This is a genomic window from Rathayibacter sp. AY1H3, assembly GCF_002932015.1.
Genome location: NZ_PSUU01000001.1, coordinates 226,256 through 283,926 on the forward strand (window position 1 = coordinate 226,256; position 57,671 = coordinate 283,926).

Here is a 57,671-nt window from a genome sequence, read left to right on the forward strand (position 1 = left end):
TCGCGAGCAGCGGCTCGCTCGGCACGAACGCGATGACGAACTCGGGGCTCGCCGGGAGGCCGGTCCAGTAGGAGCGGGCGGCCAGCGCGTCCACGTGGCCGCGGAGGGCGCGGACGTGCGCGCGCAGGAGCCCCGCACGCCGCGCCTCCTCCTCTCCGCCGGCGCCCGCGGGGATCGCGCTCGCCTCCAGGTACGCGTCGAACGGCACTTTGGCGTCCACCGCGATCGCCTTGCCGCCGGGCAGGCGGACCACCATGTCGGCGCGGCCGCGGCCCGCCTCGCCCTCGAGGCCGAACTCCACGTCGAAGTCGACCCGCTGGGTGAGCCCGGCGGCCTCGACGACGTTCCGCAGCTGCGTCTCGCCCCAGGCGCCGCGGCTCGTGGTGGAGCGGAGCGCGGCCGCGAGGGTCTCGGTCGTCGAGCGCAGCTGCTCGCCCGCCGCCCGCTGCCCCTCGAGCTGCTCGGTGATCGCCCCGAACTGGGCGGCGCGCTCGCGTTCGAGCCGGCCGACCGCCTCCTGCATGCCGCGCAGGCTCTCGGCGACGGGGGAGAGGGTCTGCAGGATGCGCGCGTCGTGCCGCTCGCGCTCGGCGACGACGCGCAGCTGCTCCTGGAGCTCGCGGATCTGGTCGCGGGCGGAGCCGAGGTGCTCGCGGTGCTGCTCGACGACGGCCTCGTGCCGCTCCTCCAGGCCCTCAGCGCGGGCGCGGGCTGTCGCGAGGTCGAGGGCGAGGGCGGCGTCGGGCGTGCGGGAGCGGGCGAGGAGGACGGCCACGACTCCCGCGAGGAGCGCGCCGACCACCAGGCCGAGGGCGAAGGAGAGATCCATGCCGCCGATGACACCACGCACTTCCGACATCGATCGATCGACGCGCCACGACCACCGAACGAGGGCCAGGACGCCCTGCGACCGCCTCGTAGACTTCGCGATCATGGGGAATCACCACCGCTCATCGCGCCTGCTCACGGTCGCGCTCGCTCTCGCCGTCGGGCTCGGCACCGCCCTCGTCCCGATCACCTCCGCCTCGGCCGCCGAGGACGCGCCGTCGACCGTCTCGGTCGAGACCGGCGCTCTCGACGCGTCCCTCGACCGCGCCGACCTCGGCGTCCCGGACCAGTCGACGCAGTACAGCGCCGAGGAGACGAAGAGCTTCCGCGCCGGCTTCATCGTCAGCGACGCCCAGTTCTTCGACGGCGACGCGCTGAGCACCGGTCAGGTGCAGTCGCTCCTGAACGAGAAGGGCAGCCGGTGCTCCACCGCCGGCACCGCCCCCTGCCTCAAGAACTTCTCGCAGGCGACGCCGTCCAAGGCGGCGGACGCGATGTGCGGCGCCTACCAGGGCTCCGGCAGCGAGTCGTCGGCCTCGATCTTCACGCGCGTCGGCCTGGCCTGCGGCATCAACCCGCTCGCCCTGGTCGTGCTCGTGCAGAAGGAGCGGAGCCTCGTCACCGACACGACGCCGAGCCCCGAGGACTACGCCAAGGCGACCGGCTACAACTGCCCGGACACCGCGGCGTGCGACCCCGGCTCGGCGGGCTTCTTCACGCAGGTCTACAGCGCGGCCCGCCAGTTCAAGCGCTACGCCAACCCGCCCGGCTCCGGCTCGAACTTCACCACCTACGCTCCGGGCACGACGCCGAACGTCGCCTACTACCCGAGCACCGCGTGCGGCTCCTCGCCGGTCACCATCCGCAACCAGGCCACGGCCGACCTCTACTACTACACGCCGTACCAGCCCAACGACTACGCGCTCACCGGCTCCGGCAACGCGGCCTGCGCGACCTACGGCAACATCAACTTCTGGTACCTCTTCAGCGACTGGAACCCGAACGGCACCCTGGCCAACGCCGGGATCGCCCCCGCGGGACGCGTCGACGCCCCGCGCATCTCGGGCAGCACGCTGAGCGTGTCCGGCTGGGCCGTCGACCCGACGACGCAGCAGGCCGCGCTGACCACGACGGTCACGGTGACCGGCCCCGACGGCACCCGCACGGTCCGCACGCAGACCGCGAACGGCGACCGCGGCGACATCCCGGGCGAGTACTCCGTCGCCGGCCGCGCCCACGGCTTCGGCGCCACCACGCCCGTCTCGGCACCCGGCACCTACCAGGTCTGCGTCTCCGCCGACTCCGTCGACTGGAACCGCTGGGTCGGCACGGGCGACTCCCGGGGCCCCGGCCGGAAGGATCTCGGCTGCTCGTCCGTGAGCACGTCGGCCGGGATCGACGTCTTGCGTCTGGCCGGCACCGACCGCCAGGGCACCGCCGTCGCGATCTCGAAGGCCGTCTTCGGCCCGAACGTCCCCGTCGTCTACATCGCGACCGGCGCGAACTTCCCCGACGCGCTGAGCGCCGCCCCGGTCGCGGCCAAGCAGAAGGGTCCGCTGCTCCTGGTCGACCGCGACTCGATGTCGCAGCCCGTTCGCGACGAGCTCAGCCGGCTCAAGCCGGCGAGGATCGTCGTGGTCGGCTCCCCACTGAGCGTCGGCGACGGCCTGCTGAACCAGCTGAGGTCCTACTCGCCGGCGGTGGACCGCATCGGAGGGAAGGACCGCTACGACACGTCCAGGCTCATCATCCAGAGCGCGTTCCCGAGCGGCTCGTCGCGCGCCTGGCTCGCCACGGGCGAGAAGTTCCCCGACGCGCTCGGCGCGAGCGCCGCAGCCGGCTCGGTGAACGCTCCCGTCGTCCTCGTGAACGGCACCGGCAGCACGGCCGACGCCGTGACGAAGGGCATCCTCTCGAAGCTCAAGGTGCAGAACCTCACCATCGCGGGCAGTCCCCTGTCGGTGAGCGAGGGGATCAAGAACTCGCTTCCGGTGCCGACGATCACCCGCATCGGCGGAGTCGACCGCTACGACACCTCGGAGCAGCTGAACCGGGCCGCCTTCTCGAGGGCCAAGACCGTGTTCCTGGCGACGGGCGAGAATTTCCCCGACGCCCTCGCCGGAGCCACGGCGGCGGGCTACTCGAACAGCCCGCTGTTCGCCGTGCCGACGAACTGCGTGCCCCGCGCCGTCCTGACCGACATCGCGAAGTCGGGAGCTCAGCGGGTCGTCCTCCTCGGCGGTCCCACCACCCTCTCGGAGGACGTCGCGCGGCTCACCCCCTGCGGCTGATCGCCCGCGACCCCGCCACTAGCGTGGAGGGATGACCCCGACCGCACCGTCCCCGACCGGCCTCCGACGCCGGCGGGGCGGTGCGGTCGTCGTCGTCGCGGCGCTGGTGGCGCTCCTGCTGGGAGGCTCCGTCGACGGCACGCGCCTCGCCGCGGTGCCGTCCGAGCCGCAGACCGTCCGGCTGTGGACCTTCCTCCAGCCGGGCCCCGTCGCGGCCGACTTCGACCCGGGCGACCTGATCTCCGACGAGGTCTTCTTCGACGGCGACGGGCTCGGACCGCTCACGGTGCAGGCGTTCCTCGACGCCCGCGTCCCCGACTGCGCGGGCGGGCCGGTGCCGTGCCTGCGGGACTACGCCGAGGACACCGCGGCGATCACGGCCGACGAGCAGTGCGACGCGCTGCCCGCCGGACGCGACGTCCCGGCCGCGGAGATCATCACCTCGGTCGCCGGCGCGTGCGACGTGAATCCGGCCGTCCTCCTGGTGCTGCTGCAGAAGGAGCAGTCGCTCGTGACCGATCCGGAGCCGAGCGAGCGGCAGTTCCGCAGCGCCACGGGCTACGGCTGCCCGGACACCGCGGACTGCGACACGGACTCCTACGGCTTCGCCGCGCAGGTGTACGGAGCGGCGTGGCAGTTCCAGCGCTACCGGAATCCGGACTCGAGCTTCGACTGGTACCCGGTCGGCGCGGCCAGCGACGTCCGCTACTCCCCGGACGAGTCCTGCGGCACCGCCCCGGTGACGATCGCCAACGCGGCCACGGCGGGTCTCTACTACTACACGCCGTACCAGCCGAACGCGGCGGCGCTCGCGAACCTCTACGGCGAGGGCGACGACTGCTCGGCCTACGGGAACCGGAACTTCTGGCGCATCTTCAGCACCTGGTTCGGCGACCCCCGCGGCTGAGCCGATCGTCTCGAGCAGACTCGGCATGACGGACGTCAGGCGGCGGCGGGAGCCTTCGGGCGCAGGCGCTTCACGGAGACGCCGGCCAGCTCGCCGAGCTCGGCCATGCTCGCGGCGCCGTGCCGCCGGGCCGCGTGCACGACGATCGCGGCGCACGCCTCGGCATCGGCCGACGCGTCGTGGTGGCGGAAGTCCTCGAAGCCCGCGGCCATGGCGACGACGGGGAGGCGGTAGGAGTCGAGCTCGTACGTCTTGCGGGCGAGCTGCAGCGAGCAGAGGTAGTCGTACTCGGGGTGCTCGAGGGAGGTCGCCGCGCAGGCCGCGCGGATGACGCCCATGTCGAAGCCGGCGTTGTGCGCGACGAACACGTCCTCGCCGGCGAAGGCCGCCAGGTCGGCGAACTGGTCGACCCAGGAGGCGGCGGCGTGCACGTCGTGCTTGCGGATGCCGTGGATCCGCGTGTTCCATTCGAGGAAGTCGTCGTACCCCAGCGGCGGGCGGATGAGCCAGCCGGCGCGGTCGACGACGCGGCCGTCGCGGACCTTCACGAGCCCGACGGAGCAGGCGGAGGCCCCATGCGAGTTGGCGGTCTCGAAGTCGATGGCGGTGAAGTCGATGGGCACGCTCCAGCCTCTCACGCACCTCCGACGCCGCAGGGAGCGTCGCGCGCGCGTCGCCCCGAGCGGGCGGGAGCACCCGCCGGCCGCGGGCGGGCGCCTCCCGTTCCTCCGCGCCCCGCCCGCCCGGCCCTTCCGCCGCCACGCCGTAGGATGGATGCCCGTGGCTCTCACTATCGCAATCGTCGGTCTCCCCAACGTCGGCAAGTCGACGCTCTTCAACGCACTGACCAAGAACACGGTGCTCGCGGCGAACTACCCGTTCGCGACGATCGAGCCGAACGTGGGTGTGGTGAACCTGCCCGATTCCCGCCTCGAGGTGCTCGCCGGGATCTTCGGCTCCGAGCGCATCCTCCCGGCGCCCGTCTCCTTCGTCGACATCGCCGGCATCGTGCGCGGCGCGTCCGAGGGCGAGGGCCTGGGCAACAAGTTCCTCGCGAACATCCGCGAGGCCGACGCGATCGCGCAGGTCATCCGCGGCTTCGAGGACTCAGACGTCGTCCACGTCGACGGCAAGGTCGACGCCGCCAGCGACATGGAGACGATCAACACCGAGCTGGTCCTCGCCGATCTCCAGACCCTCGAGAAGGCCGAGGCCCGCTACGAGAAGGAGCTCAAGGGGCGGTAGATCGCGCCGATCGTGGTCGAGACCGCGTAGAAGGCGCGCGAGTTCCTCGGCCAGGGCAAGCCGCTGTCGGCCTCCTCGATCGATCTGGAGCCGATCCGCGAGCTGGGCCTGCTGACCGCCCAGCCCTTCATCTACGTCTTCAACGTCGACGAGGCCGTGCTGACCGACGACGCCCGGAAGGCCGAGCTCGCGGCCCTGGTCGCGCCGGCGGAGGCGATCTTCCTCGACGCGAAGATCGAGTCCGAGCTGATCGACCTCGACGAGGCCGACGCGGCCGAGATGCTCGAGTCGACCGGCCAGACGGAGTCGGGCCTCAACCAGCTCGCGACCATCGGCTTCGACACCCTGGGCCTGCAGACGTACCTCACGGCCGGCCCGAAGGAGACGCGCGCCTGGACCATCGGGAAGGGCTGGACCGCGCCCCAGGCCGCCGGTGTCATCCACACCGACTTCCAGAAGGGCTTCATCAAGGCCGAGATCATCTCGTTCGACGACCTCGTCGAGACCGGCTCGATCGCCGAGGCCCGCGCGAAGGGCAAGGCCCGCATCGAGGGCAAGGACTACGTGATGCAAGACGGCGACGTCGTGGAGTTCCGCTTCAACGTGTAAGACGGCCGCGCTCGGCTCGAGGCGCCCGGTTCGCTCGGATCCCCGGATCCGCGAGCCGGGCGCTTCTGCACGGAGGTGCGGGATCGCCGACCCCGGGAGTCCGACACGAGGCCGGTCACGTCCGCGGACGTCCGCTCCGCCCGTCAGTTCAGCACGTCCCCGATCAGCCAGCTCGACAGCCCGACGAGGGTGCAGACGCCGACGACCACCCAGGCGACGGTCCGGCGGAGCGAGCGGGAGACCGCCTCCGAGCTGCGGGGAGTGGGACGCAGCGGCGGCGTGTACGCGGGCGGGACGGAGTAGGTCCGGGCCGGCGGGAGGAGTCGGGGGAGAGTGACCGGACGGCCGTCGACCCACTCGGCGGGCAGCTCCACGGCCTTCGCGGCCTGCAGCGTGAGCTCGACCTTCAGCGGGGATCCGCGGAGGGAGGCGTAGGCGGCGGCGGTGAGGCCGAGGCTCGCGAGGTGGCGGAGGGTCGGGGCGAAATCCGCCGAGAGGGTCGGGGAGAGCTCGCCCACCCGCTCGCCGTCGAGACGGAGCTCGACGAGGTCGCCGGCCGGGTGCAGGGTCACCAGCAGCAGGCCGCGGCCGCTCGCCGGAACGACCGTCGAGAGGCGGGCGAAGTGCTCGTCCTCGCGCAGGACCGGCAGGCCCCGCGACCAGGGGAGGATCGAGTGGCGCTCGACGGGCGGCTCGTTGAGCGGCACGAGCAGCTCGGGGGCGACAAGGGCGACGCGGAGGACGGCCCGCAGGCCCTCCTCGCCGTTCTCGACCCGGAGGCGCGCGGTCGTGACGGGGCCCGCTCCACCCCCCCCGACCCGGCCGAGAGCGGCCCGGTGGGCGGAGGCGTTCGGCAGGTAGCCGAGGACGCGGCCGCCGACCCGGACCGAGACGGCGTCGAGGCCGGTGGGGTGGTCGGGCTCGGGGATCAGGTCGACCTCGAGGGTCCGCTCGTCGATCTCGCCCTGCTCGAGCGAGCGGCCGATCAGATCGGCGATCTCCTCGATCCGCTCGGCCTCGGCGAGGGCGTCCACGCTCGGGGTGCCGTCGGCGTTCGGGAGGCGGTAGACGACGCGCTCCGTGGCGGAGGTGACGGGTGCGTCCCGCACCACCGCGTCACTGTCCTGCGCGGAGCGGCGCGCTCCGGTGAACCGCCTGCCGTCCCACCAGCGCATCTCGGCCGCATCGGCCTCGTCGCGGTACCAGCCCGCGGGCGCACCCTCGTCCATCGACACCCCCTTCCTCCGGCGCACGAGTCTACGAGGAGGGCGGGAGCGTCAGAGACCCGGGTCCGTGGCGGCGGGATCCTCGGGGGCGAGCGCGGCCGCGAGCTCTCCCGAGGCGGGGCCGCTCCACGCACCGGACTCGTGCGCCCGAGGGCCGGCGATCCACTCCAGAGCCTCGCGGACGAGCATCCGGACGTGACGCGCGTGGCCGATGGTGACGGGGGCGGGATCCTCGAGGACCTCGAGCAGGCGGTGCAGCACGGCACGGCTCTGCAGTCGTGTCATGGGCCTCACGGTAGGGGGCCGGTCGCTCGGACGGTAGTGCCGATCCGCGACAGCGCACCCGTCTAGGCTCGCCACATGACTCGTCTCGACGGTGCCGTCGTCCTCGTCCTCGGAGCCTCGGGCGGCCTCGGCCGCCTCCTGGCCGATTCGCTGGAGGCGCGCGGTGCCGTCGCGGTGCGCTCGGGGCGCGACTCCGCGGCGCTCGGCGAGGCACCCCTGGTCGCCGACCTGCGCGGGGAGGACGAGCCCCGGCGCGTGGTCGCCGAGGTGCTCGAGCGGCACGGGCGCCTCGACGGCGTCGTCGTGGCCGCGGGCGTCGTGGCCTTCGGGCCCTCCGCCGAGCTCGATCCGGCCGTTCTGGAGGAGCTCGTCGAGGTGAACGCGCTGGCGCCGATCCGGGTGCTGACCGCCGCGCTGCCGTCGCTCGTCGCGTCGGCGGGCGAGGGGCGCGAGCCGTTCGCGCTGACCATCAGCGGCGTGGTGGCGGAGGCTCCGACCGCGGGACTCGCCGCGTACTCCGCCTCGAAGGCGGCACTGCACTCCTTCGTGAAGGCCTCGGCCCGCGAGTACAAGCGGGCGGGCGTCCTCCTGCTCGACGCGCGTCCCGGCCACACCGAGACCGACCTGTCCCGGCACCCGCTCGCGGGCGACGCGCCCCGCTTCGGCGCGGGTCTGGCGCCGCAGGACGTGGTCGACCGGCTGCTCGACGCGGTCGAGGAGGGCGAGACCGACCGGCCTCCTGCGGCGTTCACCGGCTGACGCCGTCCCGAGACGAGGCGGAGCCGGTCGATCCTCGCGGGAACGCACCGGATCGAGCACTGCAGCCTCGGTCGCGTACAGCCTTTGTGATCAGCCTGCGCATGCGGCGGCCGGGACCGCGATCGGCGCGGCAGCCCGTCCGACCGTCCTCCCCGCAGACGCGGGGATACCCGCCGTTCACCGGAGCGTCGCACGGGCGCACTAGCGTCCCTCCGTGCCCGACACCGCCGATGACGCCCTCCGTCCCACTCCCGAGCTGCTCCGCACGCTCACGCCCGCCGACGCGCGGGACCTCGTCGTGCTGGACGAGGACGACGACGATCCGGTGCTCCTGCGCCGCGACGGCACGCAGATCGACACCTGGCGCGAGGGCTACCCCTACGACGAGCGGATGTCGCGCGAGGAGTACGAGGCGGGCAAGCGCCTCCTCCAGATCGAGCTGCTGAAGCTGCAGAACTGGATCAAGAAGCACGGGCGCCGACTCGTGGTCGTGTTCGAGGGGCGCGACGCCGCGGGCAAGGGCGGCACCATCAAGCGCTTCACCGAGCACCTCAACCCGCGCGGAGCCCGCGTGGTCGCGCTCGAGAAGCCGACCGAGCGCGAGGCCGGTCAGTGGTACTTCCAGCGCTACGTCTCGCACCTGCCGGCCGCCGGCGAGATCGTCCTCTTCGACCGCTCCTGGTACAACCGGGCCGGCGTGGAGCGCGTGATGGGCTTCTGCACGCCGGCGCAGTACGACGAGTTCATCCGCCAGACGCCGCTGTTCGAGCGGATGCTCGTCGGCGACGGCATCGACCTGGTGAAGCTGTGGTTCTCGGTCTCGGCGGAGGAGCAGCGCACCCGGTTCACGATCCGCATGATCGACCCCGTGCGCCAGTGGAAGCTCTCGCCGATGGACCTCGCCTCGCTCGACAAGTGGGGCGACTACACCGCGGCCAAGGAGGCGATGATGGCGGCGACCGACACCGCCGACGCTCCCTGGACCATCGTGAAGAGCAACGACAAGAAGCGCGCCCGGCTCGAGGCCATGCGCTACGTCCTGAGCCTCTACGACTACGACGGACGCGACGAGGAGGTCGTGGGCCCGCTGGGTCCGGACCCGCTGATCGTCGGATCGGCCGCGGACGTGTATGAGCGCGGCGAGCACGCCGCGACGAGCTGACCGGGGGGACGGACATGGGGGAGTCGGGGATCGGCGCGGAGCTGCCGGGGGTGCACCTGCGCTGGCTGGCGCTCGACGAGCAGACGCTGGACGCCGAGCGGCTGCTGCCGCTGTTGAGCGACGAGGAGCGCGAGCGCTACGCCGGCACGGTCGCCGCGTCGGCGGCCGAGCGATTCGTCTTCGGGCGGGTGCTCCTGCGGATGCTCGCGGCCGAGCTCACGGGGACGCGCGCGTCGGAGGTCCGGGTCGTCGCGTGCTGCCCGCGCTGCGGGGGCGCGCACGGCCGGCCGCGGCTGGAGGGACGCGGGATCGCGCTCGAGCTGCTGTCGGTGAGCATCGCGCACTGCGCGGGCGCCGTCGTGGTCGCGGCGAGCAGCGCCGGTGCGGTCGGCGTCGATGTGGAGCCGACGCTGGGCACGCCCGAGCGCGGGGAGCGGATCACGCGCATCGCCGGGGCGCCCTTCGCCACGGGCGGGATGCGCCCCGCCGACCCCGTCCTGCACTGGACCCGGATCGAGGCCGCACTGAAGGCGGACGGCCGCGGGCTCGAGCTCGACCCGCGCCGGGTGCACGTGCACGAGTCGCACCACGCGGCGGAGGCGCGGATCGACGGCGTCCGCTTCCGGCTGGCCGAGCCGCAGCTGGACCCCGCGCTGCGGGTCAGCGTCGCCCTCGGGCCGATGGGGGACGCGGGCGCCGGGCCCATCATCGGCTGGCGGCGCGAGCACGGCGACGCGCTCGCGGACTCGCTGGTGTCAGCGCCCGGACGGTAGCGGCGGCAGCTCCTCGTCGAGGAGCCAGGCGTCGAGCAGGTCGTCCACGCCCTCGCCGAGGACCTCGGTGCAGAGCTCGCGGAACTCCTCGTCGGTGACGGCGGCGGAGGCGTAGCGGGACGTCCACTCCCGCAGCAGCCGGAGGAAGGGCTCGTCGCCGACGGTGAGCCGCAGCGCGTGCAGGGTGAGCGCGCCGCGCTTGTAGACGCGGTCGTCGAAGAGTGCGACCGGCCCCGGATCGGCGAGCACGAGATCCTGCGCCGCAGCCCGCAGCACCGCGTGGTGGCGGCGGGCGCAGGCGTCGGCGGTGGCGCGGCCCGACTCCTCCGACCACAGCCACTCCGCGTAGCAGGCGAACCCCTCGTTGAGCCAGATGTGGCGCCACCGGGCGATGCCCACGCTGTTGCCGAACCACTGGTGCGCGAGCTCGTGCGCGATGAGGCGCTCCGAGCCGCCGCGGCCGTCGGCGTGGTTGGCGCCGAACACCGCCATCGCCTGCGCCTCGAGCGGGATCTCCAGCTCGTCCGCCGTGACGACGACGCAGTAGCGGGCGAAGGGGTAGGGCCCGAACAGCCGCGTGAACAGGGCGAGCATGCGCTCGAGCGGAGCGAAGTCGTGCGCGACCCGAGCGGCCAGGGCGGCGGGGCGGGCGAGGGTCACCGCGACGTCGGCGAGCACGCACTCCTCGATCGCGTAGCGGCCGATCTGCACCGAGGCGAGGTACGCGGCGCTGGGCTCGCGCTGCTCGTAGAGCCAGGTGCGGCGGCCGGAGCGGGCGCTCGAGTCGATGAGCACCCCGTTCGCGAGCACGGCGTAGCCCTCCTCGGCGGTGACGCGCAGGCGGTACGGAGCCTTCTCGGCGACGTCGTCGTTGCAGGGGAACCAGGTGGAGGAGCCGGAGGGCTGCGAGGCGACGAGCACCCCGTCCTCCAGCTCCTCCCAGCCGAGCTCGCCCCAGTGGGTGGCGCGGGGGGCGGGGTGGCCGCTGTACTCGATCTCGACGTCGACGCTCTCGCCGGCGGCCAGCGGCTCGGCGGGGGACACCCGCAGCTTGTGCGGCGCCTGCTCGTGGCGGGCGCGGCGTCCGTCGATCCGGACGCGGGCCACGCGGAGCCGGGAGAGGTCGAGGGAGAACCGCCGGAGCGGCTGCAGCGCGACGATCCGCAGCACGGCCCGGCCGGCCAGGCGGTTCGAGGCGACGCGGTAGTCGAGGTCGAGGTCGTAGGACTCGACGCGGTAGCCGGTGTTCCCGATGCCGGGGACGTAGGGGTCGCCGGCGGTCTCGAGCCCGGTCAGCGCGGGGCTCACGCGACGGGCGCGTGGTAGTCGGCGACGCGCACCTCGCGCCACGGGCCGATCGGGTTGCCGCTCCAGCGGCTGCCCGCGGGCACGAGCTCCCCCCGCATCACGAGCGAGGCCGGGCCGACCGTGCCGTGCTCGGCGATCCGCGCGGCGGGGAGGATCACGCTGTGCGGGCCCAGGGTGGCGCCGGCGTCGAGGCTCACGAGATCCATGCTCATGATTCGATCATGGAACAGGTGCGTCTGCACGACGCAGCCCCGGTTCACGGTCGCTCCGTCGCCGAGCGAGATCAGATCGGCCTCGGGGAGCCAGTAGCTCTCGCACCAGACGCCGCGTCCGATCCGGGCGCCGAGGCTCCGCAGCCACCAGACCAGCGCCGGAGTGCCCGCGGCGGCGTGGGCGAACCAGGGCGCAGCGACCATCTCGGTGAAGGCGTCGGCCAGCTCGCTCCGCCAGACGAACGAGGACCACAGCGGCTGCTCGCTCGGCTCGACCCGCTGGATCAGGATCCACTTCGCGGCGGTGGAGACGGCCGCGGCGACCGCCCCGGCGGCCAGCAGCACGACGCCTCCCACGAGCGCAGCGAGCACCGCCCCAAGCCTCTGGATCAGCGCGAGCAGTCCGGCGACCACGCCGACGCCGATCGCTACCGAGACGACCACCAGGACGAAGCGGCCGAGCTCCCACGCGATGCGGGCCGCACGGAGTCGGCGGGCCGGGCGGAAGGTGCGCGCCGACTCCGCCTCGACGACGGTGCGCCGCAGCCGCACGGGAGGTGAGCCCAGCCACGACGAGCCCGCCTTCGACTTGCGGGGCGCGGAGGAGAGGACGGCGACGAGTCCGCCGGCGGGCACGGTGTGGCCGGGCGCGGCCATGCCGGAGTTGCCGAGGAACGCGCGCTCGCCGATCTCCGCGCGGGCGAGCCGCATCCAGCCGCCGCCGAGCGCGTAGGAGGCGACGAGCGTGTCGTCGGCGAGGAACGCGCCGTCGCGGATGGTCGTCATCGCGGGCAGGAGCAGCACCGTCGAGGCCTCGACGTCGCGTCCGACCTTCCCGCCGAGGAGCCGCAGCCAGACCGGGGTGAACAGGCCCGAGTAGAGCGGGAAGAGCAGGACTCGCGCGGAGTCGAGCAGCCGCTCCGTCCACCACCCCTGCCCGCCGATCCGACCGCGCACGGGGTGGGTGCCGGGCTCGACGCCCCGGCCGAGCAGGCGCACCAGGACGACGACGAGGGCGGCGAGGACGACTCCGGAGACGGCGACGGCGGGCACGAGGGCGACGAGAGCGGGCCCGAGCGCGGCGCCGAGGCCGGCCGAGCCGCGCACGGCGGCGGCCACGACGGCGAGCCCGGCCGCGAGGGCGAGGACCGGGACCGCCGCGAGGCCGACCGCGGACGCTCCGTACGCCCAGACCCAGCCCGGGCGGCGCGCCGGGCGCTCCGAGGGGAACCCGGCGTTCGCCCTGCCGAGCCGCTGGGCGGGGGATCCTCCCCAGCGCTGCCCGGCCGGCACTCGCCCGAAGACGGCCGATCCCGGCTCGATCTGCGCGTGCTTGCCGATCCGGGCGCCGGGGAGGAGCGTGCTGCGCGCGCCCACCGTGCTGCCGGCGCCGACCCGGACGGCGCCGACGCGCAAGACGTCGCCGTCGATCCAGTAGCCGGAGAGGTCGACCTCGGGCTCGATCGCGGCGCCGCGCCCGAGCGTGAGCATCCCGGTCAGCGGAGGGAGGGAGTGCAGGTCGACGTCGTCGGCGATGCGGGCGCCGAGCGCGCGGGCGTAGTAGGCGACCCAGGGCGCACCCGCCAGGCTCACGGCCTTGAGCTGGAACGCGATCTGCTCGGCCAGCCAGAGCCGGAGGTGCACGCTCCCGCCGCGCGGGTGGTCTCCGGCCCGGATCCCGCGCAGCAGGGTGCGCGCGGCGAGGACGGTGAGCCCCATCCGCCCGAACGGCGTGAGGAAGAGCGCGAACGCGGGGATCAGCGCGGCGAGCGGAGCGGTGGGCAGCCAGCCGAACCCCGGCACCAGGTCGAGCACCGCGGTGACGGTGAGGATCGCGGTGATCCAGCGGGCGCTGCCGAGCACGAGCAGCGGTGCGCCGAGGAGGGTCTGCAGGACGCGCATCCGGAGGGGGACCGGCGCGATGCGGTGAGCGGACACCTCCGCGGTGCCCGTCGAGCGGCTCTGGATCTCGGCGGCCATCGCCGCGAGACGCGGGTGGGCGTAGACGTCGGCGACCGTGAACTCGGGGTCGCGCTCGCGGATCCGCGCGACCAGCTGGGCGGCGGCGAGGGAGCCGCCGCCGAGGTCGAAGAAGTTCGCCCGCTCGTCGACCGGCACGCCGAGCACGTCGCGCCAGAGGGCGGCGAGCCACGCCTCCTCGGGGTCGAGGGAGGCGTCCTCGGTCGTGCCCACGGCGAGCGGCCAGGGGAGTGCGGCGCGGTCGACCTTGCCGGAGACGCGGGTCGGCAGCTCCTCGACCACGGCCAGCAGCGGCACGAGGGATGCGGGCAGCTCCTCACGCAGGCGGGCGAGCGCCGCGTCGCGGTCGAGCTCCCGGCCGCCGGCGAGGGCCAGGTAGCCGACGAGGACCTGGTTGCCGGCCGCCGTGGTGCGGACCGAGGCCGCCGCCCCCGAGACTCCGGGGAGCGCCTGCAGCGCCGCCTCGACCTCGCCGAGCTCGATCCGCCGACCGCCGAGCTTCACCTGGTCGTCCGCGCGCCCCTGGAAGACGAGGCCGGCGCTCTCGAAGCGCACCAGGTCGCCGGAGCGGTAGGCCCGCTCCCAGCCCAGGAGCGGTGCCGGCGCGTACTTCTCGGCGTCCTTGACCGGGTCGAGGTAGCGCGCGAGCCCGACCCCGCCGATGACCAGCTCGCCGACCTCGCCCTCGCCGACCCGCTGCCCGTCCGCGTCCACGACGGCGAGCCGCCAGCCGTCCAGCGGCAGCCCGATGCGCACCGGGGGAGGCCCGCCGAGGGGCGCGGCGCAGGCGACGACGGTGGCCTCGGTCGGCCCGTAGGTGTTCCAGACCTCGCGACCCTCGACGGCCAGGCGCTCGCCGAGCTCCGGCGGGCACGCCTCGCCACCGAAGATCAGCAGGCGGACGTTCTCGAGCGACTCCGCGGGCCAGAGCGCCGCGAGGGTCGGCACGGTCGAGACCACGGTGATGCCGTGCGTGGTCAGCCAGGGGCCGAGGTCCATGCCGCTGCGGACCAGCGAGCGGGGAGCGGGGACGAGGCAGGCGCCGTGCCGCCAGGCGAGCCACATCTCCTCGCAGGACGCGTCGAACGCGACCGAGAGACCGGCCAGCACCCGGTCCCCGGGGCCGAGCGGCTCCGCCTGGAGGAACAGGCGCGCCTCGGCGTCGACGAAGGCGGCGGCGGAGCGGTGGCTGACCGCCACTCCCTTGGGGGTTCCGGTGGAGCCGGAGGTGAAGATGATCCAGGCGTCGTCCTCGAGCGAGGGCGGCTGCAGCAGCGGGATCGACGCCGTGCTCGGGTGCGGCGCGCTCGCGGTGAACAGGCGCGCGGCCGGCTCGTCGGCGCCGGTGCGCTCGAAGCGGCCGGAGCCGGTGATCACGCCGCGGACGGCGGCCTCGCCGAAGACGAGGCGCGCCCGCTCCTCGGGGTCGTCCGCGTCCACCGGGACGTACGCGGCTCCCGCGGCGAGGACGGCCAGGATCGCGAGGTAGAGCTCGCGGGAGCCGCTGGGCATGCGGATCCCGACGCGGTCGCCGCGTCGGACCCCTGCGGTGGTGAGCTCGCCCGCGAGCTGCACCGTGCGGGCCAGCAGCTCCCGGTAGCTGAGCGCTCCGGCCGGGTCCTCCAGCGCGGAGGCGTCCGGGTGGCGCTCCGCGGTGTCGCGGAGGACGTCGACCAGCGTGCGAGGAGGAGGGGTGGCTGCTCCGGCGTCGAGCACGTCCTGGGGGCCGGCCGTCTCGGTCACGTCTCGTCTCCGTCCCGGCCGCGCGATCGGGAGCGCGGCGGCCGGGGCGACACCGTAGGGAGGCGGGGTGACGCGGAGGTGAACAGGCGGGGTCGGCCCGCCCGGCTCAGTGCGCCATCGGGAGCGGCGCGTCCGACTCCGCCGGGCGGCGGACGAAGAACGCGGCCACGATCGCGACCGTCGCGATCGACGCGCCCCACAGGAACGCGGAGTGGATGCCGCCGGCGTAGGAGGCGACCTCGTCGGCGCCGCCCTGCGCGAGCTCCGCCGACCGGATCGAGAGGACGGTGACGAACAGCGCCGTGCCGGCCGCGCCGCCCAGCTGCTGCACGGTGCCGATGATGGCGCTGCCGTGGGAGTAGAGCGAGGGGCGCACCGAGCCGAGGCCGGCGGTGAACAGCGGCGTGAAGACGAAGGCGAGGCCCAGGCTGAGGGTGACGTGCAGCGAGAGGACGAACCAGGGCGACGAGTCCGCCGCGAGCAGGGTGTACCCCCACAGTGCGCCGGCGACGACGATCGAGCCGGGCACGAGCAGCACGCGCGGGCCGAAGCGGTCGTAGCCGCGGCCGACGAACGGCGCGAGCAGGCCCATCAGCAGGCCGCCGGGGAGCAGGAGCAGCCCGGTCTCCAGCGGAGTGAGGCCCAGCACGTTCTGCGTGTAGAGGGGCAGCAGGATCAGCGTGCCGAAGAGCGCCGACATGCTGACCGCCATCATCGCGATGACGATGGTGAAGTTCGCGGAGGAGAAGGTCCGGAGGTCCAGCAGGGCCCGGTCGGTGCGCTGCAGCAGCAGCTGGCGCGCGATGAAGCCCGCGAGGCCGAGACCCGCGACGACGAACGGGATCCACGGCGCGACGACCGCGGCTCCGCCCTCGCCGAGGCTCGACAGGCCGTAGACGAGGCCGCCGAAGCCGAAGACCGAGAGGACGACCGAGAGCGAGTCGATCGGGATGGAGCGGGGCTCGGTGACGTTCTCGACCTTGCGCAGGCCCAGGAGCAGCGCGCCGATCGCGATCGGCAGCACGATCCAGAACATCCAGCGCCAGCCGAGGAAGTTGAGGATGACGCCCGAGATCGTCGGTCCGACGGCCGGAGCCACCGAGATGACGATCGAGATGTTGCCCATCATCCGGCCGCGGATCGCCGGGGGCACCAGCGTCATCACGGTCGTCATCAGCAGCGGCATCATGATGGCCGTGCCGCCGGCCTGCACCACGCGGGCCGCCAGGAGGACCGCGAAGGTCGGGGCGAGCGCGGCGGTGAGCGTGCCGAGGCTGAAGAGGATCATCGCGGCGGCGAAGAGAGTGCGGGTGTGCAGCCGCTGGATCAGGTAGCCCGTGATCGGGATGACGACGGCCATCGTGAGCATGAAGGCGGTCGAGAGCCACTGGCCCACGTGCGCCTCGACGTCGAAGTCGCGCATGAGGTCGGGCAGCGCCACGCTCATGATCGTCTCGTTGAGGATCACGACGAACGCCGACACCAGCAGGAGGCTGATGACCAGGCGGCTGCGCGGCTCGAGGGTCGTGGCGGCGGCGGGTGCGGCGGGCCGCGCGGCGGGAAGGGTGCTGCGCTCGGTCACAGGTGTTCTCCGGTCGTGAGGGGATCGGTGTGAGGGGCGCATCGACGGCTCGACTCGCGGGCGCGGATGCGGGGTACGGAGGGAGAACAGCGGCGGACGCCCCGGACATTCCCGATCGACGGGGATCCGCTGCGAGAGGTCTCAGGTGAGGACCGTGGAGAGCGCGGAGGACGCGGCCTCGGCCTCCTCGAGCGTGGCGCCCTCGCCGAAGCTGAACCGCACGGCGGTCCGGGCGACGTCGGGGTCGAGGCCGAGGGCCAGCAGCGCGGGCGAGGGCTCGTCGCGCCCGGCGGCGCACGCCGAGCCGCTCGAGACGACGACGCCGCGCTCCTCCAGCTCGAGGAGCGTCGACTCGCCGCTGCGCCCGGGGACGGCGTACGCGGCGATCGAGGGGAGCCGGTGCGCCGCGGAGCCCAGCGGCACGGCCCGGGGCGCCAGGGCCGCGACCCGCTCGGCGAACGCGTCCCGGACCGCTCCGACCCGCGCCGCGCGGTCCGGATCGAGCAGGCGCACCGCGGTGCCGAGCGCGACCGCGAAGGCCACGTTCTCGGTGCCCGAGCGCCGCTCCCGCTCCTGGCCGCCGCCGTGCAGCAGGGGCTCGAACGGGAGCCGGCTGCGCAGCAGCAGCGCCCCCACGCCCTTCGGCGCCCCGAGCTTGTGCCCCGAGACCGAGACCGCGTCGGCGCCCCAGCCCGCGACGTCCAGCCAGCCGGCGGCCTGGACGGCGTCCACGTGCAGCGGCACGCCGCGCGATCGGCAGAGCGCCGCTATCGCCGGAACGTCCTGCACCGTCCCGATCTCGTTGCTCGCCGCGAGCACCGAGACCAGCGCGGTGTCCGGCCGGACCAGCGCGGCGAGCGCGTCGAGGTCGAGCAGGCCGGTCGCGTCGACGGGGGCCGTCGACACCTCGAAGCCGTGCAGGCGCCGGAGGTGGTCGGCCGACTCGACGGTCGCCTCGTGCTCGAGCGCCGAGATCACCAGGTGCCGTCCGCGCGGCGACCCCAGCGCGAGGCCCTTGACCGCCGTGTTGATCGACTCCGTGCCGCCGGAGGTGAAGAGCGTCTCGGAGGCGCGGCCGCCGAGGAAGCGGGCCACGTGAGCGCGCGCCGCCTCCAGCGCGCGCGCCGCGGCGTCGCCGAGCGAGTGGCTGCTCGACGGATTGCCGTACTCGGCGGTGAGGAACGGCCACATGGCCTCCAGCACCTCGCGGCGCACGGGCGAGGTCGCGGCGTGGTCGAGGTAGATCACTCGACCGCGATGTCCAGGCCGAGGTCGAGCGAGCGGACGCTGTGGGTGAGCGCGCCGACGGAGATCACGTCGACCCCCGCCTCCGCGATCGCGCGCACGGTCGTGAGGTCGACGCCGCCGCTCGCCTCGACCACGGCCCGCCCGCCGATGAGGGCGACGCCCTGGCGGAGCAGCTCGGGGGTGAAGTTGTCGAGCATGATCGTGTCCGCGCCTCCCGCCAGCGCGGGCTCGATCTGGTCGAGCCGGTCGACCTCGACCTCGAGGTGCGCCGTGTGCGGGATCGAGGCGCGCGCCGCCCGCAGGGCCGCGGTCAGGTCGATCCCGCGCGCGGCGAGCACCGCGAGGTGGTTGTCCTTCGCCAGCACCGCGTCCGAGAGCGAGAAGCGGTGGTTGCGGCCGCCGCCGCTGCGGACGGCGTGCCTCTCGAGCGCGCGCAGGCCCGGCGTGGTCTTGCGGGTGTCGACGATGCGGGCGCGCGTCCCCTCCACAGCGGCGACGTACTGCGCCGTCAGGGTGGCGATGCCGCTCATCCGCTGCACGAGGTTGAGCGCGACCCGCTCGCCGCGGAGCACGCCGCCCGCGGGGCCCTCGATCCGGGCGAGGGTCTGCCCGGCCTCGAAGACCGCGCCGTCCTCCACGAGCACCGAGCAGCGGATCCGGGAGTCGACCTGCCGCATCGTGCCGACGAGGACGGCGCCGCCGCTGAAGACGCCGGGCTCGCGGGCCACGAGGGCTGCGCTCGCGGTGGCGTCCGCGGGGAGGAGGGTGTCGGAGGTCAGGTCGCCCCAGGGCGCGTCCTCCTCGAGGGCGAGGGTGACGACGCGGTCGATGCTCTGGCGGGTCAGCACGGAAGGGCCGCCTCTCTGGTGGGGGCGGCGGCGCTCGCCGTCGCGGGGTCGGGGGAGTCGGTGCGGTGGTGGGCGCCGACGGAGTGCGTGCGCGCGAGCGCGGCGTCGATGAGAGCGAGGGCGCAGGTCAGCAGGTTCGCGTCCTCGAGCGTCCTCAGTCCGAGCGGAGCGGGCGAGGCGGAGGCGACGAGCGCGTCGCGCGCCGCTGTGAGCCCCGCCGCGTCCCGGGAGAGGCCGGCTCCCGCCCACATCGCGTCCTGGAGAGCGGTGCGGTCGAGCGTCATCGGGACGACGGCGCGGGGAGGGGCGACCGGGCCGCCGCTCCAGGAGAGGGAGTCGAGGGCGAGCGCCGCGCGGCGCGCGAACACGACGCCCTCGAGCAGGCTGTTGGAGGCGAGGCGGTTCGCGCCGTGGACGCCGGTGCGGGCGACCTCGCCCACTGCGAGCAGCCCGGGGAGGCTGGTGCGCCCGTCCAGGTCGGTCGCGATCCCGCCCATCCAGTAGTGCGCGGCCGGAGTCACGGGCAGCAGGTCGTCGGCGAGCGAGAGCCCGTTCTCGCGGCAGGCCGCCGAGATCGTCGGGAACCTCTTCGCCAGCACCTCGGGGTCGATCGCCCGGGCGTCCAGGTGCACGGGCAGTCCGCCCTGCAGCCGCATCCGCTCCGCGATCGCGCGCGCCACGACGTCGCGCGGCGCCAGCTCGGCCTCGGGGTGCACCCCGACCAGGAACCGCTCGCCCGCGGCGTCGCGCAGCACCGCGCCCTCGCCGCGCACCGCCTCCGAGACGAGGAAGCCGCCCGGCAGCGCGAGCGTGGTCGGGTGGAACTGGTAGAACTCCAGGTCCGCCGTCTCCGCTCCCGCCCGCAGTGCGGCGGCCAGCCCGTCCCCGGTCGCGACGGACGGATTGGTGGTGTGCCGGTAGAGCTGCCCGGCGCCTCCCGTGGCCAGCACGACCGCGTCGGCCGTCAGGCGCTCGAGCACGCCGTCGTGCAGGACGTCGGCGCCCGTGACCGAGCCGCCCTCCCGCACCAGGTCGACCAGGGCGGCGTGCTCGCGCACCTCGACGGACGAGCCCCGCACCGCCGCCACGAGCGCGGCCTCGATCGCGGCGCCCGTCGCGTCGCCGCCGGCGTGCAGGATCCGCGGACGCGAGTGGGCGCCCTCGAGTCCCCGCGCCAGCTCGCCGCCCTCGCGGTCGAAGCCGACGCCCCACTCCTGCAGCACCGCGACCGCCTCCGGCCCCTCGGCGCAGAGCACCTCGACCGCCGAGCGCACGGCGAGGCCCGCACCGGCGGTGAGCGTGTCCTCCACGTGCAGCGCCACGGAGTCGCCCGGCGCCGTGACCGCGGCGATCCCGCCCTGTGCGGCGCGCGTCGACGACTCCGCCAGCGCGCCCTTGGTGACGAGCAGCACCTCGTCGCGGCGCTGCGCCGGCAGCGCGGCGACCAGCCCGGCGATGCCGCTGCCGACGACGACGACCCGCGCCATGTCAGACCGCCGCCGGCCCGGCGGGCGGAACGGCCGCGAGCATCCGCTCGAGGGCGATGCGCGCCTCGGCCTGCACCGACTCCGCGACCTCGATCCGGTTGAGCACCGTCCCCGCGACCAGTCCCTCGAGCACCCAGGCGAGGTAGCCGGGGTGGATGCGGTACATGGTCGAGCAGGGGCAGACCACGTCGTCGAGGCAGAAGATCGTGTGCTGCGGGTACTGGACGGCGAGGCGCTGCACCAGGTTGATCTCGGTGCCGATCGCGAAGGTCGATCCCGCGGGTGCCGCCTGGATCGCCTTCACGATGTAGTCGGTCGAGCCGTACTCGTCGGCCGCGTCGACGACCGCCATCGGGCACTCCGGGTGCACGATCACGCGCACGCCCGGGTGCTCGGCGCGCGCCTTCGCGATCTGGGCCGTCGTGAAGCGCTTGTGCACCGAGCAGAATCCGTGCCAGAGGATCACCTGCGCGTCCAGGAGCGTCGCGGTGTCGGAGCCGCCCTGCGGCTTCCGCGGGTTCCACATCGGCATCCGCTCCAGCGGCACGCCCATCGCCTTGGCGGTGTTGCGGCCGAGGTGCTGGTCGGGGAAGAACAGCACCCGCTGCCCGCGCGCGAACGCGTCCTCGAGCACGGTCGCCGCGTTCGAGGAGGTGCAGACCACGCCTCCGTTGCGGCCGCAGAACGCCTTCAGCGCGGCGGAGGAGTTCATGTACGTGACCGGGACGAGCGGCACGCGGCCGTCGGCGTCCGGCTCGGTGCCGTAGAGCTCGGTGAGCTCGGCCCAGGCGTCCTCGACGGAGTCGATGTCGGCCATGTCCGCCATCGAGCAGCCGGCCGCCAGGTTCGGGAGGATCACGGCCTGCTCCGGACCGGAGAGGATGTCGGCCGTCTCCGCCATGAAGTGCACGCCGCAGAAGACGATCGCCTCGGCGTCGGGCCGGCTCGTCGCCGCCTTCGCCAGCTGGAACGAGTCGCCCACGTAGTCGGCGTACTGCACCACCTCGTCCCGCTGGTAGAAGTGCCCGAGCACGACGACCCGCTCGCCGAGCGTCTCCTTCGCCGCGAGGATGCGGTGGTGCAGCTCGTTGGCGCTCGCCGTCGTGTACTCCTCCGGCAGACGTCCCTGGACCGGGGCGTCGGCCGGGATCGGGTCGGCCTGGGAGGCGCCGGGCCCGTAGGCGGGCAGGCCGAGGTCGAACGACCAGGGGGCCTCCGCGAGCTCGGGCGCGCAGGTGGCGCCGGGCGCAGAGCCGCCCTCGATGAGCCGGATGGTGCTGTCGACGGATGTCACGGTGTTCTCCTCGTGAGGCGGGTGGGGGAGTCGGGCGGCGCGCTCAGACGGGCAGCGGGCCGTTGTCGACGAGCGCCGCCGACTCGTCGTAGCGGTAGAGGCGCGGGGGACGGTGGCGGGTGCCCGTCAGGCGCTCCCCGGTGGGCACCACGGTGCCGGAGCTCTCGATCGTCCGGCGGAAGTTGGCCGGGTCGAGGGGCTTCTGCAGGACGGCCTCGTGGACCTCCCGCAGTTGGGACAGGGTGAAGGCGCCGCCGAGGAAGGCCTGCGCGATGCGGGAGTACTCCATCTTGTTGCGCAGGCGCCAGAGGGCGTAGTCGACGATCAGTCCGTGGTCGAAGGCGAGCTCGAGCGGCAGATCGGTGCAGAGCCAGGCGACGTTCTCTCCCACGATGGCCTCGTCGGCCTCGGCGGAGCGCACGAGCGCCCAGTAGACGATCGACACGACGCGGTCCTCGCCGGGGGAGCGGTCGGTGCCGCCGACGGCGTAGAGCTGCTCGAGGTAGCGCGGAGCCAGGCCCGTGGTCTCGCGGAGAGTGCGGCGGGCCGACTCGGCGAGGTCCTCGTCCGGATGCAGCGGTCCGCCGGGCAGTGCCCAGAGTCCCTCGAACGGCTCGCGGATGCGCCGGACGACGGGGATCCAGACGGTGCTCGCTCCGGTCTCCGGGTGCGGCCGCAGGGCGAAGATCACCGTCGACACGGCGAGCTGCACGTCCGGCATCCGGTGCCCCCTACTAAGAGTCGCACCGACTGTAAGTGCTGAGATCACCTTAGTGTCACGAACACCTGAACACCTAGCGGAAGAGGCGACACGCCGCGCAGGGTCCGCCCTCACCGCTAGGCTGACCGCACAACCGAATACCGGGCCGCAATACGCGACGCGGGAGAGCCGACTCCGGTCGGCACCGAAGGAGCAAGCCTCCCCGCCAATCTCTCAGGTCTTGTACCGCGTCGAACTGGCCACTCTGGAAAGCGATCCGCTCGGATCCGCCCATGGTGAAAGCGCTCGACCCCTCGGGGCGGCGCGAATCTCTCAGGCTCCACGACAGAGGGGGAGTTCCCACGGCACTGCTGTGCTCTGCCGCGAACGCGGCGCGAGTCCAGCACTGCGACGAAATGGAGAACTCATGTCCGAGACCCCGACGACCAGCCCCGAAGCCCGCTACTCGCCCCTGCACGAGGTGCACGTCGCCGCCGGCGCGTCCTTCACCGACTTCGCCGGGTGGCAGATGCCGGTCCGCTACTCCGGCGATCTCGCCGAGCACCACGCCGTGCGCACCGCCGCCGGCCTCTTCGACCTCTCGCACATGGCCGAGATCCTCGTCGTCGGCCCCGAGGCGGTCGACGCCCTCGACTACGCGCTGGCGAGCGACATCTCGGCCGTCGCCGCCGGCCGCGCGAAGTACACCCTTCTCCTGGAGCGCACGGGCGGCGTGATCGACGACCTCGTCGTCTACCGCACGGGCGAGGACCGCTTCATGGTCGTCGCGAACGCGGCCAACCGGCACATCGTCGTCGAGACGCTCCGCGACCGCACCGCGATGTTCGAGTGCGAGCTGTTCGACGAGAGCGACGACGTCGCCCTCATCGCGCTGCAGGGCCCGCGCTCGCTCGAGATCCTGCAGAACGTCCAGGGCCTCGCCGTCGAGACCGAGCGGGGAGCGGAGTCGGTGCTCGACACGGACGACGCCGCCCGCCTGCTCGCGGAGCTGCGCTACTACCGCGCCGTGCCCGCGACCTTCGAGGCGCACCCGATCCTGATCGCGCGCACCGGGTACACAGGCGAGGACGGCTTCGAGATCTACGTCTCGCCCGACTCCGCTCCCACGCTCTGGCAGGCTCTCGCCGAGACCGGCGCCGGAGCGGGCCTCGTCCCCGCCGGCCTCGCCGCCCGCGACACCCTCCGCCTCGAGGCGGGCATGCCGCTCTACGGCCACGAACTCTCCCGCGACGTCTTCCCCGCACAGGCCGGCCTCGGCCGCGTCGTCGCCTTCGGGAAGCCGATCGACTTCGTCGGCCGCGCGGCCAGCGAGGAGGGTCCCTCCGGAGACGCTCCCGTGCTCGTCGGGGTCGTCGGTGGGGGCCGCCGGGCGGCCCGTGCCGACTACACCGTCCTCTCCGGCGACGACGAGGTCGGAGTGGTCACCAGCGGCGTCCTCTCGCCGACCCTGGGCGTCCCGATCGCGATGGCCTACGTCGCCCCCGCCTCCGCGCAGCCCGGGACGGCGCTCGCCGTCGACATCCGCGGCACACGCCTCCCGATGACCGTCACCCAGCTCCCCTTCTACTCGAGAAACAAGAACTGCCATGTCCGCGCCCACCGAGCTGAAGTACACATCCGACCACGAGTGGATCCGGGTCGACGGAGAGGTCGCGACCGTCGGCATCACCGCATACGCCGCGGACAAGCTGGGCGACGTCGTCTTCGTCGAGCTCCCCGAGGCGGGAGCCCGCGTCGAGGGCGGCAGCGTCGTCGGCGAGATCGAGTCGACCAAGTCGGTGGGCGAGCTGTTCTTCCCCGTCGACGGCGAGGTCCTCGAGGCCAACACGGCCGTCGTCGACAGCCCCGAGCTCGTCAACTCCGACCCGTTCGGCGAGGGGTGGCTGATCCGGGTCCGCTTCGACGCCCTGCCCGACGGCCTCCTCGACTCCGCCGCCTACACCGAGCTGGTCGGCGAGTAGATGGCGGCCACCAGGACCCCCGGCGCCTTCGAGTCCCGCCACATCGGGACCGACGCCGACGCGCAGCGCACCATGCTCGCGGCTCTCGGCTACGACTCCGTGGAGGAGCTCGTCACCGCCGCCGTCCCCGAGTCGATCCACGTCCGCGACCTCCCGCAGGTGCTGCCCGCTCCGGCCACCGAGACGGAGGCGCTCGCCGAGCTGCGCGCCCTCGCCGCGAGGAACGCGGTGCGTCGGCCGATGATCGGCCTCGGCTACTACGGCACGCACACCCCCGCCGTGATCAAGCGCAACGTGCTCGAGAACCCCAGCTGGTACACGGCCTACACGCCGTACCAGCCCGAGATCTCGCAGGGGCGCCTGGAGGCGCTGATCAACTTCCAGACGATGGTCTCCGACCTCACCGGCCTCGACACGGCCGGCGCGTCGATGCTCGACGAGGGTACGGCCGTCGTCGAGGCGATGCTGCTCGCGCGCCGCGCCTCGAAGGCGCGCACCGACGTCTTCGTCGTCGACTCCGACGCTCTCCCGCAGACCCTCGCGCTGCTGCGCGGCCGCGCGGAGGCCGTCGGCATCCGCATCGTCGAGCTCCCGCTCTCGCGCACCGCCGCGGAGGAGGTGCCGGAGTGCTTCGGCGCCCTCGTGCAGTACCCCGGCGCGTCCGGGCACCTCTGGGACCCGTCGGCGGTGCTCGCCGCGGTGAAGGCCCACGGCGGCCTGGCCGTCGTCGCCGCCGACCTGCTCGCGCTGACCCTGGTGCGCTCGCCGGGCGAGCTCGGCGCGGACGTCGCGGTCGGCACCACGCAGCGCTTCGGCGTCCCGCTGGGCTTCGGAGGACCGCACGCCGGCTACCTCGCCGTCCGCAAGGGACTCGAGCGCCAGCTGCCCGGCCGCCTCGTCGGCGTCAGCCAGGACGCGGACGGCCACCCCGCCTACCGCCTGTCCCTCCAGGCCCGCGAGCAGCACATCCGCCGCGAGAAGGCGACCTCGAACATCTGCACCGCGCAGGTCCTCCTGGCGGTCATGGCGGCGATGTACGCGGTCTACCACGGGCCGGACGGGCTCGCCGCGATCGCCGAGCGCGTGCACGGCCGGGCCGCGCTCCTCGCGCGCCTCCTCCTCGACCGGGGCCACTCCCTCCGGCACGCCGACTTCTTCGACACCGTCTCGGTCGTCGTGCCCGGCGGCGCGGAGGCGGCGGTCGCCCGCGCCCGCCAGGCCGGCTTCGACGTGCGCCTGGTCGACGCCGACACGGTCTCGGTGTCGATCGACGAGACGGTCACCGACCTCGAGGTGATCGCCGTCGCGACCGCCGTCGGGCAGCTGGACTCGTCGTTCGGCTTCCTCAGCGGCTCCGCGCGGAGCATCCCCGCCGAGCTCGACCGCCGCACGCCGTTCCTCGTGCACCCGGTCTTCAGCAGCCACCACAGCGAGACCTCGATGATGCGCTACCTCAAGCGCCTCGCCGACTCGGACTACGCGCTGGACCGCGGCATGATCCCGCTCGGCTCCTGCACCATGAAGCTCAACGCCGCCACCGAGATGGAGGCGGTCAGCTGGCCCCAGTTCGCGGACCTGCACCCGTTCGCCCCCGAGGCGGACGTGCAGGGCTCCCTGGCGCTGATCGACCAGCTGGAGGGGTGGCTCGCCCACCTCACCGGCTACGACTCCGTGTCGCTCCAGCCCAACGCCGGCTCGCAGGGCGAGCTCGCGGGCCTGCTGGCGATCCGCGGCTGGCACCGGTCGAACGGCGACGAGGACCGCACGGTCTGCCTGATCCCCTCGAGCGCCCACGGCACCAACGCCGCGAGCGCGGTCCTCGCCGGCATGCGCGTCGTCGTCGTGGCCTGCGACGAGCTCGGCAACGTCGACCTGGACGACCTCCGGGCGATGATCGCCGAGCACGCGGGCTCCCTCGCCGCGCTGATGATCACCTACCCGTCGACCCACGGCGTCTACGAGCACGAGGTCGACGAGATCTGCCGCCTCATCCACGAGGCCGGCGGACAGGTTTACGTGGACGGCGCGAACCTCAACGCACTCCTCGGCTTCGCCCGCTTCGGAGACTTCGGCGGCGACGTCTCGCACCTCAACCTGCACAAGACGTTCTGCATCCCGCACGGCGGAGGCGGTCCCGGCGTCGGTCCCGTCGCCGCGAAGGCGCACCTCGCGCCGTTCCTGCCCGGCCACCCGCTCGCGCAGCGGCTCGAGCACGGCGTGGGCACGCAGGGCGAGCGGATCGTCCACGGCGGCGCACCGGTGTCGGCAGCTCCCTACGGCAGCCCCGGCATCCTGCCGATCTCGTGGGCGTACGCCCGGATGATGGGCGAGGAGGGCCTGCGGGCCGCGACCGGGGCGGCCGTCCTCTCGGCCAACTACGTCGCCGCGCGCCTCCGCGAGCACTACCCGGTGCTCTACACGGGGGACAACGGGCTCGTCGCCCACGAGTGCATCCTCGACATCCGCCCGCTGACGGCGGCGACAGGAGTGACCGTGGACGACGTCGCCAAGCGCCTCGTCGACTACGGCTTCCACGCCCCGACCATGAGCTTCCCCGTCGCCGGGACCCTGATGGTCGAGCCGACGGAGAGCGAGGACCTCGCCGAGATCGACCGCTTCATCGACGCGATGATCGGGATCCGGGCCGAGGCCGACCGCGTCGGCGCGGGGGAGTGGCCGGTGGACGACAACCCGCTGCGCGGCGCCCCGCACACCGCGGAGTGCCTGACGGCCGAGGAGTGGACGCACCCCTACAGCCGCGAGCAGGCCGTCTACCCGGTCCGCTCGCTGGTGCGCGGCAAGTACTGGCCGCCGGTCCGACGGATCGACCAGGCCTACGGCGACCGCAACCTCGTCTGCGCCTGCCCGCCCATCGAGGCCTTCGCCTGATCCGCCCGCACGCGCTCGTTTGCAACCGAGGGTGAGAGAGCAGGAACGGAGCACCGAGCCCGTCCTCGGCTCTCCGACCCTCGGTTGCGGGCACCGTCGGTCCCGCACAGGCGCGGAGTGGGGCGCAGTCCTCCCGATCCGGGGGGAACGGCGCACGGCGACTCCGATGCACGAGGGAGCCCGACCGTGTGGAACGCGTGGTGGAGGTGCCGGCAGGGCTCGACGGAGTCGCGACGAGCGAGCAGCTCCACCGTGCGGGCGTCGCGCCGCGGCAGTGGAGAGCCGCGGCGCGGTCCTGCGGCTCCTCGGATGCGATCGGTCCGTCGTCACGGCCGCGGAGCCGGCGGCGCGAACAGCTCGGGCCAGAGGGCGACGGCCAGCGGGTAGCCGACGAACGAGACGATGTCGATGATCGAGTGGGCGATCACCAGGGGCAGGGTGCGTCCGAAGCGCTGGTAGAACAGTCCGAACACCAGGCCCATGACCACGTTCCCGATGAAGGGCCCGATGCCCTGGTACAGGTGGTAGCTGCCCCGGAGCAGCGCACTGGTCACCAGGATCCGCCACCGCCCCCAGCCCAGATCGCCCAGGCGGGCGAAGAGGTACCCGATCACGACGACCTCCTCCTGCACTCCCGCCCGGATCGCGGAGAGCACGAGCACCGGCACCGTCCACCAGTACGCGTCCAGCGGCGAGGCCACCACCGCCACGGTGATGCCCAGCGCGCGTCCGACGGCGTACAGCGCGATGCCCGGCGCGCCGATCGCCACCGCGAAGACGGTCCCGGTCCCCAGGTCCGCGAACGGCCGGCGCAGGTCGAGCCCCAGGCGCCCGAGCGGACGGCCCGAGCTCTGCCAGAGCAGGAACGCGCAGAGGGCCACCGGCACCAGGTCGAAGAAGAGCGCGAGCAGCTGGTAGACGAGGTCGAAGCCCGGGCGGTCGCTGAGGGCGCCGTTGATCGTCGCGGTCTGGTCGGCCAGTGCGGTCGAGCGGGTGAGCCGGTTGGCGATGGAGACCACCGAGTAGACCGCGGAGGCGCCCAGCGAGAGCCCGAGGACCAGCAGGATCTCGATGCGGATCCGGCGCCGTCCGGGCGCGGATCCTGACAGGTCGGTGGACACTCCGTGCGTCTCCTCTGAAGTCGATGTGTTGCGCGACGGCCGCCCGGTACGCACGTTTCGTGCAGAACAGCGCAAGGATTCCACCTCCCGGTTACCGCTGTGTAACGGTTGCCACATGCTTTTGTGCAGATAGCGGGCGAATACATAGTCTCGTTGAAGGCATCCGCGCGACGGCCACCAGTCTCGTGCGCCGCCGCCGTCGCCACGCGCACGGCACTCCACGCGTCAGGGAAACCACTTCTCGCGCGCCCCCACATCACTGGAGGAATAGTGAACATCAGACGTTACGGATTCGGGGCTCTGGCGCTCGTCGCCGCGAGCACGCTGGTCCTGGCCGGCTGCAGCAGCTCGAACGACTCGGGCGGAGGTGCATCGGGAGGCGACGCCGCCGCGATCATCTCCACGAACGGCTCCGAGCCGCAGAACCCGCTGATCCCGACGAACACCAACGAGGTGGGCGGCGGCAAGATCCTCGACGAGATCTTCGCGGGCCTGGTCTACTACGACGCCAAGGGCGCCCCCGAGAACGACGTCGCCGAGTCCATCGAGTCGGACGACGCGCAGAACTACACGATCAAAATCAAGTCGGGCCTGACCTTCACGAACGGCGACCCGGTCACCTCCAGCTCGTTCATCGACGCCTGGAACTACGGCGCCAAGCTGTCGAACAACCAGCTCAGCGCGTCGTTCTTCTCGAACTTCGAGGGCTTCAGCGACACCGAGGACAGCGAGCTCACCGGCCTCAAGGCCGTGGACGACACCACCTTCACCGTCGCGCTCAAGTCCCCCCAGTCGGACTTCCCGATCAGCCTCGGCTACTCGGCGTACTACCCGCTGCCCGCCGCCGCGTTCGACGACATGGCCGCCTTCGGTGAGAACCCGATCGGCAACGGCCCGTACAAGCTCGACGGCGACGACGCGTGGCAGCACGACGTTCAGATCGAGCTCGTCAAGAACGACGAGTACACCGGCCCCCGCGAGGCCCAGAACGGCGGCCTGAAGATCGTCTTCTACGCCACCCAGGACGCCTCCTACGCCGACCTCCTCGGCGGCAACGTCGACGTGATCGACCAGATCCCGGACTCCGCCTTCGGCACCTTCGAGAGCGACCTCGGCGACCGCGCCGTGAACCAGCCCTCGGCCGTGTTCCAGTCCTTCACCATCCCGGGCCGTCTCCCGCACTTCGACGGCGAGGAGGGCCAGCTCCGCCGCCAGGCGATCTCGATGTCCTTCGACCGCAAGGAGATCACCGACGTGATCTTCGAGGGCACCCGCACCCCGGCCTCCGACTTCACCTCCCCGGTGATCGACGGCTACAGCGACGCCCTCTCCGGCGCCGACGTGCTCGAGTACAACCCCGACGAGGCCAAGGCGCTGTGGGCTCAGGCCGACGCGATCAGCCCCTGGGACGGCACCTTCAAGATCGCCTACAACGCCGACGGCGGCCACCAGGGCTGGGTCGACGCGGTGACCAACTCGATCAAGAACACGCTGGGCATCGACGCCGAGGGCGACGCGTACCCGACCTTCGCCGAGGCGCGCACCAAGATCGTCGACCGCTCGATCGAGACCGCGTTCCGCACCGGATGGCAGGCCGACTACCCGAGCCTCTACAACTTCCTCGGACCGCTCTACGTGACCGGCGCCTCGTCCAACGACGGCGACTACTCGAACCCCGAGTTCGACACCCTCCTCCAGCAGGGCCTGTCGGACGCCGACGCCGACGCTGCGAACACGACGTTCCAGCAGGCCCAGGAGATCCTCCTGAAGGACCTCCCGTCGCTGCCCCTGTGGTACGCGAACGTGACCGGCGGCTACGGCGAGGGCGTGTCGAACGTCGAGTTCGGCTGGAACTCGGTGCCGCTCTACTACGAGATCACCAAGAACTAAGCTCGAACCACTGGGGCGCTTCGCCCGTGCCGTCGGCCACCAGGTCACGGCACGGGCGGAGCGCCCTGTTTCGGTCACAATCGAATGAGGTCCCCATCCATGCGACTCCGGAACCGGCTGGGCTGACATGCTCGCCTACATCGTCCGACGCATCCTGCAAGCCGTCCCCGTGCTCATCGGCACCACGTTCCTCATCTACTTCATGGTCTTCTCCATGCCGGGGAACCCGCTCCTGTCGCTCTTCGGCGACAAGACGCCGAGCCCCGCACTCCTCGCCCGCCTCGAGGAGCAGTACCACCTGAACGAGCCCTTCTTCGTCCAGTACCTGTACTACCTGGGAGGCGTCGTCCGCGGCGACTTCGGCATCTCGTTCTCCGGCCAGTCCGTCAACGAGATCCTCGCCCGCACCTTCCCGGTCACCCTGACGCTCGCCATGATGGCGATCGTCATCGAGATCGTCGTCGCGCTGACCATCGGTCTCATCAGCGGTCTGCGCAAGGGCAGCTTCTTCGACGCGAGCGCGCTGGTCGTCAGCCTCCTGCTCGTGTCGGTGCCGATCTTCGTGCTCTGCTTCATCGCGCAGTCCTTCTTCGCGATCCAGCTGGGATGGTTCCCTCCGACCGTCGGAGCCGACGCGTCGTTCCAGAGGCTGCTGCTGCCCGCGATCGTGCTCGCCCTGTTCGTGGTCGCCTCGGCCATCCGCCTCACGCGCGGCTCGGTCATCGAGACGGCCGGCTCGGACTTCGTCCGCACCGCGTACAGCAAGGGGCTCTCGCGACGCCGCGTCATCCCCGTGCACGTCCTGCGCAACTCGCTCATCCCGGTCACGACGCAGTTCGGAGCCGACTTCGGCCTCCTGATCGTCGGCGCGACCGTGACCGAGGGCATCTTCAACGTTCCCGGAGTCGGGAACACGCTCTATCAGGCGATCATCCGAGGTGAGCGGCCGACCGTCGTCTCCTTCGTCACGGTCATGGTGCTGTTCTACCTCGTGGTGAACATCCTCGTCGACCTGCTCTACGCCGTACTCGACCCGAGGATCCGCTATGCCAAATGAGTCCACCGGCGGCGCGCAGAAGGCCCGCCGCATCGACCACTTCGTGGCCCCGCTCGAGGAGACGCCGATCGCGTCGGTCGACGCCGTCAGCCTCGACGAGAAGCCCAGCAACCTCTGGACCGACGCGTGGCGCGACCTGCGCAAGCGGCCCATGTTCTGGATCTCGGGCGTCCTGATCCTCGTCATCATCGCCGTCGCGCTGTTCCCGGGCCTGTTCACCTCGGTGGACCCCCGCCAGTGCGCGCTCTCGTTCAGCAACCAGGGCCCCGGCGACGGCAGCCTGCTCGGCTACACCAAGCAGGGGTGCGACGTCTTCTCGCGGATCATCCACGGCACGTCCACGTCGCTGACCGTCGGCCTCATCGTGATCGTGATCACGACGGTCTCCGGCGTCATCGGCGGCGCTCTGGCCGGCTTCTTCGGCGGCTGGGTCGACACCGTGATCATGCGCCTCGGCGACATCTTCTTCTCGATCCCCTACATCCTCGCCGCGGTCGTCATCATGTCCGTCTTCTCGGCCTACCGGAACGTGTTCGTCATCGCCCTGGCGATCGGCGCGTTCGCCTGGCCGACGACGGCGCGCGTCCTGCGCTCCGAGGTCCTCCGCGTGAAGCAGGCCGACTTCGTCGGCGCCGCCACCGCGACCGGCCTCTCCCGCATGGCGATCCTGTTCCGACACGTGCTGCCGAACTCGATCGCTCCCGTCATCGTCGTCACGACGATCTCGCTCGGCGCGGCCATCACCGCGGAGGCGACGCTGTCGTTCCTCGGCGTCGGCCTTCCCGGCTCGGTCATGTCGTGGGGCAACGACATCAGCCAGGCCCAGCGCGATCTGCGCACCAACCCGCAGACGCTGATCTACCCGTCGATCGCCCTGACGGTCACGGTGCTGAGCTTCATCCTCCTCGGCGAATCGCTCCGCGACGCGCTCGACCCGAAGGCGAGGGCCCTCCGATGACCGCCACGACACCGAACGCACCGCACGGGCCGCTGCTCGAGGTCACCGACCTCGAGGTCGGCTTCCAGACCGGCAGCGGACTGGTCCCCGCCCTCCGCGGCGTGAGCCTCACGATCGAGCACGGCCAGACCGTCGCGATCGTGGGGGAGTCGGGCTCCGGCAAGTCGACGACCGCCGCCGCGATCATCGGCCTGCTCCCCGGCACCGGCCAGGTCACCGCCGGCTCCGTGCTGTTCGACGGCAAGGACCTCGCGAAGGCGACGAGGACCGAGCTCGAGGACATCCGCGGCCGCCGGATCGGCTACGTCCCGCAGGACCCGATGTCGAACCTGAACCCCGTGTGGTCGGTCGGCTTCCAGGTCGAGGAGACCATCAAGGCCAACGGCCTCGCGACCGGTCGCAAGGAGGTGCGCGCCAAGGCGATCGAGGTCCTGCAGAACGCGGGCCTCGCCGACGCGGAGAAGCGCCTCAAGCAGTTCCCGCACCAGTTCTCGGGCGGCATGCGCCAGCGCGTGCTGATCGGCATCGGCCTGGCCGCGGCTCCCCAGCTGCTGATCGCCGACGAGCCCACCTCGGCGCTCGACGTCACGGTCCAGCGCCGGATCCTCGACCACCTCGAGACGCTGACGAAGACCGACGGCACCGCGCTGCTCTTCATCACGCACGACCTGGGCCTCGCCGCCGAGCGCGCCGAGAAGCTCATCGTCATGTACAAGGGCCGCATCGTCGAGTCCGGCGCCTCGGTGGAGGTGCTGCAGAACCCGCAGCACCCCTACACGCAGCGCCTGATCGCGGCGGCGCCCAGCCTCGCGTCGCGCCGCATCCAGTCGACGGCCGGCCGGGCCGTGGAGTCGGTCTCCGGCGAGTCGGAGGCCGTGCGCGAGGTCGACCTGGTCGGCGCGGGCGCCGCGCACCACGCCGGCGCGGTCGCCTCGGGCGCCCCGATGATCGAGGTCGACGGCCTCACGAAGGTCTTCAAGATCCGCCGCGGCGGCCTGAAGGCCGAGGACTTCACCGCCGTCGACAACGTGTCGTTCTCGATCCCGAAGGGCACCACCACGGCGCTCGTGGGCGAGTCCGGATCGGGCAAGTCGACGATCGCCCGCCTGGTGCTGGGCCTCGAGACGGCGACGTCCGGAGCGATCTCGATCGCCGGACGCCGGACCGAGAAGCTCAAGGGCCGCGACATGCTGGCGCTCCGGCGCTCCATGCAGCCGGTGTTCCAGGACCCGTACGGCTCGCTCGACCCGCTGCACAACATCGGCAACACCATCTCGGAGCCGCTGCGAGTGCACAAGGTCGGCGACCGGACGTCGCAGCGCGAGCGCGTCCTCGAGCTGCTCGACCAGGTGTCCCTCCCGCGCGTGATCGCGAGCCGGTACCCGAACGAGCTCTCCGGCGGCCAGCGCCAGCGCGTGGCGATCGCCCGCGCGCTCGCGCTGAAGCCGGAGATCGTGGTGCTCGACGAGGCCGTGTCGGCTCTGGACGTCCTCGTCCAGGCGCAGATCCTCCGCCTCCTCGCCGACCTGCAGGCCGAGCTCGGGCTGACCTACCTGTTCATCACGCACGACCTGGCGGTGGTCCGCGTGATCGCCGACGACGTCTGCGTGATGCAGAAGGGCAGGATCGTCGAGCACGCCCCGACGGACACCGTGTTCGACTCGCCGCAGCAGGAGTACACCCGCGAGCTGCTCGACGCCATCCCCGGCGCCGGCATCGAGTTCGCGGTCTGACCGACCGTCACCAGGGCCCCGGCCCCGCCTGGAGCGCTCCTCGGAGCCCTCCGGAGCGGGGATCCGGGGCCCTTCGCCGTGCGGACGCCTCGCTGCGGTACGATGGATGGTCCCCCTTTTGCACGAGAACACGAGACGAGTCCGTATCCATGGCAAGTGCCACCCGCTCCGACCTGCGCAACGTCGCGATCGTCGCCCACGTCGACCATGGCAAGACCACGCTGGTCGACGCCATGCTCAAGCAGACGAACTCCTTCGACGCGCACGCCCACGTGGACGAGCGCGCGATGGACTCCAACGAGCTCGAGCGCGAGAAGGGCATCACGATCCTCGCGAAGAACACCGCTGTCTCGTACAGCGGCAAGCACGCGAGCGACGGTCCCATCACCATCAACGTCATCGACACCCCGGGCCACGCCGACTTCGGCGGAGAGGTCGAGCGCGGCCTGTCGATGGTCGACGGCGTCTGCCTCCTCGTCGACGCGTCCGAGGGCCCGCTGCCCCAGACCCGCTTCGTGCTGCGCAAGGCGCTCGAGGCGAAGCTCCCCGTCATCCTCCTGGTCAACAAGACCGACCGCCCCGACGCGCGCATCGACGAGGTCGTCGCCGAGAGCCAGGACCTGCTCCTCGGCCTCGCCTCCGACATGGCCGACGACGTGCCGGACCTCGACCTCGACGCGATCCTCGACGTCCCCGTGGTCTACGCCTCCGGCAAGGCCGGCCGCGCCTCGGCGAACAAGCCCGAGGACGGCACGCTGCCGGACGCCGAGGACCTGGAGCCGCTGTTCGAGGCGATCCTCAAGCACATCCCCGCGCCGACCTACGACGACGACGCGCCCCTCCAGGCCCACGTCACCAACCTCGACGCGTCGCCGTTCCTCGGCCGCCTCGCCCTCCTCCGCGTCTTCAACGGCACGATCAAGAAGGGGCAGACGGTCGCCTGGGTCCACCACGACGGCACCCACACCAACGCGCGCATCACCGAGCTGCTGATCACCAAGGCGCTCGACCGCTACCCGGCCGAGTCCGCGGGCCCCGGCGACATCGTCGCGATCGCGGGCTTCCCCGAGATCACCATCGGCGAGACCATCGCCGACCCCGAGGACATCCGCCCGCTGCCGGCCATCACGGTCGACGACCCGGCGATCTCGATGACGATCGGCACCAACACCTCGCCGCTCGTCGGCAAGGTGAAGGGCCACAAGCTCACGGCGCGCATGGTCAAGGACCGCCTCGACCGCGAGCTCATCGGAAACGTGTCGCTCAAGATCGTCGACATCGGACGCCCCGACTCGTGGGAGGTCCAGGGCCGCGGCGAGCTCGCGCTGGCCATCCTCGTCGAGCAGATGCGCCGCGAGGGCTACGAGCTGACCGTCGGCAAGCCCCAGGTGGTCACCCGCCAGGTCGACGGCAAGACGCACGAGCCCTTCGAGCACCTCACGATCGACGCCCCGGAGGAGTACCTCGGTGCGATCACGCAGCTCCTCGCCGCCCGCAAGGGCCGCATGGACGGCATGTCGAACCACGGCACCGGCTGGGTCCGCATGGAGTTCATCGTTCCGTCGCGCGGCCTGATCGGCTTCCGCACCGAGTTCCTCACCACCACGCGCGGCACCGGCATCGCGAACGCGATCCTGCACGGCTACGAGCCGTGGGCCGGCGCGATCGTCACCCGCAACAACGGGTCGATCGTCGCGGACCGCAACGGCGTCGTGACCCCGTTCGCCATCATCGCGCTCCAGGAGCGGATGACCTTCTTCGTGAACCCCACCGAGGAGGTCTACGAGGGCATGGTGATCGGCGAGAACTCGCGCAACGACGACATGGACGTGAACATCACCAAGGAGAAGAAGCTGACCAACATGCGTCAGTCCACCTCCGACACCTTCGAGTCGATGACGCCGTCGCGTCAGCTGACGCTCGAGGAGTGCCTCGAGTTCGCCCGCGAGGACGAGTGCGTCGAGGTCACCCCCGAGGTCGTCCGCATCCGCAAGGTGGAGCTCGATGCGAACGCCCGCGCGCGCATGACGAGCCGCCTCAAGAAGCAGGGCTGAGCCCCGGGCGCCTCGGCGCCCGCCCACGACGAGACCGGCCGGAGCGATGCTCCGGCCGGTCTCGTCGTCTCCGCCCGGTGCTGCAGCGTGCAGCGCCGATCCCGTCCCTCGCGGTCCGGATCAGCCCTCCGGACTCGGAGAGGGAGAGGGGGTCGAGGACTCCGCCTCGAGCGTCGAGGTGACGAAGGAGACGAACGCCGCCGCGTCGTCCGGCTTCCCCGTGTACTGCTCGCCGTTCACCAGCACGGTGGGCGTCGACCCGAGCTTCGGCAGCGAGGAGTTAGCGAGGGGGAGCGAGGTGGCCCGCTCGGTCGCGGCCTTCACCCAGGGCCGGAACTCGCCCGCGGTCATGCAGGCGAGGACGTCGTCGTCGGTGACGCCCGCTCCGGTCACCAGCGCCCGCAGAGCGTCGTCGTCGAGGCCCGTCGTCCCCTCCGCCGGCTGCTGCGCGAAGAGCGCCGCGTTCACGGCGAGGAAGCGGTCCGGATCCTCGTCGGCGACGCACGCCGCGGCGTTCGCGGCCCGGCTGGAGTACTCGGAGCCGGCCGAGGAGGAGTCGAGGATCGCCACCGGGTGGATCTCGAGCGTGATCGCCTCCTTCGTCAGCCACGACTGCAGCTGCTCGGCGTTCGCCTTCTCGAACTGCCCGCAGTACGGGCAGAGGTAGTCGACGTAGAGGTCGACGGCGACGACTCCGCCCGCCCGTGTGGCGCTCTCGTCGGTCGGGACGGGGGAGGCTCCCGGAGCGAGTGCCGCGGTCGTCGTCGCCGTCACGGCCGAGCCGTCGCCCGCGAGGACGATGCCGTCGCTGAGCATGTTCGCCGGGCCGGCGCTCGCGACCTCCTGCTGCGACCAGACGTTCCAGCAGACCAGGGCCACGACCGCGAGGAGCCCGACGACCGCTCCGCCCTGCCCGAGCAGCCGGTTCCGGCGCCGCCGGCGCCTCTCGGCTTCGCGGCGCTCCCGCGCCTGCGCTCGGGCGAGCTCCTGGCGCTCGCGCTTGGTCAGGCCGCTTCTCGCACTGTTCCCGGACATCGCCGACGACGCTACGGGCGCAGGCTTCGGCGCGCCGTGGAGTGCGCCCGCCGGATCCTGGGACGGAGTGCGGGTCCTCTCAGGGATCAGGCGAAGAGGCCGGAGCCGAGGAAATCGGTCTCGTCGCGGGCACCGGGCGGCACCGCGAACACAGCCGAGCCGACGTGCTTCACGTACTCGTTCAGCGCGTCGGTCGCGAGGTTCCGCTGCACGGTGACGAACTGCTCCGGGGAGCGCTGGAACGAGAGGAAGAACAGCCCCGCGTTCAGGCGTCCGAGCTCGTCGTTGCCGTCGACGAAGTTGTAGCCGCGGCGCAGGAGCCGCACTCCGTTGTTCACGCTCGGGTGCGCGAGGCGCACGTGCGACTCCTGATCGATCAGCGGGGCACCCGTGGCGCCGGCCGCTGCGAAGTCCGGCTCGGTGGACTCCGTGCCGCCCGAGAGCGGGGCTCCGGACCCCTTGCTGCGGCCGATGACCCGCTCCTGCTCGCCCAGCTGGCTGCGGTCCCACGTCTCGATGATCATCCGGATCTTCCGCGCGACCAGGTAGCTGCCGCCGACCATCCACGCGGGGCCGTCGGAGGAGGGGACCCAGACGTGCTCTTCTACGGCGTCGGCCTCCTCGGACTTCACGTTCGCCGTGCCGTCCTTGAAGCCGAAGAGGTTGCGCGGAGTCGCCTGGGCGGTGGACGTCGAGGAGGTGCGGCCGAAGCCGAGCTGCGACCAGCGGAGCGAGGCCCGGCCGAACGCGATCCGGCTCAGGTTGCGGATGGCGTGCACGGCGACCTGCGGATCGTCGGCGCAGGCCTGGATGCAGAGGTCGCCGCCGCCGGCCGACGGGACGAGCGCGTCGCCGCGGAAGCGGGGCAGGGCCTGCAGCTGCGGAGGCCGGCGGTCGGCGAGGCCGAAGCGGTCGGCGCCGGACTCGTCCGTGAAGAGGGTCGGTCCGAAGCCGACCGTGACGGTGAGGGACGCGGCGTCGAGCCCGAGCGCCTCCCCGGTGTCCTCCGGGGGAGCCGTGTCCGGCCCGTCCACCGCGCCGGTCTCGCCGACCTCGAGGCCCTGGGTCATCCGCGAGGCGGCGAGCGTCCAGTCCTTCAGGAGCTCGACGAGGTCCTCGCGCGTGGTGCCCGCGGCGAGGTCGAACGCGGCGAAGTGCAGACGGTCCTGCGCGGCGGTGGTGATGCCCGCCTGGTTCGCGCCGAAGAACGGCACGGTGCGCGTGGCGGAGGAGGCCGTCGCGCTCGCAGACGATGTGACGGCCACCGTGCCGCCCACTCCGGCGGCCAGCCCGGCCGTCCCCGCCGAGACGAGGCCGAGAAGCCCGCGCCGCGAGAGGCGGCGGGGCTCGTCGGAGGGCCGTTGGGAAGCCGTCGGCCGGGCTCCCTCGTGATGCTCGGCGCCCACTAGGCGGCCGGCTCCTCGACGCCCAGCACCGTGTGGGTCAGCTGCGAGAGCGGCTCGGAGAGAGCGTTGACCGCGTCCGAGAGCTCCTTCTTCTGCTCCGCGGTGACGGTGGAGTACGCAGCGAAGCCGGAGTCGATCGAGCCGTACTGCGCGAGCAGGGCGTCGAGCTCGGAGAACCGCTGCGTGATCCGTCCGGTGAGGTCGGCGCCCTCGTCGCCGCTGGCGGTCGCGATCGGCTCGACGTTGCCGAACGCCACCTCCGCGCCCTGGACGTTCGCGGCGAAGTCGGTGAGGTCAGTGCTCGACCACCAGTCCTCCTCGCCCGTGATCTTGCCGGCCGCGACCTCGTCGAGCAGGCCGATGGCGCCGTTGGAGATGTCGCCCACCGAGACGGTGAAGCCGGGCGCGTTCACGAGGTCGGCCAGGCTCTGCACGTCGTCGACGAGGCCCTGGCCGAACTGCGCGCGCTGCTCGGGGGTGGAGGGCGCCCAGTCGAGGAGCGCGCTCGTGCCGTCGGAGTTGAGCGCACCCTCCGCGGGGGCCCACAGGTCCTTCTCGATGCGGTGGAAGCCGGTCCAGTCCAGGCCCTCGGCGACGGCGTCGACCTCGCGGTAGTCGATGCGCGGGTCGAGGTCGCCGAACGCCTCCGCGGTCGGCTCGATCCGCTCGTAGAAGACGCGGGTCGACGCGAAGAGGCCGCGCGCCTTCTCGTCGTCGCCTGCCTCGTAGGCCTGCGCGAACTCGGCGACCGCGGGGAGCAGCTCGCCCACCTGCGACTTCACGTACGCCACGTAGTTGGTGACCGCCGCCTCCGTCGCCGCCTTCTCGTCCGCCGACTGCGCGGTGGCCTCACCGGTCACGGTGAACTCGCTCAGCCCGACCGGGGCGCCGACCTGCTGGAACTTGCAGGCGGTGTAGTAGGTGCCAGGCTCGAGCTGAGCGACGTAGGAGACGCTCTGGCCCGGGGTCACGTTCTCCTTCTCGCCCACGATCCGCAGCTTGTCCTCGGCCAGGATCTCGAACTCGTTGACGTCCGAGCCGCCGTTGGTCAGTGAGAACGTCACCGCTCCCGCCTCGGCGGTCGCCGTCGACACCTCGCAGGCGTCGTCCCTGATCGCGACGTCGAGCGCGGCGGAGGAGGAGGACGCGGGGGTGTTCGGCACGCAGCCCGTGAGGATCAGCGCCAGGGCGCCGGCGCCGGCGAGGCCGAGGGTGACGCGGGGGAGGGTGGGACGAGCGCGCGAGGACATGCTTCTCCTGGATCGGGGCGAGTGCGCCGGCGGTGCCGGAGCGGGTCAGACGGAGGTGGGAGCGGGAGCGGCGACCGGGGCCGCGCTGCCCCGTCGCGGACCGCGCAGGCGGACCTGGCGGACGAACAGGGCGCCGACGACGACGAGGTAGAGCAGCCAGGCGGCGAACTGCAGAGCGGTCGGCTCGGGCGTGTAGTTGAAGAGGCCGCCGACCACGGCGGTCACGGGCGGCGGGAGGATCGGGCCGAGCGAGAACAGCGGGGTGCCCCAGCCGGGCAGGAGCGACGCCTCCTGCAGGTCGCCGACGCCGTAGGAGAGGACGCCGGCCGCGACAAGGATGAGGAAGCCGCCCGTCCAGGTGAAGAAGCGCCCGAGGTCGATCCGGACGAAGCCCCGGAAGATCAGGTACGCGATGACGACCGAGCTGAGGATGCCCAGCATCGCGCCGACCGTGCCGACCCACGCGCTGGATCCCGACCCCGCAGTGCTCGAGGACACGCTCGCCCAGACGAAGAGCGCCGTCTCGATGCCCTCGCGGCCGACGCTGATGAAGCCGAGGACCACGATGCCGAGGGCCGAACCCGCGACGGCGCCGTCGAGCCGGGACTCGAGGTCGCCCTTCATGCTGCGGGCGTTCGCGCCCATCCAGAAGATCATCCAGGTGACCAGGCCGACCGCGAGGATCGAGAGGCCGCCGCCGATGAGCTCCTGAGCCTGGAACGACAGGGTCGAGGGGCCCCAGGTGAGGATCGCACCGGTGACGAGTGAGATCGCGATCGCGGCGGCGATACCGGTCCAGAGCCGCGGCAGCACGTCGCGCCGGCCGAGCTTGGTCAGGTAGGCCACGAGGATGCCGACGACGAGGCCGGCTTCGAGGCCTTCGCGGAGGCCGATGAGGTAGTTTGCGAGCACGCGTGTTCTCTTGGTCGATGGTGGACGAGGAGGGGGCGACTCCCGCCCCGAGTCGATCCGGTCGGCGGGCCTCCGTTGTTCGGTAAGCCTTGCCTAACCCGGGTCGACTGTAGTCCGCTGCCCGGTCGCTGTCCAGAAGCGCCCGCAGCGGAGGCCGCGCAGGACGAGAGGCGGAGAGTGGACGCGGGCCGGGACGCAGCAGCGGAGCGGGTGGTGGCGGTGCACGCCCACCCCGACGACGAGACGATCACCATGGGCGGAACCCTGGCGCGGCTGGTGGCACAGGGCGCCTCCGTGACCGTCGTCACCGCCACGCGGGGCGAGTGCGGCGAGGTCATCCCCGAGGACCTCGCTCCGCTCGAGGGCTCGGCCGAGCTGGCCGCGCACCGGACGACCGAGCTCGTCGTCGCCCTGACGGCCCTCGGCGTCGCCGACCACCGCTTCCTCGGCGAGGCGGGCGCCCGCGCACCCGGCCTCGCTCCGCGCGTCTACCGGGACTCCGGCATGCAGTGGGGCACAGGCCGCGTCCCGGTGCCGCTCGAGCCGGTGCATCCCGCGTCCTTCACCGCCGCGCCCGAGGACGAGGAGGTGGCGGATCTCGTCGCCGTCCTCCGGCAGGTCGACGCGGGCGTCGTGCTGTCCTACGACGCGGGCGGCGGCTACGGCCACCCGGACCACGTCCGTACCGCCCGGGTCGCCGAGCGCGCCGCCGAGCGCCTGGGCCTGCGCTTCCTCGCCGTCCTCCCCGACGCGGCCCCGCCCCTCCCCGGGGACGTCGTGATCGAGCTGTCCGCCGAGGACCACGCCCGCAAGCGCGCGGCCCTCGAGGCGCACGCGACGCAGCTGGTGGTCGAGGGCGACGAGGCCCGGCTCTCGAGCGGTCCGCCGTTCCCCATCGGCCGCATCGAGCGCTTCCGCCCGGTCGCGCAGGCGGGGCGTCCGGCGCCGCTGCCGGAGGAGCGTCCGACGCTGGGATCGCGCGTGCTGTCGGGCGTCGCCGGAGTCCTGGTCGGCGCGGTGGTCGGAGCGATCACGACCGTCGCCCATCAGAGCACCGTGTCGGTCGGCGGTGTCGTCCTCCCGGTCGGCCTCGCCGCCTCCCTCGCCGGCGTGCTGCTGCTCCTGCTCGGGCTGCGCCTCGTGCTCATCGACCGGTTCGTCGCGTTCTGCACCGCGATGGGCCTGCTCGGGATGATCGGGCTGCTCGCCCTGCGCAGCACCGGCGGATCCGTCCTCGTCCCGGCGAACGGCCTCGGCGTGGCCTGGACCTTCCTCCCCGCCCTCATCGCCCTCGTCGTGATCGCCTGGCCGCGGCTGCGGGCGGCCGCTCCCGCCGCCGCCCCGCGGCCCGCGGACGCCGACGCCCCGTCGGCCCCCGTACGATAGAGACACTGTTCGAAGGGACCTGGAGCACCGTGACCTACGTGATCGCACTTCCGTGCGTCGATGTCAAAGACCGCGCCTGCATCGACGAGTGCCCGGTCGACTGCATCTACGAAGGCGAGCGCTCGCTCTACATCCACCCGGACGAGTGCGTGGACTGCGGTGCCTGCGAGCCGGTCTGCCCCGTCGAGGCGATCTACTACGAGGACGACCTCCCTGAGGAGTGGTCCGACTACTACAAGGCCAACGTCGAGTTCTTCGACGAGATCGGCTCCCCGGGTGGAGCCGCCAAGGTCGGCGTGATCGCGAAGGACCACCCGGTCATCGCGGCGCTGCCTCCGCAGAGCCACTGAGGCCGCTCCCGTGGCCCTCGGCGCGCTGCCCGACTACCCCTGGGACCTGATGGCGCCCTTCGCCCGCACGGCGGCGGAGCACCCCGGCGGGATCGTCGACCTGTCGATCGGCTCGCCGGTGGACCCGACGCCCGCCCCGATCCGCGACGCGCTCGCCCGCGCGACGGACTCGCACGCGTACCCCACGACCGTGGGCACCCCCGCTCTGCGCGAGGCGATCGCCGCCTGGTACGCGCGGCGGCGCGGAGTCGAGGGCCTCGGGATCGACGAGGTCCTGCCGACGATCGGCTCCAAGGAGCTCGTCGCCTGGCTGCCCTTCCTCCTCGGACTCGGGGAGGGGGACGTGGTCGTGCATCCGCGCGCCGCCTACCCGACGTACGCGATGGGCGCGGCGATCGCCGGCGCCGAGGCGCTCGCCTCCGACGACCCGGCCGAATGGCCCGCGACGACCCGCCTGGTCTGGCTCAACTCTCCCGGCAACCCCGATGGCGCCGTGCTCGACGTGCCCGCCCTGCAGCGCGCCGTCGCGCGTGCCCGTGAGCTGGGGGCCGTGATCGCGGGGGACGAGTGCTACGCCGAGCTCGGCTGGGACTGCCGCTGGGCCGACGAGCCGATCCCGAGCGTCCTCGACCCGCGCGTGGTGGGGGAGGACCGCACCGGGGTCCTCGGCGTCTACTCGCTGAGCAAGCAGTCGAACCTCGCCGGCTACCGCGCCGCCTTCGTCGCCGGGGACGCGGCCCTGATTGCGCGCCTGGTGCCCGTCCGCAAGCACGCGGCCGTGATTGTCCCCGGTCTGCTGCGGGTGGAGATGATCGTCGCCCTCGCCGACGACGAGCACGTCGCCGCGCAGAAGGAGCGCTACCGTTCCCGCCGCGACCGCCTCCGGCCCGCCCTCGAGTCCGCGGGCTTCCGGATCGACCGCAGCGAGGCCGGCCTCTACCTGTGGGCGACCGAGGGCCGCGCGGCCTGGGAGTCCATCGACCGGCTCGCCCGCCTCGGCGTCCTCGCGGGCCCCGGCGTCTTCTACGGGGAGGGCTTCCCCGAGCACGTGCGCCTCTCGCTGACGGCCTCCGACGAGCGGATCGACGCGGCCGTCGAGCGCCTGTCCGGCGGCCTCTGAGGCGCTCGACCCGGCCGATCCTGGCGGGTTCCGACAAGGACCCGGCCCCAGCGCTGGGCGATGTCACAGTGCCCCCGCTTTGCCCATAGGCTGTATGTGGTTCGGTCGACGGCGCCTCGCGAGGCCCCGGCTGCACCACGATCCAGACCCGGCGCCGCCCGCTCCGCGCGAGCGCTCCCGGGGTGCGACCGCGACGACCTGGGAGGCGTTGTGACCGAATCCGGCACGCAGAGCGACGGAACCGCGACGGTGGGCTCCACGGAGCCCGCGACCGGGAGCGCCACGACGCCGCCTCCCGCGCCGGCGGAGCAGGAGCTCCCCGAGAAGGTCACGCTCACCTTCGGCGACCGCACCGCGGACTTCCCGGTCCTGCGCAGCGTCGACGGCTCCTCGAGCATCGACTTCTCGACCCTGTCGAAGCAGACCGGCTTCATGTCGCTCGACTACGGCTTCGTGAACACGGCGGCGACCAAGTCGCAGATCACCTACATCGACGGCGACCAGGGGATCCTCCGCTACCGCGGCTACCCGATCGAGGAGGTGGCCACCAACGCGACCTACCTCGAGGTGGCCTGGCTCCTCATCTACGGCGAGCTGCCGACGGCCGACGAGCTCGCGGGCTTCGACGAGCGCATCCGCCGCCACACGCTCCTCCACGAGGACCTCAAGCGCTTCTTCGACGCGCTCCCGCACAGCGCGCACCCCATGTCGGTGCTCTCGGCCGGGGTCTCGGCCCTGTCGACGTACTACGAGGACAGCTCCAACCCGAAGGATCCGGAGGCGGTGGAGCTCACCACGATCCGCCTCCTGGCGAAGCTGCCCGTGATGGCGGCGTACGCCCACAAGAAGGCGATCGGCCAGGCGTTCCTCTACCCGGACAACTCGCTGAGCTTCGTCGACAACTTCCTCCGCCTCAACTTCGGAACGATGGCCGAGCAGTACCAGGTCGACCCGGTGCTCTCGAAGGCGCTCGACCGCCTCCTGATCCTCCACGAGGACCACGAGCAGAACGCGTCGACGTCGACCGTCCGCCTCGTCGGCTCCACCGAGGCGAACCTCTACGCCTCCGTCTCGGCCGGCATCAACGCCCTGTTCGGCCCTCTGCACGGCGGAGCGAACGAGGCGGTGCTCACCATGCTCGGCCGGATCCGCGAGTCGGGCGAGAGCGTGTCGACGTTCGTCGAGCGGGTGAAGAACAAGGAGGAGGGCGTGCGCCTGATGGGCTTCGGCCACCGGGTGTACAAGAACTACGACCCGCGCGCGAAGCTGGTCAAGGAGAGCGCCTCCGAGGTCCTGCAGGCCCTCGGCGTGAAGGACCCGCTGCTCGACATCGCGATGGAGCTCGAGGCCCTCGCTCTCGAGGACGACTACTTCAAGGAGCGGCGCCTCTACCCGAACGTCGACTTCTACACGGGCGTCATCTACAAGGCGATGGGCTTCCCGACCCGGATGTTCACCGTGCTCTTCGCGATCGGCCGCCTGCCCGGCTGGATCGCCCACTGGCGCGAGATGAACACCGACAAGCAGACCAAGATCGGCCGCCCGCAGCAGCTCTACATGGGCTCGCCCGAGCGCCACTGGCCGACCGACCGCTGACCGGTCCCCGAGAGCCCGTCCCCGCCGGGGGCGGGCTCTCGCCGTGCGGCGCACCCGCCTCTCGTCAGCCGTCCGAGGCTCGAACCGCTTCTTCGAGGCGGGACGCAGAGCGGCGTGGTCGCCGCGGACTCGATCAGCACGGGTCGTCCCGGGGTGCCGCCTGCGGGGCCCGGCGGCGCCGGACGCTCGCCCTCAGGCGTGCAGAGCGGCGTTCAGCTCGATGCCGGCGCCGGTGCGGGGGAGGACTTCGACGGCCCCGGTGAGGGAGTTGCGGCGGAAGAGCAGGTTCGGCACGCCCGAGAGCTGCACGGCCTTCACGGTCTGCGGGGCGCCGTCGGCGCGCGGCGCTCCGCCGACCACGACGACCTTGGTGCCGGCGGTCACGTAGAGGCCGGCCTCGACGACGGTGTCGTCGCCGAGGGAGATGCCGATGCCCGAGTTCGCACCCAGCAGCGCCCGCGCGCCGATCGAGACGCGCTGCACTCCTCCGCCCGAGAGGGTGCCCATGATGGAGGCGCCGCCGCCGATGTCCGAGCCGTCGCCGACCACGACGCCCTGCGAGATGCGCCCCTCGACCATCGAGCTGCCGAGGGTCCCGGCGTTGAAGTTGACGAAGCCCTCGTGCATCACCGTCGTGCCGGGTGCCAGGTGCGCGCCGAGGCGGACGCGCGAGGTGTCTGCGATGCGCACCTTCGCGGGGGTGACGTAGTCGGTCAGCCGCGGGAACTTGTCGATGCCGGTGGCCTGGATGCCGTGGCGCCGGAGCGAGGGGCGCAGGCGGGTGAACGACTCCGGCGAGACCGGACCGGCGTTCGTCCACACCACATTCGGCAGGTGGGCGAAGACGCCGTCGAGGTTCACCTCGTTCGGGCGGACCAGGAGGTGCGAGAGCAGGTGCAGCCGCAGGTAGGCGTCGGACGTGGAGGCGGGCGGCGCCTGCACGTCGATCTGCAGCGTGACCACGTCGATGCGGACCTCGCGGCGCGGATCCTCGCCGGCCTGCTCCTCGAACTCCGCCGGCACGATCCAGGGGTCGCGGCCGGCCGGGATGGTGCCGAGGCGCGGCTCCGGGAACCAGGTGTCGAGGACGGTGCCGTCGGCGGCCACGGTGGCGAGCCCGTATCCCCAGGCGGAGGCGGGCGCGGAGGAGTCTGCGGAGTGCTCGAAGGTCATGCCGATCAGGGTAGCGCGGAGCGTCCGGCCGCTACCCTGGGGCGCATGGCCGATCCGACCACCGCCCCTCCGCTCGATCTGCGCACCGATCCGGTCGCCCTGACGCGGATCCTCTGCGACATCCCGTCCGTCTCGGGCGACGAGCTCGAGATCGCGGACGCGGTGCAGTGGGCGCTCGAGCAGTACGACCACCTCGAGGTCATCCGCGACGGCCACACCGTCGTGGCGCGGACGAACCTCGGCCTCGCCCAGCGCGTCGTGATCGCCGGGCACCTCGACACGGTGCCGGTCAACGGCAACCTGCCCGTCGTCGCCGAGACGATCGACGGCGTCGAGCACCTGGTCGGCCGCGGGACCGTCGACATGAAGGCCGGAGTGGCGGTGCAGCTCGTCCTCGCCGCCGAGCTCTCCGATCCGGCCGTCGACATCACCTGGATGTGGTACGACAACGAGGAGGTCGCAGCGGACCTCAACGGCCTCGGCCGCCTCTCCCGGCACCGCCCCGACCTCTTCTCCGCCGACTTCGCGGTGCTCGGCGAGCCGACGAGCGGAGCAGTGGAGGGCGGCTGCAACGGGACGCTCCGGGTCGACGTGGTCACCCGAGGAGTCCGCGCCCACTCCGCCCGCAGCTGGGTCGGCGAGAACGCGATCCACGCGGCGGCGCCGATCCTCGACCGCCTCGCCGCCTACGTACCGCGCGAGGTCGAGGTCGAGGGCCTCGTGTACCGCGAGGGCGTCAACGCCGTGCGCGTCACCGGCGGGGTCGCGGGCAACGTGATCCCGGACCTCTGCACGGTGCAGGTCAACTACCGCTTCGCCCCCGACCGGTCCGGGGAGGAGGCGCTCGCCCACCTCGAGGAGCTCTTCGAGGGGTTCGAGGTGACGGTGGACGATCTGGCCGAGGGCGCCCGCCCGGGGCTGGACGCACCTCTGGCCCAGGCCTTCCTCGCGGCCGTCGGAGCCGAGGCGAAGCCCAAGTACGGCTGGACCGACGTCGCGCGGTTCTCCGCAATGGGCATCCCGGCTGTCAACTACGGACCGGGCGACCCGCTCCGGGCCCACGCCGACGACGAGCGCGTGGCGGTGCGCGAGATCACCGAGTGCGCCGAGGGCCTCCGCCGCTGGCTGACCGCGTCCTCGTGAGCGCGAGCGCCACGGCCGTCCCCGTCCGCCTCCGCCTGCGCCTGGTCCCGTGGTGGGCGCGGGTCCTCCTGGTGTACATCGCGACCCGCGTGGTCACGACGGTGATCCTGCTGCAGTTCGCCGCGCACCAGCTCGCGAACCCGTGGACCGGACCCTCCCCGTCCTACTCGGCCTTCGCGTCGATGTGGGACGGCCGCTGGTACGAGATCATCGCGGCCACCGGGTACCCCGGCTTCCTGCCGATCACGCAGGACGGCCACGTGGGGGAGAACGCCTGGGCCTTCATGCCGCTCTACCCGGGCGTCGTGAAGGCGCTGATGGCGCTCACCGGCCTCACCTGGGCTCCGGCCGCCGTGACCGTCTCCGTCCTGTGCGGAGCCGGAGCCTGCCTCGTCCTGTACCGCCTCTTCCGGCACTCCCTCGGCGAGTCGCAGTCGCTGACGGCGGTGCTGCTGTTCTGCGTGGCGCCGACCTCGCCGCTGATGCAGCTCGCCTACGCGGAGTCGATGGCGATGCTCCTGACCGCGGTCACGCTCCTCCTCCTGGTGCGGCGGCGCTGGCTCGCGGTCGTGCCCGTCGTGCTGCTGCTGGGCCTGACCCGGCCGAGCGGGCTCGCCTTCGCCGCCGCGCTCGGCCTGTACGTCGTCTACCGGTTCGTCCGGCGCCGCACGGAGCCGTTCCCGCGGTCGGAGTGGCTGCCGGCCGTGGGCCTGACGGCGTGGGGGCTCGTGGTCGGCTTCCTCTGGCCCGCCGTGGCGTGGGCCGTCACCGGGTCGATGACCGCGTACACCGACACCGAGCTGGCGTGGCGTGCGGTCTATATCGGCTACCAGGAGCTGCTCCCGCTGACCCCGTGGTTCCAGGGCGGCGCCTGGTGGGGCTCGTGGTGGTTCGGGGCTCCGGCCGTCGGCATCGTCCTGGTGGTGCTCCTGCTGGCGGCGTTCGTCGGGATCCTCGCCGCACCGTGGACACGGAGGCTGGATCTCTTCAGCCGGGCCTGGGTCGCCGGGTACGGCGTCTACCTGCTGGCGTTCTTCTTCCCGCAGTCGAGCACCTTCCGGCTGCTGGGCCCGATGTTCCCGCTCGTCGGAGCGCTGGCGGTGCCGCGCTCGCCGGTCTTCCGCGTCGCGCTGGTCCTGCTCGGGATCGGCGGCCAGATCGTCTGGATCTCGATCTGCTGGGCCGTCGCCGGATCGGACTGGACCCCGCCGTGATCGTGCCGAGCGCCCGCCCGGCGCGGTGCTCCTCCGGGGACTCCCGACTCCCGCACGGGTATGCTCGTCGGAATGTCTCCCCTCACGCCAGCCGGTGAGCCGCGACACGCGTCGCCCCTCCTCCGGCCGACCCGCCGGCGAGCCGCGGCGACACCCGCCCGCTCCCCGCTGACGACCCCCTCCGCCTCCTCGACGGACCGCGGGCCGCTCGCGTGAGCGCCACCGCCACCGCGACCGCGCCGGAGACGGAGGACGCCTCTCCGTCCCGCTCCCGCTGGGGTCTGCTCCGGAGGATCCCGTGGTGGATCCAGGTGCTCCTGGTCTTCGCCGTGTCCCGGGTCGTCACGACCGTGATCATGCTCCGTGTCGGCGCCGTGCGTCAGGGCGTCGAGTGGACGGGACTCCGCGACACCTACGTCCGGTTCGCGACGACGTGGGACGGCGGCTGGTACGAGCGGATCGGGATGACGGGGTACCCGTCGGTCCTGCCGCTCTCGCCGTCCGGAGCCGTGGAGCAGAACCCCTGGGCGTTCATGCCCGTCTACCCGTTCACCGTCCGCGGCCTGATGAACATCACCGGGCTCGACTGGGCGAACGCGGCGGTGCTCGTCGCCCTGGTCTGCAGTGCAGCGGCGTGCCTGGTGATCTACCGGCTGTTCCGCGTCTCGCTCAGCGAGGGCCAGGCGCTGATGGGGATCGTCTTCTTCTGCGTCGCTCCGACGTCCCCGATCCTGCAGATCGGCTACGCGGAGTCCGGCGGCATCCTCCTGACGGCCGTGCTGCTCCTCCTGCTGGTGCGCCGCAAGTGGATCTGGACGTTCCCCGTCGTGCTGGTCGTGGGGCTCCTGCGCCCGAGCGGTCTCGCGATCGCGGCGATGACGGGCCTCTACTTCCTCTACCGCGTCTGGCGGCACGTGCGCGGCACCGAGCCGTTCGCCCGCCGGGAGTTCGCCTTCACGGTCTCCCTCACGGTCTGGTCCCTCGCGGTGGGGTTCGCCTGGCTGCTCATCGCCTGGGCCGTGACCGGCTCCTTCACCGCGTACACCGACACCGAGCTCGCCTGGCGCAGCGTCTTCATCGGCGAGGGCGAGCTCATCCCCTTCACCTCCTGGTTCGCCGGCGGGGGCTGGTGGGGAGGCCTCTGGTTCGGCTCGCCGATCACGGGCATGGGCATCACCGTCGTGGTGGTGCTCGGATTCCTGGCGATCCTGTTCTCGCGGGCCACGCGCAGCCTCGACGTCTTCTCGCGGCTCTGGGTCGGCGGCTACGCGATCTACCTCTTCGCGTTCTTCTACCCGCAGTCGAGCACGTTCCGCATCCTGATGCCGATGTTCCCGCTGGCCGGGGCGCTCGCGGTGCCGCGGTCGACCCTCCTGAGGGTGTTCGTGGTGGCCGCATCGATCGTCGGGCAGATCGTCTGGGTGCTGCTGTGCTGGGTGTTCACCCCGGGCGACTGGTCCCCGCCGTGATCGGCTGACGCCCGACTTCCGGGCGCGGTTCGGAACACCCCCGCGGATGCACGATAATAGGGGGATACGTCACGAAAGGGGAACTCTATGGCGGCCATGAAGCCGAGGACCGGAGACGGACCGATGGAGGCTGTTAAGGAGGGCCGACTCATCGTCGTGCGCGTTCCGCTCGAAGGAGGCGGACGCCTCGTCGTCTCGGTCAACGATGCAGAGGCGAAAGAGCTGCACGACGCGCTCGCGTCGGTGGTGTCTCCCGCCTGATCCGCACCGTCGTGAACGCCCGTCGCACACCGTGCGGCGGGCGTTCCGTCTTTCCTCGGTCGGCCGCGCTCGTCAGGCGCGGCGCTTGTTGGCCTGCAGCAGGCCGTCGCCGATCGGCGAGAGCACGCTGACCACGGCGGGGGAGGCGCAGACCTCGGCCACCAGCGTGCGGAACGCCGTCGCGATCTCGTCGCGCTGCGCGGGGTTGGCCACGCGTCCGCGCCAGAGCGCGTGGGGGACGAGGACCGTCCCGCCCGGACGGACGAGCCGCAGCGCGTGCTCGACGTTCTCGATGACCTGCAGCGGATCGCCGTCGACGAAGACGATGTCGTAGGAGTTCTCGTTCATCCGGGGCAGCACCTCGAGGGCGCGGCCCGGGATGAGCCGCAGCCGGTTGGGCGAGATGCCCGCCTCGTGGAACTGGGCGCGCGCGTGCTGCTGGTGCACCGCCTCGGAGTCGATCGAGGTGAGCATGGCCTCGGGGGCGCCGTCGAGCAGCCACAGGCCGCTCACTCCGGTGCCGGTGCCGATCTCGATGATGGAGGTCGCGCGCGCCGCGGCGGCGACCAGCGCGGCCTGCGCTCCGATCGAGGGGGAGACGGCGTCGATGCCCAGCTCGACCGAGAGCCGGCGGGCCGAGGCGATGGCCTCCGACTCGACGACCGCGTCCTCGGCGTACTTCAAGTTGGCATCCTTGTCGGCCACGGGGGCGCTCCTCTGATCGGTGCACCGAGCGGATCGCGCCCGGGCATCGTCAGGGTACGGTGGCGCGCGGGCTCCGCGAGGGAGGCGCGGCGGGTTAGTGTTGTCCTCGTGTTCGGTCTGACGTTCGACAAGCTCCTCATCATCGGGGTCATCGCTGTCTTCGTGCTGGGTCCCGACCGCCTCCCGCACTACGCCGCCCAGCTCGGGCAGCTCGTGCGCAAGGTGCGCGGATTCGCCACGCAGGCCCGGGAGCGCGTCAAGGACGAGATGGGCGACGAGTTCAACGACGTCGACTGGAAGAAGCTCGACCCGCGCCAGTACGATCCCCGCCGCATCATCCGCGACGCCCTGCTCGAGGACGATCCGGCCCCCACCGTGAAGCCGCCCACCGCTGTCGCCGCTCCGGTCGTGCCGGGCGGCACCGGCTCCGCGCAGGACAGCTACTACACGACGATGCAGCGCTCCGTCTCGTCCGGCACGCTCTCGAGCGTCGCGCCGCCGCCGATCGACTCCGAGGCCACCTGAGCCCTGCTCCGCGAGGAGCGTCGGGCGGGCGTCTCGACCGACGCCGCCCGCACGAAGCCGCGCGGAGGCGTCAGCCGACGGCGAGCGGAAGACGACGGCCGGTCAGTCCCCGCGGCCGCGCGGCGAGCGTCGCCGCCAGGGCGTCGATCGCCCGGGCGGCAGGATCCTCCGGATCGCCGACGACGACGGGCACGCCCTCGTCGCCCCCCGCCCGCAGCGCGACGGAGATCGGCAGCGACGCGAGCAGCGGCACCTCGTCGCCCGCCGCGGTGAGCCGACGCGCGACCTCGGCCCCGCCTCCGCTGCCGAAGAGCTCCAACACCGAGCCGTCGGGTTGCGGAAGCCCCGACATGTTCTCGACCACTCCGACGATGCGCTGACCCGACTGGCGGGCGAGCGCGCCGCTGCGCTCGGCCACGTCGGCGGCCGCCGGCTGCGGCGTGGTGACGATGAGGACCTCCGCATGGGGGAGCAGCTGCCCGATGGAGATCGCCACATCCCCCGTACCGGGAGGCAGGTCGAGCAGGAGCACGTCGAGGTCGCCGAAGTACACGTCGGTGAGGAACTGGGAGATCGTGCGGTGCAGCATGGGCCCGCGCCAGGAGACGGCCGCCCCCCGGGTGTCGCCCTCGAGGAACATCCCGATCGAGATGACCTTCACGCCGTGCGCCACCGGCGGCAGCATCAGCTCGCCGACGCGGGTGGGTCCCGCGACGCGCCCGTCGTGCATCAGGCCGAGCAGGCCGGGGATGGAGAAGCCGTGCACGTCGGCGTCCACGAGGCCGACCGCGAGCCCCCGCTGAGCGAGGGCGACCGCGAGGTTGGCGGTGACGGTCGACTTGCCGACGCCGCCCTTGCCGCTGGTGACCGCGTACACGCGGGTGAGCGAGTCCGGGCCGAAGGGCATGCTCCGGCGGCCGCCCTGGAGGCGTTCGGTGAGGGCGGTGCGCTGCGCCGGCGTCATGACTCCGACCACGACGTCGACCGCCGTGACTCCGGGAGCCGAGGCCGCGGCCTCGCGTACGTCGCGCTCGATCGCGGAGGCGGCCGGGCAGCCGACGATGGTCAGCCGGATCGCGACGCGGACCGCTCCGTCGACGGCCGCCTCGACCGACTCGAGCATGTCGAGCTCGGTGATGGGCTTCCGGATCTCCGGATCGACGACCCGGGCCAGCGCCGTCCTGACGGCGGTCTCGATGGCGTCGACGTCAGGCATCGCGCCGCTCGGGCTCCTGCGCCCGATCCTTCTCGAGCTCCTCGAGCAGGCCGCGCAGCTCCGAGCGGATGAAGTCCTTGCTCGCCATGTCGCGGATCGCCAGGCGCAGGGCCACGACCTCGCGCGCGAGGTACTCGGTGTCCGCGAGGTTGCGCTCGGCCCGCTGACGGTCCTGCTCGATCTGCACGCGGTCGCGGTCGTCCTGGCGGTTCTGCGCGAGCAGCAGCAGCGGCGCGGCGTAGGAGGCCTGCAGCGAGAGGATCAGCGTCAGCACCGTGAAGCCGAGGGCCTGCGAGTCGAAGCGCGCGTCCGCGGGCCCGTAGGTGTTGAACATCAGCCAGAAGACGCAGCAGATCGTCATCCCGACCAGGAACCACGGCGTGCCCATGCCGCGGGCGAACGACTCGGTCAGGCGGCCGAAGCGGTCGCTGCTCGGGCGGTTCCGCCGCGAGAGGACCCGGGTGCGCAAGCCCTTGGGAGCGTCCAGGCGCCGGTCCTGCTTGGTGTCCCTAGCCACGCGCGCCCCTCCGTCCCCGTCGTGTCCTGCCTGTCGCCGCGGGTGCCGGCGGCACGAGCGGGACGCCCTGCGTCGCCGTCGTCACCGGCTTCCTCGGTTCGTCGTCGTCGCCGTGGCTGCGCCAGTCGTCGGGGAGGAGGTAGTCGAGGACGTCGTCGATGGTCACGACGCCGACGAGGCGGTGGGACGCGTCGACGACGGGCACCGAGACGAGGTTGTAGCTGGCCAGGATCCGGGCGACCTCGGCCGCCGAGGTCTCGGGCGTGATCGGGTCCATGCTCTGGTCGAGCAGGGTGCCGAGGCGCTCGTGCGGCGGGTAGCGGAGCATCCGCTGGAAGTGCACCATGCCGAGGAAGCGGCCGGTCGGCGGCTCGTAGGGCGGCAGCGTGACGCAGACGGCGGCGCCGAGGGCCGGGGCGAGCTCGTGGCGGCGGATGAGGGCGAGACCCTCGGCGACGGTCGCCTCGGAGGAGACGATGATCGGCTCCGTGGTCATCAGACCGCCGGCGGACTCCGGGGCGTAGGTGAGGAGCATGCGGACGTCGTCCGCCTCCTCCGGCTCCATCAGCTCCAGGAGCGCCTCGCCGCGCTCCTCCGAGAGCTGGGCGATCAGGTCGGCCGCGTCGTCCGGCTGCATCTGGTCGAGGACGTCGGCGGCGCGGTCGTCGTCGAGCCGGCCGAGGATCTCGACCTGCTCGCTCTCGGGCATCTCCTCGAGTACGTCTGCGAGGCGGTCGTCCGAGAGCTCGCCGGCGACCTCGAGCATCCGCTGCTGCGGCAGGTCGAGGAGCGTGCTGGCGAGGTCGGCGGGCTTGAGCTCGGAGAGGCTGGCGACGTACTGCTCGGCGGACTGCGCCTCGGTCGAGACGCTCTCGCGGACCTCGCGCCAGCCGGCGAAGGCGGTCGCGCCCTTGGCGAAGGGGGAGGGGCTGGTCTTGGGCCGGCGGACGAAGAGCTGCGCGAGCTCCCACTCGCCGGGAGCGGCCTCCTCGATCGCGACGTCCTCGACGACCGCGTCACCGGAGCCGTCCACGAAGCTCACCCGGCGGCCGAGGAGCTCGGCGATGACGCGAACCTCTCCGCCCCGCTGCTCGAAGCGGCGCACGTTGATGAGCCCGGTGGTGATGATCTGGCCGCTGCCGATGCTGGTGACCCGGCCGATCGACACGAAGACCCGACGGCGCCCGGGGATCTCGACCACCAGGCCGACCACCCGCGGGGCGTCGTTCTGCCGGTAGACCAGGAGCACGTCGCGGACCTTGCCGACGCGATCGCCGGCCGGGTCGAAGACACTGCATCCGGCCAAGCGCGCGACGAAGACTCTGGCGGAACTCACGGCTACAAACCTAGTCCCGTGCAGCCGGGCGGACGCCGAGCGTTCCCGGCTCGCCCTCGGCCGGTTCTCCGAATCCGTTCAGAGACCTTCAAGTGGCCTGTGCGATTCTGTCCGGGTGACTCAGCAGACGCCGTTCAGCGGCCGAGGGCCGGCCTTCCCCACGATCCCGCGCGGGGAGATCCTCGCCACGTTCGACACGTACCAGGAGGCGCAGGCCGCCGTCGACGTGCTCGCCCGCGCCGACTTCCCGGTGCGCCAGCTCGCCATCATCGGCAACGAGCTCAAGAGCGTCGAGCGGGTGACCGGCAAGCTCACCTGGGGCCGCGTCGCCCTCGCCGGAGCGGCCTCCGGCGCCTGGCTCGGTGTCTTCCTGGGCCTCCTGCTCATCATCTTCTCGCCGACGACGGAGTTCTCCTTCCTCATCGCGGCGGTCCTCCTCGGCGCCGGCTTCGGGATGCTCTTCGGGCTCGCCTCCTACGCCGTGAACCGCCGCCGTCGCGACTTCACCTCGACCATGCAGGTGATCGCGACAAGCTACTCCGTGCTCGTGGACCCCGAGGTGGTCGACCGCGCGCGCAACCTGCTCGACGGCGGCACCTCCCCGGCGGAGGCGCCGCAGACGGCCTGGGCTCCGCCGCCCGCTGCGATCGGCGACCCGCAGCCGCAGCCCGTCCGCCCCGAGGACGACCCGCGCTGACGATCCTCCACGAAGGCCCCCGGTCCGCCGGGGGCCTTCGTCGTTCCCGGGGCGGGGCGGCTCAGGCGGAGCCGACGGGCGGGAGGACGATGTCGACCGCGAGACCCCGGGGGGAGCGGTTGACCAGGGCGACCGTCCCGCCGGCCGAGAGCACGGTGGTGTGCACCAGGGCCAGTCCGAGACCGCTGCCGCCGGAGGCGAGGGTCCGGGAGTCGTCCGGGCGGGAGAAGCGGTCGAAGGCGACCGGGATGAAGGCGTCGGGCATCCCCGGTCCGTCGTCCGAGACGCTGAGCATCAGGCGCCCGTCCGACTGCGAGAGGGAGGCGACGATCATGCCGCCGCCGTTCATCGCCTGGATCGCGTTCCTCACGAGGTTGTCGATCACCCGGCCGAAGTCCTGGGACGCGACCGCGTAGAGCCGGGCCGGCTCGCGCTCGTCGATCTCGTAGTCGATCTCCACCCCCGACTCCGAGGCGAGCAGGCGGGTGCGGTCGACGGCGCCCACCAGCTCGTCGACGAGCTCGGCGAAGGGAGCGGTCGGGCGGACGGTGCGGCTCTCGATGCGCGAGATGTCGAGCAGGGCGGACGCGAGGCGCACGAGCCGGTCGACGCTCTTCTGCGCATCGAGGATGACCCGGTCGACCGCGACCGGATCGTCGACGCGGTGGTGGGCGATCTCGAGCTGCGCGGAGAGCGCGGCGAGGGGAGTGCGGAGCTCGTGGCTCGCATCCGACACCATCTGCTTCTCCCGGGCCAGCGACGCGGTCTGCTTGGTCAGGAACGCGTTCAGCGTCACCGCGAGCTCGTCGATCTCGTCGCGCGTGCCGACGACCGGGAGCTGGTCGCCCTGCCCGGGCTCGGCGGCGATCTGATCCGCGCGCGCCCGCATCCGGCGCACCGGGGCGAGGGCCGCGCCCGTCAGGATCCACGAGGCGAGCCCGAACGTGACGACGAGGAAGATCGCGGCGTAGACGAGCACGTGGGCGAAGTCGTCGAGGACGAGCTGCGACGCGGCCTGATCGCGGGCGGAGGCGACCTGCCAGACGCCGCGATCGCTCTCGATGGCCGTGAAGCGGACCAGGTAGCTGCCGTTCGCCGTCGTCACGTCGGCGTACCGGGGCGAGGTGTCGGCCGGCTCCTCCGCCAGAGCGCTGAGCACCTCGCCGCTCAGGCGCGAGGGCATGGTCGAGGTGCTGACGCTCCCGTCGGGAGCGAGGGCGAGGAACAGCTGACCCGTCGACGAGCCCTGCGTGCGCGGGACGTTGCCCGCCGAGATGTCGCGGCGCACCTCGTCCTCGATCGACATCAGGATCGTCCGCTCGCTGCGGTCGACGATGCCGGTGACCACCTGGTAGAAGAGCAGCGCCGCGAGCGCGAAGAGGGCGGTCGCCACAGCGACCGTTCCCACGGTGATCCTCGCGCGGATCGAGAGCGCGCCGACCCGGCGGCGTGCCGTGCTCATCCGCGACACGGGCTACTCGACCGGGCGGAGGAAGTAGCCCTTGCCGCGGACGGTCACGATGCTGACGCCCGTGTCCTCGGTCGGGAGCTTCTTGCGCAGGTAGCTGACGTACTGGTCGACGATGTTGTTGTCGACGATCTCGCCGCCGCCCCAGATCTCGGAGAGGATCCGCTGGCGGGTCACCACGGAGCCGACGGGAGTGATGAGGAGCTTGAGGAGCTCGAGCTCCTTGGGGCTGACGTGGATGCGCGAGCCGTCGGCGGTGCGCCGGATGCTCGATCCGTCCACGGTGATGCGTCCGACGTCGATCGAGGTGGACATCAGCGACGGGCTGCGGCGCAGGAGGGCCCGGAGCCGCGCGTTGAGCTCGGTGAACGCGAACGGCTTGGTGAGGTAGTCGTCCGCTCCGGCGTCGAGCCCGAAGACGCGGTCCTCGATCGCGTCCCGCGCGGTCAGCAGCATGATCGGCGTGGGCCGGCCGAGCTCGCGGATCCGGCGGCAGATCTCGAAGCCCGACATCGCCGGCAGCATGACGTCCACGATGGCGGCCGAGAACTCGGCGTTGCTGAACGCGACGAGCGCGTCGATGCCGTTCGTGGTCAGCACGGCCTCGTAGCCGGCGTCTTCGAGGCCGCCGACGAGGGCCTCACCCATGGCTGGATCGTCTTCGACGACAAGGATCTTCACGCGCTCACCCTACGGCCCGGCTCCCAGGAGGACGCACTGG

46 protein-coding genes, 2 pseudogenes and 1 riboswitch (1 of these 49 cut by a window edge) are annotated in these 57,671 nt (G+C 72.4%); of the genes and pseudogenes, 24 read left to right on the forward strand and 24 right to left on the reverse strand.

From position 1 onward, the window contains the following. Positions 1-829: the 5' portion of a DNA recombination protein RmuC gene (locus C5C33_RS01065; RefSeq protein ID WP_219814926.1), read on the reverse strand. Its footprint begins 413 nt before the window's first position; the window shows 829 of its 1,242 coding nt (coding positions 1-829); it begins with the start codon at positions 827-829; the stop codon falls past the left edge of the window. Between the two features lie 103 nt (positions 830-932). Between C5C33_RS01065 and C5C33_RS01070 the strand changes: the two genes are divergently transcribed. Both C5C33_RS01070 and C5C33_RS01075 read left to right on the forward strand, forming a co-directional pair. Next, positions 933-3,119, forward strand: coding sequence for a cell wall-binding repeat-containing protein (locus C5C33_RS01070; protein ID WP_104260181.1), 2,187 nt, complete (start codon positions 933-935; stop codon positions 3,117-3,119). A 31-nt stretch (positions 3,120-3,150) separates the two neighbouring features. Further along, a complete protein-coding gene (locus C5C33_RS01075) occupies positions 3,151-4,026 on the forward strand; it encodes a hemagglutinin (protein ID WP_104260143.1) in 876 nt (291 codons plus the stop codon). 35 nt (positions 4,027-4,061) lie between these two features. Here C5C33_RS01075 and C5C33_RS01080 read toward each other — a convergent pair whose 3' ends face one another. Continuing rightward, complete coding sequence (locus C5C33_RS01080; protein ID WP_104260182.1) at positions 4,062-4,649, reverse strand: exonuclease domain-containing protein; 588 nt, start codon at positions 4,647-4,649, stop codon at positions 4,062-4,064. Between the two features lie 157 nt (positions 4,650-4,806). Between C5C33_RS01080 and ychF the strand changes: the two are divergent. Next, a pseudogene (ychF, locus tag C5C33_RS01085) lies at positions 4,807-5,880 on the forward strand (redox-regulated ATPase YchF). A 143-nt stretch (positions 5,881-6,023) separates the two neighbouring features. Here the strand turns inward: ychF and C5C33_RS01090 are convergent. Both C5C33_RS01090 and C5C33_RS01095 read right to left on the reverse strand, forming a co-directional pair. After that, on the reverse strand, positions 6,024-7,109 hold the full coding sequence (locus C5C33_RS01090; RefSeq protein ID WP_104260183.1) for a DUF2510 domain-containing protein: 1,086 nt from the start codon (positions 7,107-7,109) through the stop codon (positions 6,024-6,026). Between the two features lie 48 nt (positions 7,110-7,157). Continuing rightward, the gene (locus C5C33_RS01095) at positions 7,158-7,391 is read right to left on the reverse strand and encodes a hypothetical protein (RefSeq protein WP_104325343.1); all 234 of its coding nucleotides are present in this window, start codon (positions 7,389-7,391) and stop codon (positions 7,158-7,160) included. 75 nt (positions 7,392-7,466) lie between these two features. On the opposite strand from C5C33_RS01095, the gene C5C33_RS01100 reads away from it, so the two are divergent. The 3 genes from C5C33_RS01100 (at position 7,467) to C5C33_RS01110 (ending at position 10,085) form a co-directional block, all read left to right on the forward strand. Continuing rightward, on the forward strand, positions 7,467-8,150 hold the full coding sequence (locus C5C33_RS01100; RefSeq protein WP_104260184.1) for an SDR family oxidoreductase: 684 nt from the start codon (positions 7,467-7,469) through the stop codon (positions 8,148-8,150). A gap of 301 nt (positions 8,151-8,451) precedes the next feature. Then, on the forward strand, positions 8,452-9,312 hold the full coding sequence (gene ppk2 / locus C5C33_RS01105; RefSeq protein ID WP_244229668.1) for a polyphosphate kinase 2: 861 nt from the start codon (positions 8,452-8,454) through the stop codon (positions 9,310-9,312). 14 nt (positions 9,313-9,326) lie between these two features. Next, positions 9,327-10,085 carry a 4'-phosphopantetheinyl transferase superfamily protein gene (locus tag C5C33_RS01110; protein WP_104222962.1) on the forward strand — a complete coding sequence of 253 codons (759 nt, stop codon included), beginning with the start codon at positions 9,327-9,329 and terminating at the stop codon, positions 10,083-10,085. Here C5C33_RS01110 and C5C33_RS01115 read toward each other — a convergent pair. From C5C33_RS01115 to C5C33_RS01150, 8 genes are all read right to left on the reverse strand, one after another. Further along, a complete protein-coding gene (locus tag C5C33_RS01115; protein ID WP_258069149.1) occupies positions 10,068-11,393 on the reverse strand; it encodes a M1 family metallopeptidase in 1,326 nt (441 codons plus the stop codon). The two genes, C5C33_RS01110 and C5C33_RS01115, sit on opposite strands and share 18 nt — an antisense overlap. Continuing rightward, positions 11,390-15,328 (reverse strand): Pls/PosA family non-ribosomal peptide synthetase, encoded by a 3,939-nt coding sequence (locus tag C5C33_RS01120; RefSeq protein WP_219814927.1) that lies wholly within the window; start codon positions 15,326-15,328, stop codon positions 11,390-11,392. Before C5C33_RS01120 ends, C5C33_RS01115 begins: the two co-directional genes overlap by 4 nt. A gap of 106 nt (positions 15,329-15,434) precedes the next feature. Beyond that, the gene (locus C5C33_RS01125; protein ID WP_104255091.1) at positions 15,435-16,952 is read right to left on the reverse strand and encodes a DHA2 family efflux MFS transporter permease subunit; all 1,518 of its coding nucleotides are present in this window, start codon (positions 16,950-16,952) and stop codon (positions 15,435-15,437) included. 99 nt (positions 16,953-17,051) lie between these two features. Beyond that, positions 17,052-18,158, reverse strand: a complete 1,107-nt coding sequence (locus C5C33_RS01130) for a cysteine desulfurase family protein (RefSeq protein WP_104246615.1) — start codon at positions 18,156-18,158, stop codon at positions 17,052-17,054. Next, entirely contained in the window at positions 18,155-19,006 is an 852-nt protein-coding gene (nadC, locus tag C5C33_RS01135) for a carboxylating nicotinate-nucleotide diphosphorylase (RefSeq protein ID WP_104237538.1), read from the reverse strand. The genes C5C33_RS01130 and nadC overlap by 4 nt, the downstream gene beginning before the upstream one ends. Next, positions 19,000-20,493, reverse strand: coding sequence for an L-aspartate oxidase (gene nadB, locus C5C33_RS01140; protein WP_104260186.1), 1,494 nt, complete (start codon positions 20,491-20,493; stop codon positions 19,000-19,002). The genes nadC and nadB overlap by 7 nt, the downstream gene beginning before the upstream one ends. 1 nt (position 20,494) lies before the next feature. Then, positions 20,495-21,787: a quinolinate synthase NadA gene (gene nadA, locus C5C33_RS01145; RefSeq protein WP_104260134.1), complete on the reverse strand. Its 1,293-nt coding sequence runs from the start codon at positions 21,785-21,787 to the stop codon at positions 20,495-20,497. Positions 21,788-21,830: 43 nt separating this feature from the next. Then, positions 21,831-22,508: an NUDIX domain-containing protein gene (locus tag C5C33_RS01150; protein ID WP_104222969.1), complete on the reverse strand. Its 678-nt coding sequence runs from the start codon at positions 22,506-22,508 to the stop codon at positions 21,831-21,833. 150 nt (positions 22,509-22,658) lie between these two features. Next, positions 22,659-22,746: riboswitch (glycine riboswitch) on the forward strand. Between the two features lie 168 nt (positions 22,747-22,914). On the opposite strand from C5C33_RS01150, the pseudogene gcvT reads away from it, so the two are divergent. The 3 genes and pseudogenes from gcvT to gcvP form a co-directional block, all read left to right on the forward strand. Continuing rightward, a pseudogene (gcvT, locus tag C5C33_RS01155) lies at positions 22,915-24,081 on the forward strand (glycine cleavage system aminomethyltransferase GcvT); the annotation flags it as partial. A gap of 13 nt (positions 24,082-24,094) precedes the next feature. Further along, entirely contained in the window at positions 24,095-24,469 is a 375-nt protein-coding gene (gcvH, locus tag C5C33_RS01160; RefSeq protein ID WP_104260187.1) for a glycine cleavage system protein GcvH, read from the forward strand. Beyond that, the gene (gene gcvP / locus C5C33_RS01165; RefSeq protein WP_104260188.1) at positions 24,470-27,358 is read left to right on the forward strand and encodes an aminomethyl-transferring glycine dehydrogenase; all 2,889 of its coding nucleotides are present in this window, start codon (positions 24,470-24,472) and stop codon (positions 27,356-27,358) included. 326 nt (positions 27,359-27,684) lie between these two features. Here the strand turns inward: gcvP and C5C33_RS01170 are convergent, their stop codons facing one another. Further along, complete coding sequence (locus tag C5C33_RS01170) at positions 27,685-28,479, reverse strand: CPBP family intramembrane glutamic endopeptidase (RefSeq protein ID WP_258063660.1); 795 nt, start codon at positions 28,477-28,479, stop codon at positions 27,685-27,687. A 270-nt stretch (positions 28,480-28,749) separates the two neighbouring features. Between C5C33_RS01170 and C5C33_RS01175 the strand changes: the two genes are divergently transcribed. The 5 genes from C5C33_RS01175 to typA all read left to right on the forward strand — a co-directional run bounded on the left by C5C33_RS01175 (position 28,750) and on the right by typA (position 36,171). Next, positions 28,750-30,369 carry an ABC transporter substrate-binding protein gene (locus C5C33_RS01175; RefSeq protein ID WP_104260131.1) on the forward strand — a complete coding sequence of 540 codons (1,620 nt, stop codon included), beginning with the start codon at positions 28,750-28,752 and terminating at the stop codon, positions 30,367-30,369. Between the two features lie 127 nt (positions 30,370-30,496). Beyond that, the gene (locus C5C33_RS01180; RefSeq protein ID WP_104222975.1) at positions 30,497-31,426 is read left to right on the forward strand and encodes an ABC transporter permease; all 930 of its coding nucleotides are present in this window, start codon (positions 30,497-30,499) and stop codon (positions 31,424-31,426) included. After that, positions 31,416-32,384 carry an ABC transporter permease gene (locus C5C33_RS01185; RefSeq protein WP_104222976.1) on the forward strand — a complete coding sequence of 323 codons (969 nt, stop codon included), beginning with the start codon at positions 31,416-31,418 and terminating at the stop codon, positions 32,382-32,384. The genes C5C33_RS01180 and C5C33_RS01185 overlap by 11 nt, the downstream gene beginning before the upstream one ends. Then, complete coding sequence (locus C5C33_RS01190) at positions 32,381-34,117, forward strand: ABC transporter ATP-binding protein (protein WP_104260189.1); 1,737 nt, start codon at positions 32,381-32,383, stop codon at positions 34,115-34,117. Before C5C33_RS01185 ends, C5C33_RS01190 begins: the two co-directional genes overlap by 4 nt. Positions 34,118-34,266: 149 nt before the next feature. Continuing rightward, positions 34,267-36,171 carry a translational GTPase TypA gene (gene typA, locus C5C33_RS01195; protein WP_104222978.1) on the forward strand — a complete coding sequence of 635 codons (1,905 nt, stop codon included), beginning with the start codon at positions 34,267-34,269 and terminating at the stop codon, positions 36,169-36,171. A gap of 120 nt (positions 36,172-36,291) precedes the next feature. Here typA and C5C33_RS01200 read toward each other — a convergent pair whose 3' ends face one another. From C5C33_RS01200 to efeU, 4 genes are all read right to left on the reverse strand, one after another. Next, a complete protein-coding gene (locus C5C33_RS01200; RefSeq protein ID WP_104260128.1) occupies positions 36,292-37,206 on the reverse strand; it encodes a thioredoxin domain-containing protein in 915 nt (304 codons plus the stop codon). Between the two features lie 86 nt (positions 37,207-37,292). Further along, positions 37,293-38,612 (reverse strand): iron uptake transporter deferrochelatase/peroxidase subunit, encoded by a 1,320-nt coding sequence (efeB, locus tag C5C33_RS01205; protein ID WP_104260127.1) that lies wholly within the window; start codon positions 38,610-38,612, stop codon positions 37,293-37,295. Beyond that, positions 38,612-39,862 (reverse strand): iron uptake system protein EfeO, encoded by a 1,251-nt coding sequence (gene efeO / locus C5C33_RS01210; protein WP_104237549.1) that lies wholly within the window; start codon positions 39,860-39,862, stop codon positions 38,612-38,614. Before efeO ends, efeB begins: the two co-directional genes overlap by 1 nt. A 45-nt stretch (positions 39,863-39,907) precedes the next feature. Beyond that, positions 39,908-40,774, reverse strand: coding sequence for an iron uptake transporter permease EfeU (efeU, locus tag C5C33_RS01215; protein WP_104225548.1), 867 nt, complete (start codon positions 40,772-40,774; stop codon positions 39,908-39,910). 177 nt (positions 40,775-40,951) lie between these two features. Here efeU and C5C33_RS01220 point away from each other — a divergent pair, with 177 nt between their 5' ends. The 4 genes from C5C33_RS01220 to C5C33_RS01235 all read left to right on the forward strand — a co-directional run bounded on the left by C5C33_RS01220 (position 40,952) and on the right by C5C33_RS01235 (position 45,226). Then, entirely contained in the window at positions 40,952-42,160 is a 1,209-nt protein-coding gene (locus C5C33_RS01220; protein ID WP_146083675.1) for a PIG-L family deacetylase, read from the forward strand. Positions 42,161-42,189: 29 nt separating this feature from the next. Further along, positions 42,190-42,510 carry a ferredoxin gene (fdxA, locus tag C5C33_RS01225; protein ID WP_104222984.1) on the forward strand — a complete coding sequence of 107 codons (321 nt, stop codon included), beginning with the start codon at positions 42,190-42,192 and terminating at the stop codon, positions 42,508-42,510. A gap of 10 nt (positions 42,511-42,520) precedes the next feature. Further along, the gene (dapC, locus tag C5C33_RS01230; RefSeq protein WP_104260191.1) at positions 42,521-43,630 is read left to right on the forward strand and encodes a succinyldiaminopimelate transaminase; all 1,110 of its coding nucleotides are present in this window, start codon (positions 42,521-42,523) and stop codon (positions 43,628-43,630) included. A gap of 210 nt (positions 43,631-43,840) precedes the next feature. Further along, positions 43,841-45,226: a citrate synthase gene (locus tag C5C33_RS01235; RefSeq protein ID WP_258059270.1), complete on the forward strand. Its 1,386-nt coding sequence runs from the start codon at positions 43,841-43,843 to the stop codon at positions 45,224-45,226. Positions 45,227-45,418: 192 nt separating this feature from the next. Here the strand turns inward: C5C33_RS01235 and dapD are convergent, their stop codons facing one another. Continuing rightward, entirely contained in the window at positions 45,419-46,399 is a 981-nt protein-coding gene (gene dapD / locus C5C33_RS01240) for a 2,3,4,5-tetrahydropyridine-2,6-dicarboxylate N-succinyltransferase (protein ID WP_104260124.1), read from the reverse strand. Positions 46,400-46,444: 45 nt separating this feature from the next. On the opposite strand from dapD, the gene dapE reads away from it, so the two are divergent. From dapE to C5C33_RS01260, 4 genes are all read left to right on the forward strand, one after another. Then, positions 46,445-47,542, forward strand: a complete 1,098-nt coding sequence (gene dapE, locus C5C33_RS01245) for a succinyl-diaminopimelate desuccinylase (protein WP_104225552.1) — start codon at positions 46,445-46,447, stop codon at positions 47,540-47,542. After that, a complete protein-coding gene (locus tag C5C33_RS01250; protein ID WP_258069143.1) occupies positions 47,539-48,756 on the forward strand; it encodes a hypothetical protein in 1,218 nt (405 codons plus the stop codon). Before dapE ends, C5C33_RS01250 begins: the two co-directional genes overlap by 4 nt. Positions 48,757-48,968: 212 nt before the next feature. Further along, on the forward strand, positions 48,969-50,225 hold the full coding sequence (locus C5C33_RS01255; RefSeq protein WP_104260123.1) for a hypothetical protein: 1,257 nt from the start codon (positions 48,969-48,971) through the stop codon (positions 50,223-50,225). Between the two features lie 87 nt (positions 50,226-50,312). Next, complete coding sequence (locus C5C33_RS01260) at positions 50,313-50,486, forward strand: DUF3117 domain-containing protein (RefSeq protein WP_068208299.1); 174 nt, start codon at positions 50,313-50,315, stop codon at positions 50,484-50,486. A gap of 72 nt (positions 50,487-50,558) precedes the next feature. On the opposite strand, the gene C5C33_RS01265 is transcribed toward C5C33_RS01260, so the two are convergent. Next, complete coding sequence (locus tag C5C33_RS01265) at positions 50,559-51,191, reverse strand: O-methyltransferase (protein ID WP_104260192.1); 633 nt, start codon at positions 51,189-51,191, stop codon at positions 50,559-50,561. A gap of 108 nt (positions 51,192-51,299) precedes the next feature. Between C5C33_RS01265 and C5C33_RS01270 the strand changes: the two genes are divergently transcribed. Further along, positions 51,300-51,716, forward strand: a complete 417-nt coding sequence (locus C5C33_RS01270) for a twin-arginine translocase TatA/TatE family subunit (protein ID WP_146076468.1) — start codon at positions 51,300-51,302, stop codon at positions 51,714-51,716. A gap of 70 nt (positions 51,717-51,786) precedes the next feature. Here C5C33_RS01270 and C5C33_RS01275 read toward each other — a convergent pair whose 3' ends face one another. The 3 genes from C5C33_RS01275 to C5C33_RS01285 are packed head-to-tail and all read right to left on the reverse strand — an operon-like array spanning position 51,787 to position 54,785. Beyond that, positions 51,787-52,932, reverse strand: a complete 1,146-nt coding sequence (locus C5C33_RS01275) for an Mrp/NBP35 family ATP-binding protein (RefSeq protein ID WP_104260122.1) — start codon at positions 52,930-52,932, stop codon at positions 51,787-51,789. Then, positions 52,925-53,449: a DUF1003 domain-containing protein gene (locus C5C33_RS01280; protein WP_104260193.1), complete on the reverse strand. Its 525-nt coding sequence runs from the start codon at positions 53,447-53,449 to the stop codon at positions 52,925-52,927. Before C5C33_RS01280 ends, C5C33_RS01275 begins: the two co-directional genes overlap by 8 nt. Then, complete coding sequence (locus C5C33_RS01285; RefSeq protein ID WP_104225554.1) at positions 53,442-54,785, reverse strand: magnesium transporter MgtE N-terminal domain-containing protein; 1,344 nt, start codon at positions 54,783-54,785, stop codon at positions 53,442-53,444. The genes C5C33_RS01280 and C5C33_RS01285 overlap by 8 nt, the downstream gene beginning before the upstream one ends. 115 nt (positions 54,786-54,900) lie before the next feature. Between C5C33_RS01285 and C5C33_RS01290 the strand changes: the two genes are divergently transcribed. Further along, positions 54,901-55,482, forward strand: coding sequence for a general stress protein (locus C5C33_RS01290; RefSeq protein WP_258069142.1), 582 nt, complete (start codon positions 54,901-54,903; stop codon positions 55,480-55,482). 61 nt (positions 55,483-55,543) lie between these two features. On the opposite strand, the gene C5C33_RS01295 is transcribed toward C5C33_RS01290, so the two are convergent. After that, on the reverse strand, positions 55,544-56,944 hold the full coding sequence (locus C5C33_RS01295; RefSeq protein ID WP_146076469.1) for a cell wall metabolism sensor histidine kinase WalK: 1,401 nt from the start codon (positions 56,942-56,944) through the stop codon (positions 55,544-55,546). A 12-nt stretch (positions 56,945-56,956) separates the two neighbouring features. After that, positions 56,957-57,631: a response regulator transcription factor gene (locus C5C33_RS01300; protein ID WP_258059273.1), complete on the reverse strand. Its 675-nt coding sequence runs from the start codon at positions 57,629-57,631 to the stop codon at positions 56,957-56,959. Between the last annotated feature and the right edge of the window lie 40 nt (positions 57,632-57,671).

Excerpts from the sequence above, each read along its gene's own strand:
- C5C33_RS01070 (WP_104260181.1), top strand. The coding sequence starts at position 933 with ATGGGGAATCACCACCGCTCATCGCGCCTGCTCACGGTCGCGCTCGCT.
- C5C33_RS01075 (WP_104260143.1), top strand. The coding sequence starts at position 3,151 with ATGACCCCGACCGCACCGTCCCCGACCGGCCTCCGACGCCGGCGGGGC.
- C5C33_RS01090 (WP_104260183.1), bottom strand. The coding sequence starts at position 7,109 with ATGGACGAGGGTGCGCCCGCGGGCTGGTACCGCGACGAGGCCGATGCG.
- C5C33_RS01095 (WP_104325343.1), bottom strand. The coding sequence starts at position 7,391 with ATGACACGACTGCAGAGCCGTGCCGTGCTGCACCGCCTGCTCGAGGTC.
- C5C33_RS01100 (WP_104260184.1), top strand. The coding sequence starts at position 7,467 with ATGACTCGTCTCGACGGTGCCGTCGTCCTCGTCCTCGGAGCCTCGGGC.
- C5C33_RS01110 (WP_104222962.1), top strand. The coding sequence starts at position 9,327 with ATGGGGGAGTCGGGGATCGGCGCGGAGCTGCCGGGGGTGCACCTGCGC.
- C5C33_RS01125 (WP_104255091.1), bottom strand. The coding sequence starts at position 16,952 with ATGCGCCCCTCACACCGATCCCCTCACGACCGGAGAACACCTGTGACC.
- nadB (WP_104260186.1), bottom strand. The coding sequence starts at position 20,493 with ATGGCGCGGGTCGTCGTCGTCGGCAGCGGCATCGCCGGGCTGGTCGCC.
- C5C33_RS01150 (WP_104222969.1), bottom strand. The coding sequence starts at position 22,508 with ATGCCGGACGTGCAGCTCGCCGTGTCGACGGTGATCTTCGCCCTGCGG.
- gcvH (WP_104260187.1), top strand. The coding sequence starts at position 24,095 with ATGTCCGCGCCCACCGAGCTGAAGTACACATCCGACCACGAGTGGATC.
- gcvP (WP_104260188.1), top strand. The coding sequence starts at position 24,470 with ATGGCGGCCACCAGGACCCCCGGCGCCTTCGAGTCCCGCCACATCGGG.
- C5C33_RS01180 (WP_104222975.1), top strand. The coding sequence starts at position 30,497 with ATGCTCGCCTACATCGTCCGACGCATCCTGCAAGCCGTCCCCGTGCTC.
- C5C33_RS01185 (WP_104222976.1), top strand. The coding sequence starts at position 31,416 with ATGCCAAATGAGTCCACCGGCGGCGCGCAGAAGGCCCGCCGCATCGAC.
- C5C33_RS01190 (WP_104260189.1), top strand. The coding sequence starts at position 32,381 with ATGACCGCCACGACACCGAACGCACCGCACGGGCCGCTGCTCGAGGTC.
- typA (WP_104222978.1), top strand. The coding sequence starts at position 34,267 with ATGGCAAGTGCCACCCGCTCCGACCTGCGCAACGTCGCGATCGTCGCC.
- C5C33_RS01200 (WP_104260128.1), bottom strand. The coding sequence starts at position 37,206 with ATGTCCGGGAACAGTGCGAGAAGCGGCCTGACCAAGCGCGAGCGCCAG.
- efeO (WP_104237549.1), bottom strand. The coding sequence starts at position 39,862 with ATGTCCTCGCGCGCTCGTCCCACCCTCCCCCGCGTCACCCTCGGCCTC.
- dapD (WP_104260124.1), bottom strand. The coding sequence starts at position 46,399 with ATGACCTTCGAGCACTCCGCAGACTCCTCCGCGCCCGCCTCCGCCTGG.
- dapE (WP_104225552.1), top strand. The coding sequence starts at position 46,445 with ATGGCCGATCCGACCACCGCCCCTCCGCTCGATCTGCGCACCGATCCG.
- C5C33_RS01260 (WP_068208299.1), top strand. The coding sequence starts at position 50,313 with ATGGCGGCCATGAAGCCGAGGACCGGAGACGGACCGATGGAGGCTGTT.
- C5C33_RS01275 (WP_104260122.1), bottom strand. The coding sequence starts at position 52,932 with ATGCCTGACGTCGACGCCATCGAGACCGCCGTCAGGACGGCGCTGGCC.
- C5C33_RS01295 (WP_146076469.1), bottom strand. The coding sequence starts at position 56,944 with ATGAGCACGGCACGCCGCCGGGTCGGCGCGCTCTCGATCCGCGCGAGG.